We start from the raw sequence: 56,750 nt of genomic DNA on the forward strand, positions 1-56,750 counted from the left end.
TGATTTTTCTATGTTTTATCTGGAGAATGCGCCCTGCGACCAAGTCCGGAATCAAACTTGTTCCCTTTGCTGCTTCATTGACAATGTAGCCCCCGGGTCTTAGCTTCTAATCTGAATTTTTCAGCCTGTATTGTGGTTATCTGTATCGTATTTTCATGTTTCGTTGTGTCCGTCAGGACGCGTGTGTTATATAAAAAGGAGATTTAATATGGCTTTTGAAACCAAAGAGGAAGTGCTCCAGAAAATTCTGGATATGCCAAAGCCCTGCTGTCCTCATTGCAATATTGAGATGGATCTCTGGGAAGTTCCTGAAATAAATTTCAGTGACGGCCTGGGATGGGGAACCCCATATTTGTTTGTGTGTTTTAATGATGAGTGTCCCAGCTATAAAAAAGGGTGGGAAGATTTAAAGGAAACCATGGAGTATCACGCTTCCTACCGCTGCATCAATCAGCCTGGAAATGATCATTTCGATTATATGCCGGTGTTCAGTCCCATGGGTGGGACCGGTCAGAAACTGGACACCGAGGCTCTGGTGGCAAGGAATGCCCAAAAAGAGGCGTTAAAGGTGGGATTTTCCATGTTGACGGATTTTTATATGTCCAAAGATTGGGATGAAATTCTTAAAGTGCTTTTGGACCCCCTTAAACCTGCAAGGGTAAGACATAAAGCTGCTGAAATGGTGGGGGAACTGGCAGACACAGAGGCCATTGAGCACATTGTCAATCATAAATTTCCCTCACCACTGCTCCAGGAGGCCACCGCCGAGGCGGTAAAGGCAATACATGCCCGTCATTATACAAGGGAATGTCCTTTTTGTGCCGAGATCATAAAAAATAGGGCCACTGTCTGCAAGCATTGCGGTAAAGACGTTCCCAGGGGATAATCATTTAAAACAAGGGGCTTGTCACAACCTTGGCCAGCCATGAAAATGGGTGGATCAACGGGACCAGGCTTGATATTATTTATAATAAAATAGTTAAGATCCCAAGCCTGACCCCAACACAAGTCCCGCTGTATCCACCAGGGTTCCAAAGGAGGCTCACTCCCATGGCACGTTTTCTAAAGAAGCGTCATCAGAGCAAAGGCCAAAGTCCCGGTTCGTTAATCTTCATTGGGCAGAAAAAAACGGATTCAGTCCAAATCCGGGTAATTGATTACGATGCCGGGAGCCTGGCGGAGAAGGAACTGTCAGACATCAAAGATGGTTCGCATTTAAAAAAAACGGATACTGTCACATGGCTCAATATAAATGGCCTTCATGACACCGAAATTATCAAGGATGTGGGACAGGTATTTGACCTGCATCCCCTGGTAATGGAGGATATCTTGAACACGGGACAGCGACCCAAAATTGAAGAGTTTGACCTCTATATTTTCATTGTATTGAAGATGATTCGGTATGATGAGGACTCTGAAATGATAATAAACGAGCAATTGAGCGTGGTGCTCGGGGAAAATTTTCTGCTGACTTTCCAGGAACAGCCCGGAGATGTTTTTGATCCTGTCCGGGAGAGGATCAGAAGAAACAAGTCCCGGATCAGGGCTTCCGGGACGGATTATCTTGCCTATGCCCTTCTGGACACGGTGGTGGACAATTACATCTACACCATTGAGCTCATCGGAGAGAAGATTGAAGACATTGAAGAAGAGGTGCTCTTTGGGCAGTGCCCGTCCATTATGGAAAAAATTAATGGGTTCAAGCGGGAAATCAATTATTTGAGCAAGTCTATCCGTCCGGCCAGGGAAGCCATTCTTCATATGTCTCGCATTGACAGTCAGCTGTTTGCAGAACAGACCATTCCCTTTCTAAAAGATCTCCAGGACCTGATTAATCAGGCCACGGAAGCCATTGATACCTACCGGGATCTTTTGACGGACCAGCTTAATATCTATAATTCGGTGATGGCAAACCGCATGAACGACATCATGAAGGTACTGACCATATTTGCCGCCATTTTCATTCCTCTTACCTTCATTGCCGGCATCTATGGAACCAATTTTGAATACCTGCCGGAGCTGCATTATAAATACAGTTATTTTGTTTTCTGGGGTGTGCTTGTTGTGTTGGCCGGTGCTCTGCTTGTTTTTTTCAAACGAAAGGGATGGTTCTGACCCCCTCTACTGGTCGCACTCATTTTCATCTTTTTCAATATTATAGGAGCGGAACAGAATCATTTCCCGCTCCTTTTTCTTTTCAGGAAAGGATTGTTTTTCCATGGTTTGTAAATGTTCAACGGCCCATTGTCTTGTGGGAACGGCATCCATGCCCTCTCCTGCAGGTTTGCCGGTGATAACATCTCTTACCAGGGCATCTATGCCGTTGGTGGAAACCGAAAAGGGGATCTGGTGATCATACACAAGCCTGGCTCCGGCAAGAATTTCCCGCTCATAGGAGCCAAGGGAACCTGCAATGCATCGCACCGCCATGAAGGGCTGATCTTCACAGAATACAACCAGATCAAGGGTGGAATGGTAGGGCTGGCCCTGGAAGGTAACGGTGATGGGTTCGTCCACCCGGATTTCCTGTTTTGAAAACCCCTTGATGTCCACCAGAATTTTTTCAAACAGCTGGCGACTGCCTTCGGCTCCCACGTCGGGAACAGGTTTACCGGTGATGTAATCAATGAGAATGTCTTCCATGGGACCTCCTTGGATTGGATTGGATAGATGGCTTTCCCCCTCCACTACTGCCCGGAAGGGTGAGGGTTCCCCCTGGGTTTGTGATATCAGAACAGGGGGGTGCCGGTCATTTCCCCGGGGACGGGAAGATTTAACACCTTCAGGGCCGTGGGGGCAATATCGCCGAGAATGCCTTCTTTTAAAGCGGTGTTCCGGTAATTTTCCCCTGCCAGGATGAATTTGACCGGGTTCAAGGTATGGGCCGTGTGGGGGGAGCCATCGGCATGAAGCATCTGTTCGGCATTGCCATGGTCGGCTGTGATCATGGCAGTCCCACCGGATTTCCAGATTTCCCGGACCACCATTTTGACACACTGGTCCACGGTTTCGCAGGCCGTGATGGCGGCTGACAGAACCCCGGTGTGTCCCACCATGTCCATATTGGCAAAATTTAATACCATGAAGTCAATGTCGCCGGATGCGATACGTTCACAGGCTTGTTGGGCCACCTTGTTTGCGCTCATTTCCGGTTTTTGATCATAGGTTTCCACCTCCCGGGGGGAAGGCACCAGGATGCGTTCTTCGCCCGGAAAAATCGTTTCATTGCCACCGTTGAAGAAGTAGGTGACATGGGCATACTTTTCTGTTTCTGCAATCCTGAGTTGGGTCAGACTGTGCTCACTGATTTCTTCACCCAGAATATGGGTCAGGTGCCGTGGGGGAAAGGCCACCTTAACGGTAAAGGTTTCATCATACTGGGTCATGGACACAAAGGATGCCATGGTCGGAATTTCCTGTCGATGAAATCCCGTGAAATCATTTTCGGTGAGTGCCCGGGTGATCTCCCTGGCACGATCGGCCCGGAAATTGAAGAAAATCAGGCTGTCTCCATCCCGGAAGGTGCCAGGAGATACTTTAGGTTCGCAGGTGATGTGAATGGGTTGGATAAACTCATCTGTCTGCCCCGCCTGGTAGGCCGATTCCATGGCCTCAACGGGATCTGAAAACAAGGCTCCCTTTGCCTTGGTGTAGAGATCGTAGGCTTTTTGAATCCGTTCCCACCGGGTGTCTCTGTCCATGGCATAAAATCGTCCGCAAAGGGAAGCAATGCGCCCCACGCCTTTTTGCCCAAGGTGGGCTTGAAGCTTTTTTACAAAGGTGATACCGCTTTGGGGGGAGGTGTCCCTGCCATCAAGGATGGCATGGACGGCAACATCGGTTATACCCTTGTCCCAGGCCATGTCAATGAGGGCCAGGAGATGTCTGATATGGCTGTGCACGCCCCCATCGGAGAGCAGTCCTAAAAGATGCAGCGTCTTTTTATTCCTCCCTGCATGGTCCATGGCATGGGACAGGGCTGGGTTGGAAAAGAAGGTCTTGTCGGTGATGGCATGGTTGATGCTAACCAGATCCTGGTAAACCTTTCTTCCGGCACCAATGTTCATGTGTCCTACCTCGGAATTTCCCATGACACCGTCCGGAAGTCCCACGGCATCACCGAAGCAGGAGAGGCGGGTCACCGGGTACCGGGTTTCCAGCTCATTTAAAAAAGGCATCCGGGCCTGGAGAACGGCATTGCCTTTTTTTTCCGTCAGGGCCCCCCATCCATCCAGGATAATCAATGCATTGACGCTTTTATTCTGTTCCATTACGCACCTCTTTCATATTCGGGTCTATATTCAATCCTTTTTATCAAAGGAAGAAATGTCCAGCCTGGGGGCATCGGCCCATAGTCCTTCAAGGTTGTAGAATTCGCCGGATTCCCGGTCAAATACATGGACCAGTACATCACCGAAATCAAGCAGTGCCCAAGAGCCTTCCTTAATGCCTTCGGTGCCAAGGGGCATGTGTCCCTGGGCTTTTATTTTAATGTAAATGTGCTCGGCAATGGCGGTGACCTGGCGGGCGGAGCTGGCCGTAATGATAATGATGGTATCGGTGTAGGCTGTGAGTCCCCTGACATCCAGGGCAACAACCTTTTCGGGTTTTCGTTGAAATGCAGCGGCAAGAAATGGCGTTGCATTTCCGGCAGCAGTGGGGTCTTGGGTCATGAATATAGTCCTTTTTTTATAATGAACTCTTCCACAGGTCCGGGGACCAGTAAATGAATGGATTGATTCCTTTTGATTCGGCTTCGAACAAGGGTGGATGAAATTTTAATTTCCGGGGTTCGGCAGATATGAACTGTTTTTAATTCAGGGTGATGAAAACGCATGGATACATCATCAAATTCATAGGTCCGGCTGACCTGAAAATCCAGAAAGGCGGCAATCTCTTTGGTTGCTTTTTTTTCTCCGGCCCGGGTCATGAGAATAATATTTATTTTTTTAAATATGTCAATGGGCTGCTTCCATGAGCCCATGTCAAAGAAGGCATCTGTGCCAAGGATGAAGTAGGGGTCTGTTTCAGGGGAGGCTTCGTCAAGAAACTGCCGGATGGTATCAATGGTGAAGGAAGGCCCGTTTCGTCTCAGTTCCAGGTCGGATACGCACAGTCCGGGAATGGCTCGCAGGGTGTTTTCTATCATTTCAAAGCGATCCCGGGCCGGTGCCAGGTTCTGAAAGGGCTTATGGGGCGGAATGCCGCAGGGAATCAGATGGATTAAGTCAATAGCAAATGTTTCCCTTACGTGGGAGATTACCTGTATATGGCCATTGTGAAGGGGATTGAATGTGCCTCCGAATAAGCCCTCTTTCATGTATACCTTCTATTGCCTGGTGTGTCCCTTGCCTTTCACCACAAATTTGGTGGCAGTGAGTTCTTCCAGTCCCATGGGACCAAAGGCATGGAGTTTTGAGGTGGAAATGCCGATTTCAGCTCCCAGGCCCAGTTGCCCGCCGTCGTTGAAACGGGTGGAGGCATTGACCCCCACCATGGAGGAATCCACCTGGCGGATGAATTGATCTGCATGGGCATCATTGGTGGTGACAATGACATCGGTGTGGTCGGAACCATAGGTGGCAATGTGATCCATGGCCGATTTCATGTCCGGCACTACTTTTACGGCAAGGGTAAGATTCAGATATTCGGCATGCCAGTCGGCTTCCACGGCCGGCACCGCTTCCGGAAAACCGGCACAGGTGCGTTCACAGCCCCTGATTTCAACCCCTGCCTTGTGATATTGAGCCAACATGGGGGCTAAAAAAGTGCCGGCTGCCTTTTCGTGGATCAGCAAGGTTTCAAGGGCATTGCACACACCGGGACGGTGGACCTTGGAATTAAAGCAGACGTCAAGGGCACTTTGCATGTCAAAGCACTCATCAACATAAACGTGGCAGACCCCTTTGTAGTGTTTCAACACTGGCATTGTGGCGTGGTTCACCACATAGCGAATCAGGGCCTCTCCCCCCCGGGGGATTACCACATCAACATATGCTTCCTGTTTTAAAAGATGGGTGACGGCTTCTCTGTCGGTGACGGGCAGTATCTGGACGATTTCCCCGGGAAGTCCGGTTTCCGCCAGGGCCTCCTGGATAATGGAGGCCAGAATCATGTTGGAAGAAAAAGCTTCTGATCCCCCCCTTAGAATGGTGGCATTTCCTGCCTTAAGACACAGGGCTGCGGCATCAACGGTGACATTGGGACGGGATTCATAAATCATGGCAATGACTCCCAGGGGAATCCGCATCTTGGAAACCTCAATCCCAGTGGGACGGGTCCATGTCTGGGTGATATTGCCCACCGGGTCCGGCAGAGCAGTCACTTCGTTTAACCCCTGGATCATCTGGTCAAGGGTCTGGTGGGTGATGGTCAGGCGATCAAGCATGGCAGAAGACATGCCCTTTTCCCGGGCAGCCTTGAGATCCAGTTCATTTTCATGAAAAATGGCCTTTTGCTGCTCGTGGAGTTTTTGCCCAATTCGTGCCAGCACCTTATTTTTGGTGTCTGTGTCTGCGGTGGCAATGTGACGGGCGGCCTTTTTCGCTTTGATGGAAAGGGTTTCCACCATTGATTGGTAGCTCATGATACCTCTTCCTGTTCGTAGGTAATTGCAAGATTGTCCCGGTGGATCACTTCTGCATAGGGGCGTGATAGCTGGAGCACATTGCAGATTGTGTCACTTCGATGGCCCATGATGCATGCGATGTCCGTTGAAGAATAATTGACCAGCCCTTTGCCGAGAACCTGATTGGTGTCCGATTTTATTTCCACCGAAGCCCCTTTGTTGAAAACGCCGTTCACCGAGGTAATTCCAATGGGCAGAATACTTTTTCCCCGGTTGAGAATGGCTCGGCTGGCCCCGCTGTCCAGATGAATTTCTCCTTGGGGCTTCAAGCTGTAGGCGATCCAGCATTTACGGCTGTTCAATCGTTTTTTACCGGGAACAAAATAGGTGCCGTCCTGGGCACCGTTGAAAATGCGGGAGATGATTCCCCATTGCCTACCGGGGGCAATGATCATGGGGATACCAGCCCGTGCCAGGCGTTTTGCTGCCTGGAGTTTTGTCAGCATCCCCCCGGTACCAAGGGTGCCCGGTGCACCTGCGGCGGCCTGTTCCATCTGGCGGGTAATCCGGTTCACCACGGGAATAAGCCTGGCATCACTGTGTTCCCGGGGATCTTTATCATACAGCCCATCGGTATCAGTGAGATTTATCATGAGGTCGGCATCCATTAAAAGGGTGATCAAGGCCCCGAGGTTGTCGTTACCACCTAATTTCATCTCTTCGGTGACGATGGTGTCATTTTCGTTGAGTATGGGAACTATGCGCCAGTCAAGCAGGGTGTTTATGGTGTTTCTGGCATTGAGATATCTTTGCCTGTCCGCCAGGTCATCCCGGGTGAGCAGCAGCTGGGCCACCTTGCAGCCCATGGTTTCAAAGGCTTGCTCATAGGCAAGGATAAGCCCCGCTTGTCCCACGGCTGACGCCGCCTGTCGACCCTTGACATCATCGGGTTTTTTGGAAAATCCGATTTTTTTGACACCGCAGGCAAGGGCACCTGAAGAGATCAGAATCACCTGAATCCCCTGGGATGTCAATGTGCCTATGTCATGGCTTAAATGCTCAATGGTCTCAAGATTCAGCCCATGGGGTAAAGATAGGACTGCGCTGCCGACTTTAATAACAATTCGCCGGCAGCTTTCCAGGGTCATGTGTCTGACGCTATCCATCTGTTTTTCCGAGTTTGTCCGCAAGAATCTGTTTCAGTTTTTCGGTTCCCTGGCCTGTGGCTGCCGAAAGGGTGATTACATCATGTCGGCCCGATGCCTTGATAAAGGCATTGCATTTTTCCTTTGTCCCTGTGAGGTCTGTTTTATTCAGGACCAGCAGTTGGGGTTTTTGGCCCAGAGCCTTGCTGTACTGGCTTAGCTCGGCGTTGATCAGGTGATAGGCTGTCAGGGGGGAGTCCGGGTCAATGGCGGATGAATCAATGATATGAACCAGAATGCCGGTACGCTCAATGTGTTTTAAAAACTGAATGCCAAGCCCCACGCCCTGGTGGGCGCCTTCAATGAGACCGGGTATATCTGCGATGGCAAAGGGTTCGCCATAGTCAGGCTGCACCATGCCAAGGGAGGGGGCAAGGGTGGTGAAAGGATAATCGGCAATCTTGGGTCGGGCCGAAGACAGGCTGCTGACCAAGGTAGATTTTCCAGCATTGGGAAGGCCCACCAGTCCTACATCCGCAAGAAGTTTCAGTTCCAGGTGCAGGTTGAACTCTTCTCCGGGCATGCCCGGTTGGGCATGTCTGGGGGCCCGGTTGGTGGAACTTGCAAAGCGTTTGTTGCCCCGTCCACCAATGCCGCCCTTTGCCAGAATGAATTCCTGGTCGGGTTCGGTGAGGTCGGCAATGAATTCTCCCGTGTCAGCATTAACGACCAAGGTGCCGGGGGGCACAGGTATAACCTGGTGTTCTGCATTTTTACCATGCCGCATCCTGCCCATTCCAGGGGTGCCGTTTTTGGCACGGATCATCCTCTGGCGTCGCAGATCAAAAAGGGTTCTTTTGCTCTGGTCTGTCCTTAAAATAATGCTGCCACCGTTTCCGCCATCACCACCGTCAGGACCGCCCCGTTCTATGAACCGTTCTCTGCGGAAACTTACGCATCCGGGTCCACCGTTGCCGGACCTGACGTAAATGGTTGCTTCATCTATGAATTTCACGCTTCATAAACGCAGACTCTCTTCTTGTCGCGGCCCTTTCGTTCATAGGCCACAACCCCATCGATCTTTGAAAAGAGAGTGTAATCTTTACCCATGCCCACATTCTGACCGGGATGGATTTTGGTTCCAAGTTGTCTTACCAGAATATTGCCTGCAACAACGGTCTGTCCGCCATAGACTTTGATGCCCCGTCGTTGTGAATTACTGTCGCGACCATTCTTTGAGCTGCCGCCTGCTTTTTTATGTGACATATCTGTCTCCTTATTGTCTACGCCTGGATGGAATCAATTTTCACAGCGGTGAAGGCCTGTCGGTGACCTTTCATTTTCCGGTAGCCTTTCCGTCGTTTGTACTTGAACACAAGCACTTTTTTGCCCTTGCCCTGCTCAACGATGTGGGCTTTCACGGCAATCTTGTCAAGATCATCACCGTTTAGTGTCAGGTTTTCACCGTCGGAGTACATGAGGACATCACCAAATTCAATTTCAGATCCTTCGCCGCCTTCAAGTTTTTCCACCCGAAGCAAATCGCCCTCTTCCACTTTGTACTGTTTTCCACCGGTTTTTATAACTGCATACATATGCATTGTCTCCTTTATGTACTTATCTTATGTAACCATTGCGCCTAAATCCCGAATAATAGGGTAACCCCCTTGTTTTGTCAAGATAAAAAACAGATGACAGGGCTCCGGGGCAAGGTTAAAACGCTATTGAGTTGGGGGAAAATTATGCAGCAGAAGGCTCATTTCCTGGCTTGTGGTGGCAAGGGAAGGCGGAAGCTTTATGTCCCGGGGAAGAGACACTCCTTCGGGACGGGTCAGGGACAGCAACTCAAACACCCTGATATTTTCCACTTTGGGTGCGTCCTCCGGCACCATGATTTCATTGACCGTCACCGAGTTGCACATGGCCTTCATGGTTTTTTCCGAAAGCAGTATGCTGTTGGGTTTGCGCTTGGTGAGTTCCTGGATGCCGAACACGGAATTCACCGCATCACCGATGACGGTGTAGTCCATTTTTTTGTCAAACCCGATATTGCCCACCACCACCTCTCCTGTGTGAATACTGATGCCCATGCTCAGTTCAATATCAATTTTTGCATCAATTTTTTCCTTAAGCTCCGTGTTAATACCCACCAAAGCTTTCTTCATTTCAAAGGCCGCACATACAGCATTGTCTGCATCGGAAACAGTGGCAAGGGGGGCACCGAACAAGGCAAGAAATCCATCACCCAGATATTTATCCACAATCCCCTTGTGAAAAAAAATAATTTCGCCCATGACAGAGAAAAAATGGTTCAATACAAAAACTGTTTTCTGGGGGCCTATGGCATTGGCAAGCCTGGAGAAGTTTCTCAGATCAATGTTTAAAATGGTGACGGTTTTGAGTTCTTCCATGAGGTGCTGTTCATGGCCGGCGCCATGGACGATGCGATTGACAATTTCCTTGGGTACAAATTTTTGGAAAATCTGGCGAATGCCCTGTTCCTGATCTGCTCTGAGCAGAGTTTCCTTGTAAAGCCTTGAATTTTCAATGGCGATGCTCACCGATGAGGCAATCGCCTGGAGCAGTTGCTGATCATCGGCCATGAAATTACCATTGCTCTTGTTTAATACCTCAATGACCCCGATAACTTTTCCCTGGGAAATCATGGGTACACAAAGGGCCGATCGGGTGATAAACCCGGTGGCATTATCAATGGCGGAAAAAAACATTTTGGAGTGCTGCACATCATTTTCAATGACGCAATCCCCCTTGGCAGCTACATACCCGGCAATTCCCTGACCCATTTTTATGGTAAAATCATTTGCTTTTTTCAGGTTTACATTAAAGGCTGTTTTGACCCGAAGCAGATCTTCTTTGTCCATTTTTCCCTTCTCAATGAGAAGAAGGGAGCCCGCTTCAACCTTCATGGCCACCCGGATCATGTCCATGGTAAAGGATAGAACCTGCTCAATGTCAAAGGTGGATGAGGCCAGCATACTGCCGATCTGTTTGATGGTGGCAAGTTCACTTGCCCGTTGCCGGGCGGACTGGGAAAGGGTGGTCTTTTCCAAGGCAAGGGCAAATAGATTGGAAATTTTCCGGGTCAGTTCCCGGTTTTCCAGGGCAACTGCATGGGTTTTAAAAATAAAGGCAAAGCATCCGATGAGCCTGCCTGAATTCATCAGGGGATGAATGATGCCGGCATTTCCCCCGTGGCTTAAAAAAAGGGTTTTTTCAACAGGCGTTTTCAATTCTTCCTGGAGATTTTCCATGAGGGTGGAATCCCCCTGGATGAACAGACGTTCCAGAATGGAATCTTTGCATGGATAAGTCTGTCCCCGTTGAATATCTGTCTTTTCTCTGGAAAAGAAATCCACAATGGAGACGGTGTCACCATGGCTGGAGATTTCGTTGGTCATCAACACTGCCCCCTGCAGGGGAAGGATATTGAGCGTATCTTTTAAAAGGTTCTGGTACAGCTCAATGTCACGCATGCTGGAGTTAACTGTGTTGATCAGTCGGCCGATGACGTTTTCCGTGTGGGTGGAATGTTCTTTCTCCTTAAGAAGTCTTAAGTTCTCATAGGTAAATGCGGCATTGGAAACCAGTGGCACCAGTCCTTCCACCTCTTCTGAGGTGAAAATTCTGTCATCGGATTTCCGGGAGAGGGTCATTACCCCGATGATGTCCCGGATGGTTTTGATGGGCATGCACACAAAGGATTTTGTTCCATACTGGGATTTGTTAAGCCTGCCCAGGCGGGTATCCTTTTCAATATCCTCCACCACAAAAGGTGCCTTGTTGATGACGGCGTATTTGGCAATGCTGCTTTGAAAATCAACGATGTCACCGATGCCAAGATGTTCCCCAAGCCCGATACTTGCTTTGGCCACAAAGTGTTTCTGAGGTGTGTTTTCAAGTATTAAAATAGACCCTATGTCCGCATTGGCAATGCGAAGTCCCCGTTCCAGGGTAACATAGAGTAGTTCTTCGGGATCAAAGGTGACATAACAAAGATCGGAAAGTTCCTTGAGAATGGCGATTTCAGAAACTTTTTTTTCCAGCTGGGAAAAGGTCTGATTGAGCTGTCTTTCAAAGAGGGTAAAGGATTTGGAGATGTTTTCCACCTCATCCACCCCTTTGCGGATGCCGTTGGATTTAAATTCTTTTTCAAGTACCTGGGTGATTTTATTGGACATGGTGGCAATTTTTTCGAACACCATTCTCAGGGTAACGAACCCGGCAAGGGAACATATAAGAAAAAGTGCGAAAAAATGGGGCACATATTGATCGGACAGAAGATTATAAGTGAGCAGGAAGTAGAGCAGGCCAAAGGTGGGGATCAGGAAAAAAAAGCCAAAAATAATATTGAGTTTCTGGTAAAGGGACTGATCCTGGCTACTAGTCAGACGGGGGAAAACGATGTGTTTGATTTTCCACCAGAACCCTTGGCGTTTACTTAGCGGTTCACTCATAGTATTTCTTTTTCCTGGAAAGAACCTGTTTAAACAGCGGGGCGTCCTGCAAAAGGACACCCCGCATGGAATTACTGAAGATTAAAAAATTTGATCAAATTATCCCCGTACCTCCTCTTTCACCGTGGTGGCAAGTTTGTAAAGGACGGTGAGAATCAGAAAACCGGTGGCAAAAACCCCGAGGCTGATGACGATCTCTTTACCCGTGGGAATATACTCCGTCACGGTGTGAAGGGGGTTTGGAACAAACCCGCCGGAGATCATGCCAAGGCTCTTGTCAATCCAGGTACCGATGATGATCATGACACAGGTATAGGGAAGCAGGGTTTTATTGCTTCTGAATGCTGGTACCACCATCAGGGCAATACCGATGAACATCAAGGTGATGGATGTCCACATCCAGGGTACCAGAGCGTTATGGCCATGGAGTCCGAAGAACAGGTACTGGATATGGGACATGTGCCCGGGAATCTTGCTGTAAAAAACCACAAACACTTCACACAGAAAGAAGAATACATTGGCAATCAATGCATAGCATACAATCTTTGACAGGGTCTGAATGGCTTCCCAGCCCGGATCAAATTTACTGATTTTTCGAATCAGGTAGCAAAGCAGAATCAGCACAGAGGGGCCTGCCGCAAAGGCGGATGCCAGAAATCGAGGGGCCAGGATGGCCGTAAGCCAGAATCCCCTGCCGGGCAGACCGCAGTACAGAAATGCGGTGACAGTGTGAATGCCGATGGCAAAGGGAATGGACAGATAAATCAACGGGGTGGTCCATGCCGGTGGTTTTACCTGATTTCTTTCAGCTTCCAATACCTTCCATCCAATGACGATGTTAAGGAACAGGTAGCCGTTGAGCACACACATATCCCAGAACAGCATGGAATGTGGGGTGGGGTACAAAAGCACATTAAGCATGCGGGTGGGCTGCCCCAGATCCACCACAATGAACAGCAGGCACATGATCAAAGAGGCCACGGCCAGGAATTCACCCAGGATGGTGATTCTGTGAAATTTCTCATAGTCATGGAGATAATAGGGAATGACCACCATGACCCCACCTGCGGCAACCCCCACAAGATAGGTGAAATTGGCAATGTAAAATCCCCAGGAGACATCCCGGCTCATGCCGGTGATCATCAGGCCGTTGAGGAACTGATCAATATAGACGACAAAGGCCACAGCCATGACAGCGAGGAGCAGCCCCAGCCATATCCAGTACTTTTTGCTTCCTTTAATAGCTATTTCAAGCATACGTGCCTCTCTTACATGATGTAGTAAACAGAGGGCTCGGTTCCAAGCTCCTGTTTACGTCGGATTGCATAGTTTTCTGCCAGAAGTTCCCTGACGGTGGATGCAGGATCTTCAAGATCGCCCACGGTGATGGCCCCTTCTGAGACTTCTGCACAGGCCGGTTGCAGCCCCTTGGCCAGACGTTCGGCGCACAGGTTGCATTTTTCCACCACACCCTTGGTCCGGGTGGGAAAGTCAGGGTTAACCTCTTCAATGAATGGACGGGGATCCCTGAAGTTGAAGCTTCTGGAGCCAAAGGGACAGGCAGCCATGCAGAACCGACAGCCGATGCAGCGATGGAAGTCCATGATCACAATGCCGTCTTCGCGTTTAAATGTGGCCTGGGTGGGGCATGCCTGGACGCAGGGGGCGTTCTTGCAATGGTTGCAGGTCACAAGAAAGGGAAGGTGTTTAAACTTTTCCGCCAGAAACTCATCTTCCTTGTCCGGAAAAGCATGTTGAAAATGTTCTTCCCAGATCCATTTGATTTCCTGGGTTTTATTGGTCGGTCGGACATTGGGATACTTTTCGGCATCGGGTTCATGGGTGAAGTCGGGCACATTGTGGGCCTTGCGGCAGGCATGAACAATGTTTTCAGCAACTTCATCGGTAATCTTGTTGGTGTCAATGACCATGCCCCAGCGTTTGGCGGTGAGGGCTTCGGGTTTTTTTGTTTTCATCGGTGTGGCGGTTGTGCCGCCGGATGACGCCACGGCTTTTATTGCCGGAGCCGCACCAATGCCCAGTGCAGTAACCCCCGCTGCTTTGAGAAAGCTTCTTCTGCTTTTTTTCATTGGTTAATCTCCTTGGATGTTGTGTGACACTCCCAGCAATAGGGGTCTACAGAGGCATAGGTGTGGCATTTGTCGCAGAATTTTTCCTTGTCTGTGTGGCATCCCAGGCAGGATTCCTCACCGGTGGAAAGACTCATTTGAAAGGATTTTCCATTGGTATTTTCATACAGCCTGTCCGCATCCCTGACCACGGAATCCCGCCATTCATCCAGCAGGGACATGTGGTTTGCCCGCATGTCATATTTATCCAGTACACATTTTTTGGCGGCTTTTGCCTTGGCTGAAAGTTCTGGCTCCGGTGCGGCACTGCTGCCGCCGATGTTGTACCAGAAAGGGAACAGTGCCATGGCAACAAACACCACAAGGCCCGCCATAATTGCATTTTTATTCATCTGCTTCCTCCTTGCCGGGTAGCGGTTCCATTCGCAGATCCATCTCTCTTTCCTGCTCGCCCGGCAGAATCAGGGCGTTTCCAACCAGTTCATGTATACCATAAACTTCAACATCAGGTACCCAGTATTCCATCAAGGTGGACAGGGCTGCCCGGTCGATGGCACAGATGGTGCCAAGGGTGTTGACGCCGAATTTTTCGTGGACATATTTTACAGCATTGGCCCGGGGAAGCCCACCGGCCATTCTAAGTTCAATGTTCTCACCGGCATTGAGACCTGCGCCACTGCCGCAGCAGAAAGTTTGCTCACGGATGGTATTGGGCGGCATTTCAAAGAAATTGTCGCATACATTCTCAATGATATAGCGTGGTTCCTCAAGCAGTCCCATGCCCCTTGCAGGGTTGCATGAATCATGGAAGGTCATGACCCGGTTGGCATTTCGACTCTTGTCAAGTTCCAGTTTGCCGTGTTTGATGAGGTCTGCCGTGAACTCGGTGATGTGAACCATTTTGGTGGATTTGGCATTTTCAAACTTGGTTCCCGTGATGGGGTTCACCGGCTCTTCCAGGAAATCGGCAGGGCCGTTCATGGTGTCCATGTACTGGTTGATCACCCGCCACATGTGGCCGCACTCGCCGCCCAGAATCCATTTGACCCCCAGACGTCTGGCTTCGGCATACATCTTGGCGTTGAGCCGTTTCATGGTCTCGTGGGAGGTAAAAAAACCAAAGTTGCCGCCCTCGGAGGCATAGGTGCTCCAGGTGACATCCAGGTCGTACTTATCCTTGAGGTATTTGAACAGGATCATGTAGCCCTGGCAGGTGTAAGTGCCCGGATCTGCAAACACATCCCCTGAAGGGGTGATGAACAGAATGTCCGCCCCTTTTTTATTGAACTGGGGGGCCACATTTACGCCGGTGATTTCTTCAATATCTTCGGTGAAGAAGTCGAGCATGTCTTTAAAGGCATGGGGTTGAATACCCAGATGGTTACCGGTCTGGTAGCAATTGGATACCGGGGTGGCGATCCAGTCAATGTTTAGACCAAGAAGGTTTAAAAGTTCCCGGCCCATGATGGTGATTTCTGCGGTGTCAATGCCATAGGGACAGAAAACCGAACATCTCCGGCATTCGGTGCACTGGAAAAAGTAGTACCACCATTCTTTAAGTACATCCAACGTCAGGGGCCTGCCACCGCCAAGTTTTTCTCCACCGGGGATTTTACTGAGCAGTTTGCCTGCCTTGGTAAAGTCGTTACGGTAAACCGATCTCAGCAGTTCAGCTCTTAGAACCGGCATGTTTTTCGGATCGCCGGTGCCAAGGAAAAAATGGCATTTATCGGCACAGGCGCCACATCGAACGCAGACGTCCATGAAAATTTTAAATGTTCTGAATTTTTCCAGACGATCCTTGATGCCGTTGTGGATGATCTCCTGCCAGTTTTCCGGCAGTTTCCAGTCATCCTCTATGGGATTCCAGGATCTGGCATTGGGCAGTCCAAGGGTCTCCACACTCTCTGCTTTTGCCGCATAGCAGTACATGCCGGGCCGGATCTGGACCGATTCGCTCATCCAGCTGCCCCGGGAGGGGGTGTGGTCTACCTTGTCCAGTAATTCATCGGGTGTAAGTTCGTCAGACATTGATTACTCCTTCTTATCCACTGGAAGTCCAGCTTCTATCATTTTTTCTCTGAAGTGATCTTCATACTGCTCATAGGTATGAATGTCCACAGCATAGTTCCAGGGGTTAATATGTCTCTTGGCACGGGTGTTGTTGGCCATGTTCCGTGTGGGGCTGAGGAATATGCCGCCCATGTGCATGAGTTTACTCACCGGGAAATACGCAAGCAAGGCACTGACCATGAAGACATGGGCATAAAAAAGTCCACCCACGCCATCGGGGATGGTGGGATGAAAGGTGACAAGACCCATGGTGAAGGTTTTGATGCCGATGATATCTACTTTGGTGAAATATCTCATGGCAATGCCGGAAGCGGCAATGCCGATGATGAGAAAAAGGGGAAAATAATCGGCTGCCAGGGAAATATAACTTACCTTGGCATCAAAGATACGTCGGGCCAGCAGAAAAAGGGCCGCCAGCAGAAGCACCGCACCAGAGATAAAAAGGCCGGGCAGACCCAGCTGAATGATGCCGTCAAAAAATTCCAGGAATTTAAGACAGGCAGGAACAGGATCCATGAAAAACCGCAGGTGCCTGATGATCACCACCAGAAATGCGTAATGAAAGGCAAGGGCACCCAGCCACAGGAAAATTTCCCAGGAATAGGTCAGTTTGTTCTTTTCATTTCTGTTAAAGGCCGCTTTGGTATTGCGAAACAGGGATCTGAAAAGAAAGATTTCAAGAACCATGCGCACGAAAACCCCGGATGCCTTGTCAGGGTTGTCAATGCAGTTGTGTTTGATCCATGGAAGCGATTTCTGCTGTCCACAGGTTGTGGGAATCCGGAAGGGCACTGCGGAAGCAGCCCAGCCCATGACACGGCGCACAAAACCGCCGATAAAGGCGATGACCGCGACATAGGGGACTATTATTCCGAAGAACCACTGCATACCGGCTCCCTCAACCCCTGCATAAGCCAGCAGAAAAAGCAGCAAAACGCCTGCCAGGGGCAACATGTACTTTTGATTCATATTCCAACCACCTCACTGTTTCGGTTGTCTCAGATAAATGATTTTGAAACAACCTGTTTAAGATTTGTCTGAGTCAAGGAGTGTTTCCTCCTTAAGCTCTGTTACTAAACCTGCCCTTTCAAAGGCTCTGTGAATCCGCCTTTTGGATTCCGTTGCCTTTAAAAGGAATATATTTTCTCTGCACTTCATAAACCGGTTGAAGGCGGCCAGGGCAGTCTGGTCTATCTTTGCATCAAAGGCACTGTCCTTTTCACCGTTCAAGACGGTTTTTATAATCTGTTTGAGTTCAAAGACAAATCCCACAGCCTGGGATGCGGTGAAATTTTGAACAGCCCGGATCCGTATGACGGAATCCAGGGCATTTTCAATTTCATCGGCATTTATTTTTTTTTTGAGCAAGAGTGAAAAGGTTTCTTCAAGGCTCTGGGCGGTGGCGCTTCCCACGGGGTTGTCAAATTTGTTTTTTAATTTGCCCAGGACCCTGGCGGTTTCCTGGGGGTAGGTATTTATTGTTGATAGAAACCATTGGTCAATAATTGCCTTACGGTTCTGTTCAAGGCTCTGGTTAAAATCCATTTTTTAGTATTTTGCTCCGTTATCCCCTTGGCCGGCAAGGCGGTCTTTGGGAGATGATGAATGTGTGTTGTGCATGAACACGGACGTTGGTTCTGAAATTGAATTGATGATATTTGATCTGTTGTTTTTTACACCCAAAAACAAGCCCTTATCTGAAAAAAGGTTTTGGAATACACAAAAAAAGCAGGCCTGAGTTCATGCCCATCGATCAACGCCATGGGTTGAATCGTTAATTTAAGCGGTATAACCATACTGGAAATTTATGTCAAGGATAAAAGCGGAGCTGTATCAGTGGTGAACCAGTGTTCCAATACGTTGAAAAGGGCGTGGGGATCAGTGTTTCCCGTTAGCTCCCGAATGGCATGCATGGCCATGGTGGGGGCACCGACATCCACGGCTTTAATCCCCGTGGCAGCGGAGATGGAAGGGCCGATGGTGCTGCCGCAAGGCATGTCACTTTTCATGACAAAGGTTTGCACCGGCACGGAAGCCTCCCGGCACAGGTGTTTGAACAGGGCACAGGAGACGGCATCCGATGCGTAACGCATGGCGGCATTGACCTTTAATACGGGGCCTTGATTTACAAGGCAGGTGTGGGTCCCGTCATACCGTTGGGCGTGGGCCGGGTGGAGGGCATGGGCATTGTCAAGTGAGATTATGAAGGATCCGGCAAAGGCCCGGAGCCGTTGCTCCGTATCTGGTATCATCCGGGTAAGAATGTCCGTGACAAAGGAGCCCCTGGCCCCGGCGGCGGTGTCACTGCCCACCTCTTCATGGTCGGCCAGGATGGCCATGCACGGGGCTTCCCCCCGGGCAAGGGCAATGCCTTTGAGGGCGGCATGGCATGACAGCAGATTGTCAAGGCGGGGGGCACTGATCAGTTCCTTGTTAATGCCGGTGTAAAACGGGGCTTGGGCATCTGAAAAATAGAGATCAAAATCCAGAATTTCGGATATTTCATGGTCGGGTGCAGGGATGTTTTTTCCGGCATTGCAAAGCATTTCATGGAATGCCCCCGGTCTGGAAAAGGGCCCGGTGAAAACAAGGGGCGGCAGATCCACCTGGGCATTGATGATTTTTTTTGTGTTGGCCTCTCGGTTCAGATGAATGGGAAGGGAAGGGATGACGGCCACGGGGGTGTTTAGATTGATCAGACCGCTTTTGAGAACGTTTTCTCCTTTCTGATTACGGCACCGGAGAATGACGCGGCCTGCCAGATTTAATCCTCTGTCAAACCAGGTGTTTAAAAGTGCTCCACCATAGACTTCAACCCCCAGGCGTGTCATGGTATCATTGGTAAGTTCGGGCTGGGGCTTTACTTTAAGGCTGGGGCTGTCGGTGTGGGCTCCGCACAGTTTTATGCCGGTATCCCAGGGACGTTTATCTCCGGTGTAAAAAGCAATGATGGCACTTTGATTACGTACAACAAAGTACTTTGATTCTTTTTCAAGGTGCCAGGCATGGGTTTCATGGAGTTGTGTGAATCCCTTTTCAAGGAGGATCTGGCTGGCATTGGCAACGGCATGGAAAGGGGTGGGGCAGGTGTGAAGAAAATGAAATAAATCATCATTGAAATCGGTAATGTCCATTTGATAACCTTTTTTTAAGGACCCGGCTTTCGGAAAGTCAGCGTTGATAAGTGGGGTCCGCCCACTTCGAAAGCTGAGTGAAGGATTAACCAGAATCTGGTGCCTTGGATCAGGTCAAGGAACCCTTTGAGCTCCGCATGAACCCTGCATGATATCACATGTTTTCCATCAGTGGTAGCACTTAATTACTATGTTTCTTAAATCCTGATGAAGCGGTGAAAAGAACGTCCGGTTTTTTCCTGGTCATTCCTGGCAGGCAAAGGAAACCTGCTATTGCAAAGTGCCCCATTTCTTTTGACGCAGATCACATTCTTTGACAATTTCCAGGGGAAGGCTATTTTCAGGATTTGCTTTCATCAACTCAAGGGTCCTGGTACGCAGGCGGTCGTCCAGGGTTGATTCCACTGACGTGCCCGGGGCCTGTGTCTTTGTGCGCTGGAACAGTTCCGGATAAAATACCTTCTTAAAGTTTCTCATGGTGTAGGGTTCCATTAAAAAGGTTCCACTGGCACCAACTTTGTGGATGAGATCCAGCGTCAGGGTGTCTGTTGAGACATTGATCTCCTCCATGAATTTCTTAACCATTCCAGGTATTTCTTGGCCCATTACCAGGTGGCTCGGTGAAAGGATATTTCCATGATCCAGCCAGCAATGGGTGTCATGCATCAGCCCGCCACCCACGGTGGCCATGACAAGGTCCTGCAGACTAATGTTTTTTTGTTTGTCAGTGAGAGGATTAAATGTTTTTGATCGGACTTTTGTTGGAAAGGTGGGGGTAAATTATTAAAGGGGGGCAAGGGTGGATATTCAGGGCTTTTTGTAGGAAAAAATTTGTAATATCAGAACCTTTTATCCATGGTCTTTTGGCTTGACTTTCCATTATGAGGTGTAATAGATATATAAAAATTTTTTTATATATCTATCCGTTTGCGCGGGCAACCTTAAAGTAATCCGCACAGTGGGAATGCCCCACCTCAGAATTTAATTTGAAATACAGGAGTAATGAATGACCTTGGATATTAAGCTGTTGCGAAAGAAGTTGGGTATTACCAATGACGTCAATATCTTTTCCATTCTGGCCGATTTGCATGAGGGAGTGCTCATTGCCGATATCCGGGGGGAAATCCTTTACTACAATAAGGCCATGGCAAAAATTGATGATCTTGACATATCCTATGCCCTGGGGAAAAAAATAACGGAACTGTACCGGCTCAAGGAAAAAAACTCCACCACCATGATCTGTATGAAAACCGGAAAAGCCGTTCGGAATAAAGTGATTGTCTATCGCACGCGTTTGGGAAAACTGTCCAATGTCATAAGTAATGTCTTTCCGCTTTTCAAGGATGATCAAGTGGTGGGAGCAATCAGCTTTACAAAGGATTATCAGATGCTGGAATCCATCATATCTTCGAAAAAACCCTGTGTCGCGTCTTCGGGGAAGGAAAATTCTCCCCGGTATACTTTTTCAGATATGGTGGGAAAGAGCGGTGGGCTGCTCCATGCCGTTAAGACAGCGGAAATGGCATCTGATTCCCCGTCTCCCATCATGATTTCCGGAGAAACCGGAACCGGCAAGGAGCTGTTTGCCCAGTCAATACATAACCATCGCAGGACGTCAGCCCACAGATTTATACCAATCAACTGTGCTGCTATCCCTGAAAATCTCCTGGAAGGAATTCTTTTTGGCACCTCCCGGGGGGCGTTCACAGGGGCCATTGACAAGCCTGGTCTGTTTGAACAGGCCAATTGCGGTACGATTTTTTTAGATGAGCTGGATTCCATGCCCATTGCCCTCCAGGCAAAGATGCTGCGGGTGGTACAGGAAAAGAAGGTGCGTCGGCTGGGTTCCCTGGAAGAAACCAATCTAAATATTAAAATTATCAGTGCCGTGGGCAGACCGCCCCGGGAAATTATTGATTCCGGTGCCCTTCGACAGGATTTGTTTTATCGTATGGGGGTTGTTTTTATCCATCTCCCGCCCTTGAGGGAAAGAGGAGAAGACATGGCACCATTGGTGGATCATTTTATCCGGAAATTCAACATAACCCTGGGGAAAAATGTAGCAGGTCTGTCCCGGCGAGTGACTGCACTTTTTGCAAATTATAAGTGGCCGGGCAATGTCCGTGAGCTTGAGCATGTGATTGAGGGAGCCATGAACATGGTCAATGATGAAATTAGGATATGTCTGAGACATCTACCCCTTCATGTGCTCAGTGCCCTTGGCCATCAAGAAGATCAGGGCGGGGCATTGGCCAGTCATGGCGGTCAGGAGCAACTGTTAAATCCTGTGCAGGCCGGGAGATTTGAAACGGGAGAAGCAAGACAGCCCACTCTTTGTGACATTCAGAATGCAAATGAACATAATCGCCTTTGTGAGGCCCTTGAAAGCACCCGGGGAAATGCTGCAAAAGCTGCACGTATTCTTGGTATTTCTCCCCAATCACTGCACTATAAATTGAAAAAATTTAAAATTGATCGTAAAAATTTTCTTGTAAATCAAAAAATTAATCATCCAGAACAGGTTCGCAAGCCAAGAGGGTGAATCAGGGTAAAAAACATTTAACGTAGTTTTTTTGTTATAGTGTATTGTAATTTATGTTGTAAATTCAAGGGCTTTGAAAAAAAATATTTATTTTGATCAATAACATGTTGAAATTATAAAGAATGTGTGGTTAAGTGTAACAGTGAAGAAAATGAATGGCCCCCGGGGGTGTTGCCGGTGGCCGGGGGGACGTTTATTAACTGTTGTTTCATATGGCGATCATATGAACAGATGTTCTCCATTATATTCAACGCGAGGTGTTAGATGGCTCTCAATACCATATCTCCTTTACAGACAGATGAATGGCAACAGCTCAACGACCATTTCCAGGACATGAAAGCGGTGCATATGAAAACGCTTTTTGCCAGGGATACAAGGCGATTTGAAGCGTTTTCTCTGGGATTCAATGACATTCTGGTGGATTATTCCAAAAACATTCTCACTGGACAGACCCTGAGCCTTTTAATTGCCCTTGCCCGCAGGATGGGGCTTGAAGATGCCATTGATAAAATGTTTTCAGGCGATGTAATTAACACAACGGAAAACCGGGCTGTTCTTCACATTGCCCTGAGAAATATGGTAAACACACCTGTTATGTATCAGGGCAGTGATGTGATGCCCGGGGTTAATAAGGTACTTGCAAAAATGAAACGGTTTTCCCGGGACATTGATGCCGGAAAATTGATGGGTTACACCGGAAAACCCATCAATACCTTTGTGAATATCGGCATCGGCGGGTCGGATCTGGGGCCGCAGATGGTTACCCAGTGTCTGGAACCATATGCAGGAAAGGGGAGGGCCGTTCATTTTGTTTCCAATATTGATGCCACCCATCTTTTGGAAACCCTGAAAAAAACAGATCCCGAAATCACCCTTTTTCTGGTGGCTTCCAAGACCTTTACCACCCAGGAAACCATGACCAATGCCCATTCCGCCCGGCAATGGCTTCTGGGGCATGCCGGTGGTGATGTTTCTGCCATTAAAAAGCATTTTGTGGCCATATCCACCAATGAAGCTGCTGTGGCGGACTTTGGCATTGCTCCTGACAATCAGTTTGAGTTCTGGGACTGGGTGGGGGGACGATACTCTCTGTGGTCTGCCATTGGCCTGTCCATTGCGTGCTACGTGGGATACGATAACTTTGAAGCCCTGCTTCGGGGTGCGCATAAAATGGATGGGCATTTTAAAAATACGCCTTTTGAACAAAATATTCCTGTGGTGCTGGCATTGATAGGCATCTGGTATAATAATTTTTTTGGTGCCGCCACCGAGGCCATACTGCCCTATGATCAGTACATGAGCAGGTTCCCCGCCTATTTTCAGCAGGCAAACATGGAAAGCAACGGTAAAACAACGGATCGAAAAGGTGATGGGGTATCCTATGACACCGGCCCCATCATATGGGGAGAGCCTGGCACCAACGGGCAACATGCCTTTTATCAGTTGATTCACCAGGGAAGCCGTATGGTACCTGCGGATTTTCTGGCACCGGCCATGAGTCATAATCCCCTGGGGGATCACCACGAGATACTGCTATCCAATTTTTTTGCCCAGACTGAAGCCCTGTTGTTTGGAAAAGACAAGGACGCTGTGCGCAGCGAGATGGAAGCGGCCGGAGAAAATCCTTCAACCCTGGAAATGCTGTTACCCCATCGTGTATTTGAAGGAAATCGTCCTACCAATTCCATCCTTTTCAGACAACTGACCCCGGAAACCCTGGGCAGTCTCATTGCCATGTACGAACATAAAATTTTTACCCAGGGGGTGATCTGGAATATTTTTTCCTTTGACCAGTGGGGGGTGGAGCTTGGCAAGGCCCTGGCACGGAAGATTCTTCCCGAGCTTGTCACTCCGTCCCCTGTCAACACCCATGATTCTTCTACCAACGGACTGATAAATGCCTATAAGGCCATGATCCAAAAGGAAGACTCTTAGATGGGTTTAACAGATATATAAAAAAAGCATATCTTAAGATCTCATCAGTCATAAGTTTTTCGATTTGTCACAACATAATGTGCTCCTTTAAAATTTTAAACAGCACATGCCGTATGAGAATGAGAACCTGCGACTCGTGAGTTAACATTTATTTTTTAACAGAAAAGGTAGAGAATTCATATGAACACTGAAATTCTGACAATTCCCCAGGCGGCAAAGTTCTGTAGTGTAACCCGGATGACCATGTGGAGATGGGTAAAAGCCGGCAAAATTAAAAGTTTCGTAACCCCCGGTGGGCATCATCGCATTGCCAAGAGTGATCTGGAAGACGCCCTAAGAGGCCATGGCATTAAATACATCAGCAGGCAACTGGATGCGTCTCCCAGAATTCTTATTGTGGATGACGAACCCCTCATTGTCCAGGGTCTTCAAAAGCTGTTTACTCGTAAAAAATGTGAAGTCCAGACTGCATTGAACGGCTTTGAGGCTGGGGTTAAATCAAAGGAATTTAACCCCGATCTCATCATCCTTGATCTGGTCATGCCCAAAATGGACGGGTTTGAGGTGTGCCGGTTCCTGAAATCCAATGAGTCCACCTCGCATATTAAAATACTGATTCTTACGGGATACAGTACCAAGGAGAATCGGGCAGAGATCATGGATGCCGGTGCAGATGCCTTTATTGAAAAACCGGCGGATAATAAGGAGATCGTTCAAAAAACCAAAGAACTGCTCAAGGACATGAACTGGGTTCGGCTGAATCTTTAATATGAATCAGTCTTTTGTCGGGCCATGGCAATCTTTGTTGCAATGGTCCGACACAGTTCTCCCAGTGCGTTGCTATGGGCCATGGCAAGGGAATCAAACCCTTCCCTGGACATAGCTTCTGTGATTTTTGTTTTTTCCGATGCAATAAGCCGGGCACCGTCCTTTTGATATAATTGCCATCTGGCGATAAGTTGTACCTCCTTTCCTGAAATTCCATCCATCCGCATCACTTCAATGATGACTTGAAAATCGGGCTCGCGGCTGCGTTTCCATGGATATCGGACTATGCTGTTTGTGGCCAGCAGGGCTGACAGGTTTTCCTGAATGGTCAGATATATCTGATCTGTGGGGTTACTGATCCACTGATCAAATTCGGATATCTCAACCCTGTGGGGTGCTGGGCGGATCACAATCTGGTTGCGATCAAGATATTTGGCAAGCTGCAGGGGGCCAATCCCCACAAGGGGGACTGTTATGTCCCGGGGTATTGTTCCTGATACAGAAGCAAGGGCTTTTGTTTCCACCGGGGCCAGGCTGTAATACCGTGTTGGCTGGGTGGACAGGCAGCCGGGAAGAATGGCAGCAGCCGGGATGAACAAAAAAACAGTCATGAAAAAAGAGATTAAAAACGGTCGGTGAGGTTTTTTTTCAGTTCGCATGTCTTGTGTTCCTTTATTTTAAAAAATAAGCGGGGCAGCATGGTTCAAAATACAGTGATGTCGGGTAAAAATGCCCCGAAATTGTAAATATATTAGGCTTGTTTGTGTACATTTTGGACAGTGCCCCATATTCTGCTGTTTGTAGCTGTGTAGCATACTAATGCTATGTGAGCAGACTAAAATAGGTGAAGATGGGGTGCGGCCAAATATTGACCCGGAATTATTGTTTGCCCTGGATCAGGGCTTCGGGGTGTCGCTCCAGATATTGGGTCAGATTGCGAAAGGCCCGGGCCGCATCGGACAGTTCTTCCAGGGTGCTGGTAAGCTGGTTCATGATAATGGAATCCGGATGGGAGATGTCGTCCATTGCCTTCAAGGTTGTGGTGGCCTGTCCTGCGGTTTTCTGGAGACTCTGTGCCGTTTGCTGCAGGGCCTGGGAAATGGGTGTTATTTCATTGTTGACGGTGGTCAGCACTTCCTTTGCCCTTAAAATCGTGGCATCCATATTGCTGCCCATGTGCTTTACCTGCTGATCCGTGTTTTTGACAAGGGTTTGAATGTCTGAAAGTGAGGTGTGTACATGCCTGCCCATGGAGGTGATCTGGTGGCTGGTACGCTTTATCAGGCCTCTGGTATCTGAAATGGTTGCTTCAATGGAGCGGGTCACGTCGGGAATTGATTCATCCACATTGCCTGCCAGTTGACCGATGCCTTCCAGTGCCCGGGTTAATGTCTCCGTCAGTCTGCCCATTTTGTCGGAATTCAAGGTGGTTTCCAGGGTGCTGATGATGGAATGCAGCTTTGCAAAGATATCCTGGATGGGCACCTGTTTTATCTTCTGGGCAAAGGCTTCAATGTCCGATTGAATGGTGGGAATCTCTGGAAATTCAGATGTTGTCTGGTGGAGAACCGCAGGTTTGTTTGGGTGAAAATCCAGGGAAACCAGTAACTGTCCCGTCACCATGCTCTGAATTTCCAGCTGAGCCCTGAGCCCCTGTTTTATCAGAATATCAAGATTTTTGTCAAGTCCTTCCCAGGCATCTGCTTTTCCCGGAACCATGATGCTTTCTTTTTTGATTTCAATGTAAACCGGGATGGAAAAAAAATTCTGCTGTGAATCGGCATGGATGCGGATCTCTTTAACCGCACCGATCTTGACGCCCCCAAGCACAACCGGGGACCCTATGTTAAGTCCTTTGACGGAATTTTTAAAATAAAGAACATAGGTGTTTTTTTCCGATAGAAATGAACCGGAACCAAATATGACAACGGCCCCCAAGGTCAGGGCAAGGGCGATGACCACAAAGGCTCCGATCAGGGTTTTGTCTGGCTCTTTTTTCATTGAATTAATGGATCTCCATGAATGTTCTGGGCTTGGTTATGATATTGGCCGGTCACCACCCACGAGGTGGACCAATGGAATCAGGTGCGTTTGATGATCAAGTCCAATGTTTTTTCCCGGGGTTGTTTTTATGGCTGTCGCTCCCGGTTTGCTGCAGGCTTTGCTCTTTCCTTTTTCCCTTCCCCTCTGGTGAGAAACTCAATTATGGTGGGGTTGGCTGCGTTTTCAAGGAGTTCTCTGGGAGCCCCCCCTCCAATCATGGTTCGGGATGTCGGATCCAGAAACACGGAGTTGGTGCCTATGGCAAAGATACTGGCAAGCTCATGGGTGACCACAACAATGGTGGTGCCAAGGCTTTCTTTTAGTTCCAGAATCAGATCATCCAGGTTTCGGGCACTGATGGGGTCAAGTCCCGCCGAGGGTTCATCAAAAAAAAGAAGCTCAGGGTCCAAGGCCATGGCCCGGGCAAGACCTGCACGTTTCTTCATGCCCCCGCTGATTTCCGATGGATAGTGACTCTCAAATCCGGAAAGTCCCACCAGGGACAGTTTTAATTCAACCTGTTCCCGGATCTGTCCCGGGGAAAGCCGGGTGTGTATTTCCAGGGGCATGGCCACATTTTGTGCAAGGGTCATGGAACTCCACAAAGCACCGCTTTGGTAAAGAATGCCGAAAGTCTGCATCAGCTGACGTCTTTTTTCCGAAGGACTTTCCCAGAATTGAATCCCGTTATAGGAAATATTTCCCCTGGCGGGCCGCTGCAGTCCCACCAGGTGGCGAAGCAGGGTACTTTTGCCGCAGCCGCTGCCGCCCATGATGATAAAAATATCTCCCCGGTTCACCGTGAAGGTCAAGTGCTGCTGGATAACTTTGTTTCCATAGGCCATGGTGAGATCATAAACTTCAATGTGTGACGTTGCCGGCATTTTATTAAATTCCAATGACATTGCACAAAAGGGTGATGATGGCCGTTGCCACCACAATGGCCACGATGCTTGACACCACGGCTCCGGTGGTTGCCTCTCCCACGGCGGAAGCACTGCGGCTGCATTGCATACCCTTAAGGCAGCTGGCCATGGCCACCAGCGCACCAAATACCATGCTCTGGAAAATACCGATCCAGAAGCTGTTTAGGCCCACGGATTCCCGCGTCATGTTGAAATATTCCATGAAATTAAGATCCAGCATGAAAATGCCCACCAGAAGTCCCCCGATTATTCCCATGAGATCTGCATACACACATAAAAGAGGCATGGCAAGTGTAAGCGCCAGGACCCGGGGGAGAACCAGAAATTCAATGGGATTGATGCCAAGGGTTTTAAAGGCGTCAATTTCCTCATTAACCTCCATGGTTCCGAGCTGGGCAGCAAAGGCCGCACCGGTGCGACCGGCCATGATCACACCGGCCATGACAGCCCCCATGACCCGGATCATGGCAATACCCACAAGGCTTGCCACATAGATCTGGGCACCGAACATCACCAGCTGCACGGCCCCCACAAAGGCCAGGATCAGCCCTACAAGGCAGCTGATCAGGCTTACAATGGGAAGCGCCCCTGCGGTGCACTCTCTTAGTACGGGAAAAAAAACAGATCCTCTTATCTTGCCCCGGCCACGCAAAAGATTGAAAAATGCCAGGGCCACCTCTCCGATGAAATTGAGAACCTCAAAAAATGCTGTAAAGCCATTTGCCACGGCCGTACCGACTCTCTGAAAGAATTGGTCTGGGGTCAGCGCCTCCTTTCGGGGTGTTTTGCCATGCCCGGTGGTGGCAAGCTTTATAAGACGGTTAACTCCCCGGGGAAGTTCTGTGGTTATAAGCCGGATTCGTCTTTCATCACAATGGCGTTGTAACTGGATTACAAGACTGACCAGTGCGCTGTCCCATTGTTTGAGACTGTCCGTATTAAAGGAGATGCTTTTAAGATCGGGGTGGGTGTTAATGCGGGCAATGATTTCGTCTGTGGATCCAAGGGCGGCATTGATGAGAACTGCCGTGTCAAGGCGGATGATCAATTCATTGTCTTTTGTGAGCTGGTAACCCAAATCCATATGACTGGTGTTGTCCTTGCGTGAAAATGTGCTTTGGGATTAATTCTGAACCAAAGGTACAATAGCGCGTTGATAAGGTCAACAAATTAAGAAGAAGCTGAAAAATTCTGATCGTCTCCCTCCCCATGGATCATGAATCCCCCGACAGGGAAAATGGCAATACGCCCAGGCATTATGACCAAGCTTTCTTTAAATTTAAAGACTTGGTTTTACTGCTATGATATGATAACCACATTTTCTTGGAAAAAACGGGTATGGATTGTATCCGCCCCAGCGGGTCACAGTTTCCCACGGTTCTTGAAATGGCCTATGAACGGATTGTCTGAGGAAAGGAGTGTAAATGGAAAATTTAAAGGAATCCCAGCGGGCCCGGGTGGCCATTCGGGAGTTTAAAACCATCACCGATTCCCTTGCCATCAGGGGGTTTTATCGTCCTTCCGGTCGTTTCGGCAAAGCCCTTGAGGGCTGTTTGCGGGATTTGAGCCCGGAAATTTACGGTACCATGAACGATGCCAAAGTGGTGGAACTCAAAGGGCTTGAGTATGTTATTGACCGCCTTCCCCAGGGGGTGGAAAAAAGCACCAAAATTATTCTCACCGATGAAGATGAATTTGAAAATACACCGTTCAAGCGTCTTGAACCCTTAAAACGCAGACGGGTTTCCTATCAGATCAGCCCCCATGAATTTTGCTTCATTGTCTCCCGGGGTATAAGTGAAATTTATGACATCATCACCCACATGACCTTTTTAAACATCGAGGCAAAGAAAATATATCTTAAAATGCACGATGATTATGGAAATATCCGCATTGAATGGGAGCGCCTTGAAAAGGTAGTGGATCATGTGTCTGAGTTATCCATGGAAGCCCTGGATTCTGCTCTGTGGAATTTGAGCATTATTCTTGGCAGACCTTACCATGAGACCCGGGAAACCTATGAATATCTGGAAAAAAATCGTATTGCCTCCCAGACCAACAGCGGGCTTTTTTCATTGATTTATCATCTGGGTAAACGCATTGAAAGGGAGGGGCTGGCCCGGGAGAATGCCCTTGTGATTTATTTTGCTCCCTCATTGATGAACATCATTGGGCACCAGCGATATGGTAAAATCTGGGCAGGCAAGATCAAGACACAGCTTTCCCAGATGGGGCTTAAGGACCGACCGTTGCACATTGTCAGTGCCAATATGCACAGTGTGGTAAATGCCCTTTATGGGTATGCCGCCCTGGCCGAGAAAAAACAAGGTGCTGGAGATGATGATCTCTACGCGTTTTTCACGTCCATCAAAAATGAAACAGACACTATTATTTCCTTTGCCATAGAGCGGGGGTTAACACTGCTGCCCGACGAATCGGGCTCCAACACCCATTGTCAGCTTATTGATACAGCTCTACTGGCCGATGTTCCTTGTCATCCCCTGTTGAAAATAAATGATGGGGAGTGTGATAAAAACATGCCGGTGATCCTTGTTATGGATTATGCCTTTGGTGCCCAGGCATTTGAGCTTATGGAGCAGTTGTTGAAACCCGGAGAGGACAGTACCGGCAGGTGGCCTTTGAATCTTGCGTCCATCTCCATCATGGGAAAGGCCGGAATTCTCACAGGAGAAAAGGGAGATATCATGCTGGCCACGGCCCATGTGCTGGAGGGTACTTCTGATAATTACCTTTTCAATAATGACCTTGACCCCGAAGATTTTGAACCTGGCATCGCCATTCACAAGGGAACCATGGCCACGGTGCTTGGCACTTCTCTTCAAAATAAGGATGTACTTGAGATGTTTCGCTCGGACTGGAACGCAGTGGGCCTGGAGATGGAAGGGGGGCATTATCATAAAGCCATTAACGCATCGGTGATCAAAGGCAATATCTTGCTGGATGTGCCCGTCCGATATGCCTATTATGCCTCTGACAACCCCCTGGTCAGTGGGAACACTCTGGCTGCCGGGGCCATGGGGATGGAGGGGATCCGGCCCACATATATGATCACCATGGTGATTCTAAAAAAAATAATGGCCTGCCGACACAACGAAGCGTAAAAATGGCAGTAACCACCTGCCACAACGAAGATTTAGTAAACATACATAAGGATAGTAAGAAAAGAACATTATGACAGACAATTTATATATCAGTGCCACCGGTCACCGCAGTGGAAAAACAGCGGTGACTCTGGGGGTTATGGAGCTGCTGCTGCGGAAAATTAATAAGGTGGGATTTTTTCGGCCCATTGTCCAGGAAAAAAACGGAGTGAACAAAGATATCCGCCTGATCTCTTCCTGTTTTAACCTTAATATTCCCCTGGATCAGATGTATGGGCTGACAGCGGAGGATGCCACGGAACTTGCCTCCCATGGCAGGCAGGAAGAGGTGTTTGAAATAATTATCAATCGCTATAATGCTTTGAAATCAAACTGCGATTTTGTGGTGTGTGAGGGTACCGATGCCCTGAGCGATACCGCTGACTTTGATTTTGACATCAACGGGGAAATCAGCAAGAATCTTTCTGCTCCGATGCTTCTGGTGGCTGGTGCCCAGGGGAAAACCGTGGATGAAACGGTGCAGGCGGTGGAAATGGCATCGGCATCCCTTGTGAAACGAAAATGCCGTACCATTGGCACCATTGTCACTCGCACCGAGGGCTCGTCGGGCTGGGAGATCATGGAACGGCTTTCAAAAAATTCCCAGTATGAGAATCAGCTGCTTTACACCATTCCCGAGGAGCCGTCTTTGAACCGGCCCACAGTGAATGAGATTGTGGCTGCCCTGGATGCAGAAGTTCTGTGGGGAAAAGAGCAGTTGAATCGTCATGTGTATCACTTCGGCATTGCTGCCATGCAGCTGAGAAATTTTCTGCCTAGAATCGAACATGGTGCCCTGATCATCACCCCGGGGGATCGGGCCGACGTTATTGTGGCCTGTCTGGCGGCTGTGTCGTCCCGGTCCCAGAAGAACATTGCGGGCATTGTGCTCACCGGGGGGCTTAAACCCACAGGTCCGGTGCAGGATCTCATTGAGGGGTTTCCGGGGATATGTCCCATTTTAAGCGTTCAGGAAAATACCTTTCCCACAGCCACCCGCATTAACAATATCAGCGCCGGTATTTTTCCCGGGGACAAACGTAAAATCACCCGGATTCTGGCGGCCTTTGAAAAACATGTAGATGCGGAAAAACTGGCTGAAAAGGTTATCAAAACCCGCACCACCATAAAGACACCCCAGATGTTTGAGTTGGAACTGATCCAGAAGGCAAAGGTCCATAAACAGCACATTGTCCTTCCCGAAGGCGAAGAGGAACGGGTGCTAAGGGCTGCAGAGATTCTGCTGCGGCGGGATGTGGTGGATATTACCCTGCTTGGCAACCGTGAAGAAATTGAGAAAAAAATCAATCGTCTGGGGCTTCGCATGCCCTCTGTGAAGATCATTGATCCCCCCAGCTCTGACTTTCTTGATGAGTATGTTCAAAGCTACTATGCACTGCGTGAACACAAGGGGATTACCCCGGAATTTGCCCATGATACCATGACCAGTGTCAATGAGTATGCCACCATGATGGTGTTTGCCGGCCATGCCGACGGTATGGTTTCAGGCTCGGTACACAGCACCGCATCCACCATTCGTCCGGCCCTGCAGATATTGAGTACCCGGCCGGAATGTTCCATTGTGTCCAGTGTGTTTTTCATGTGTCTGGAGGACCGGGTCCTGGTGTATGGGGATTGTGCCATTAATCCGGACCCCAATGCCGAAGAGCTGGCCGAGATTGCCATTACTTCGGCTCAGACGGCCAGAACTTTTGGTATTGAACCGGTGGTGGCCATGCTATCATATTCCACTGGATTTTCCGGTAAGGGGGCAGATGTGGATAAAGTGAGACGGGCCGCAGAAATTGCCCGGAAAAAAGCCGATACCATCATGCCGGGCCTGAGGCTTGAGGGTCCCATTCAGTACGATGCTGCTGTGGATTCCTTTGTGGCCAAAACCAAATTGCCTAAAAGCGATGTGGCAGGTGCGGCCACAGTTTTTATCTTTCCTGATCTGAACACAGGAAACAATACCTACAAGGCGGTGCAGAGATCTTCCGGAGCCGTGGCCGTGGGGCCGCTTCTTCAGGGTTTAAAGTACCCCGTCAACGATCTCAGCCGGGGATGTACCGTGACGGACATTGTCAATACCATTGCCATTACCGCCATTCAGGCCCAGGGGGCCAAGGGGCTTTTGTAGAAAAAAACAGGATAAGACTCTGATCTTCTTTGGTGCTCGACCACCCGTTGGGGTGGTCGAGTTTTTTATTTTCAGTCTTTGAGCAGCTCCAAGGACCTGTCTCCGCCGCAATAGGTGTCGGTGTAGTCCCTGAAGGCCACATCATATCCCCATTTAAATCCTCTGACATATGCCTCACTGTTTTTATTTCCATCGTTCTTGAGATGGGCTTTTACGTTGTCTCTGATCAGGTGGGGTAATTGTGTGGGATAATTAATGCATCTGTAATCCAGTGCATCCTGTTTTGCCGCAAGTTCACCGGCATTGCTTCCCATATAATAATCGCCACTGGACGGAGTGGGGGTCATGCGCTGGCAGGATATGGTGAACAATAACGCGGAAAAAATAATAAAAATAGTGATCTTTGTAATTTTCATGTCTGCCTCCTTGGGAAAAGAAATTCAGGACCTGGTGTGTTCAACACCGGTCAGCTGGCGTGTTACGGTTCATGAGTTATAATGTAGATCCGAACAAGGGGAAGTCAAACGAAAAAAATAAAGCCCGGGAAAGAAACAGAAAAGGCAAAACAAAAAAAGCCCTTTTACTTTAATTCCGAGACCCCTCATGAGAACATGGAATAAAATAAAAAGGCAAAAAACACAGCCATCTCATGGCAGCAAACACCTGCCACAAAGAAGATCAAAACTCAAATTATTAAAAATATTTGGAACACAATTATTTATGAAAATGGTGGAGCTGAGGGGGATCGAACCCCTGGCCTCATGACTGCCAGTCATGCGCTCTCCCAGCTGAGCTACAGCCCCACAATTTCAACAAAATCAAAGCTTATGATAGTGCTGCTGGTTCTATGGCAGTAAAAAAGATTTTCTTGATGGTGGAGCTGAGGGGGATCGAACCCCTGGCCTCATGACTGCCAGTCATGCGCTCTCCCAGCTGAGCTACAGCCCCCCCGAAGAAAAACAAAACCTTAATAGTTGAAATCCAGACGTCTGTCAACATATATTTTGAATCTTTGTATGGTTGTGAAGGTTTTTTTCGGTCTTTGAGCATATCGGGCAGGTATCTGAGTCGCTGATGTTTCCATAAAAAACCGCGTTGTCACGTATAAAGGTTGACACCTGATATGGGAACGGGTTAAAAATGCAGATTTGTAAACTGATATTTTTTTCTCAATTATGACATAGCGTAAGGAGAGTATATGCTCAGGCTGATGCGTGAAAACACCGGATCATGGATTATTAAGATCATTCTTGGTCTGATTGTCCTTGTTTTTGTATTTCTGGGAATGGGATCCATGGGATCAAAAAAGGGCAGTCAGGTGGCATTGGTGAATGACACGCCGATTACAATGGACGCATTCAGACGATCCCATCAGAATGTCATTGAGCAGATGCGCCAGCGATTCGGTGATAATCTCAATGACGACCTGCTCAAACTGCTCCAGGTGAAGAAAATGGCCATGGATCGCCTCATTGAAGAACAATTGATCTCCCAGGAAGCAGATCGCCTTGAAATAACGGTGTCCGATGAAGAACTTCAAGCGTCCCTTGTGTCCATCCCGGCATTTCAAAAAGAGGGCCACTTTGACCTTGACACCTACAGGCGGGTGCTGTCCATGAATCGACTCAGCCCGGAGATCTTTGAGCCCACCCACAGAGAAACCCTGCGCCGGACCCGGGTAAGGGAGCTGATACTCAATAATATCAAGGTCAGCGATATGGAAGCCCGGGCCTGGTACACCGAGAATGCCACCCAGGTCAGTATTCATTATCTGTTTGCCGATCCGGATCAGTATCAGGAGGTTACCCCCACCCAGGATCAGACTCAGGCCTATTATGAAAAAAACAAAGACAGTTATAAGTCTCGTCCAACGGTAAAGGCCCGGTACTTAAGCTTCAGTGCTGCTGATTTTAAAGGAAAGGTCACCATCTCTCCGGATCAGGTGGAAGCCTATTACCTTGCCAATGTCAGTGAATTTTCAACTCCTGAAAAGGTGGATGCAAGCCACATTCTTTTCCGGATGGCCGAAGATGCCGATGAAGAAACGGTAAAGGCTGTGGAAAAACAGGCAAGGCAGGTGTATGAAAAAGCCATGGCCGGTGAAGATTTTGCCGAACTTGCAAAGACATATTCCCAGGACGGCAATAAGGAAAATGGCGGATATCTGGGGGCTTTTGCAAAACAGGACATGGTGGAACCTTTTGGAGACAAAGCCTTTTCCATGGCGGTCAATGAAATATCAGAACCGGTCAGAACCATGTTTGGATGGCATATTATAAAGGTGAATGCCAAGTTTGAAGCCACCACCCGCTCACTGGAAGATGCCCGAAAAGATATTGAAAAAAAACTTGAAGCCCTTGAATTGAAAAATGCTGCTTACACCGCTGCTTCCAAGGCCTTTGATGCCATCATTGATGGGGATGATCTGGAACAGGCAGGCCTCATTGCCGGAGCAAAGGTTCTTGAAAAAGGTCCCTTTGATGCCACCGGGCCCAAGGACATGGGTGCTGATGCCGGTGCCTTTGCTCAAATTGCTCTGTCCCTGCCCCCGGGGGAAATCAGTGATGTAAAGGAAGTGGGGGATACCTTTTACATTCTCCGGGCCATGGACAGGACAGAACCCCAAGTGCTTCCCCTGAAAGAGGTAACTGCCAAGGTAACCGCAGCGGTGAAAAAGCAGCTGCAGGACGAAAAAGCCGAAGCCACAGCAAAGGCCTGGCTTGATCAAGTAACCCCGGATAAGGGCCTTGAAGCCGTTGCGGCAGTAAACAGCATTGCCTTGAAGTCAACGGCTCTTTTTGGACGAAGGGGCACCATTCCTGAACTGGGGCAAAGTCCGGAAATCATCAAGGCCGCCTTTGAACTGAAAGAAAATGCATTTTATCCCGGGGTGCTCAAGGGGAATGATGGGTATTATCTCATCTCCTTGAAAGAGAAAAAGGTACCCGGAGAAGAAGAGATAAAGAAAAATCTGGCGGATGTGAAGCAGCAGATCAAGTCCATGAAACAGAATTCAGCCTATGGTGAGTGGATCACTGTATTGAAGGAGAACAGTACCATAGAGATTCAGCCGGATATTCTGGACTGAAATCGTTAAAACTTTTTCTATCTGTTTCTACTTGTTTTTGCCTGGACTGTGTGGCTGAACTTTTGGCCTTGTGGGATTTTTAAGCATAAGTGAACTGGCCGGAGCGCATTGCTCCGGCCATCTTTTTTGAGGCGTACCTCCTGGGCCCGGACGTCATCCTGCCCCCATTTTGATCTGGTTACATCGCATTCGTATGCGGTTTGATTCCAAACAGGGGAAGATGGGGCCTGGTCATATGCATAGGGGAGGCGGGCCAGATATGTACAGAACCTGTATACAAAATGGACCATCTGTCATTTGCCAATTCCTCATTTGATGATTAGCATGTCAATTGACCGTGGGTCTGAAATCGGATAATCGGACGCAAGCCTGATATCTTCTCCCAAGTGGCAGTGGTATGGGACAAGCGTTTTAACTATTAATCACATCAGCCCGTGCAGGATGCTTACATATCCACTGGAGGCTTTGGCATGATGAATAAAAAATGGTTCTTACTTTTGATGACTTTAACTTTGCCCTTGATAGTGGGGGCGTGCAGTGGTTTGGATGATAATCGGAAAGTGTCACAGGATAAGGTTCCCGGAAAGCTGTACCCGATGGACGAAGGTCTTACCGGGAATTTCGCGGGGGATATGGCTCCGGATCCCGCATTGATACAGGGAACCCTTGACAATGGATTGCGGTATATACTGCTTCAAAATCCTACACCTGAAAATCGCATCAGCATGCACCTTGATGTTCAGGTAGGCTCCATGTATGAAGCCCATGGGCAGGAGGGATCGGCCCATTATCTGGAGCACATGCTGTTTAATGGCCTGACCCATTATAAACCCGGAGAACTGGTGGAGTATTTTCAATCCATAGGCATGATGTTCGGCCCCGATGCCAATGCTCACACCGGATTTTATGAGACGGTGTATGATATCTTTCTGCCCGCCAATGATGCTGACAGCATGAATAAAGCCCTGGGGGTGTTAAACGATTACGCCCAGGGTGCCCTGCTGCTGCCGTCTGAGGTGGAACGGGAAAGAGGGGTTATACTGGCTGAAAAAAGAGAGAGGGATTCTGTGTCCTATCGCACCTTTAAAGCCTCTCTTGCCTTTGAAATGCCAGGTTCCCTGGTTTCCCGTCGTCTTCCCATTGGCACGGATGAGGTACTGGAAAAAATGGACACGCCATTGCTGAAATCCTTTTATGATACCTGGTACCGTCCGGAAAACATGGTGGTGGTCATGGTGGGTGATTTTGATCCGGACCTGGCAAAACAGCAGATTGTAAAAAATTTCAAAGACATGGCTCCCCGGGCGCCGGCAAAGCCATTGCCTGTGGACAACTGGACCCCCCATTCCGGTATTAAAGCCTTTTACCACCACGAGCCGGAGGCAGGTAACACAGAGGTGTCCATTGAGACGGTGAAAAAAGCTTCCTTTAATACAGATACTCTTCGGGCCTATCACCAGCGCACCGTTGAGGAAATGGGGAACATGATTTTGCAGAATCGTCTTTCCCGGGCGGTGAGCCAGAAAAAGGCGCCCTTTTCCGATGCCGGAGCTTATTCGGGTACCTACTTTCGTAATGCTCATTTTTCGGTGGTTGCCTCGGAATCAGATCCGGATAAATGGAAGGACTCCCTGACCTTTCTGGAACAGGCCCTGCGCCAGGTGCTTGTTTCCGGATTTACGCCGGCGGAACTTTCCCGGGTGAAGGCCGAATTTATTCAATCCCTGGAAAGTGCTGTCACGCGATCGGAATCCCGGGAGAGCGGTCGTATTTCAAGAAAGATTATCGGCCAGATTAATCGAAAGAGGGTGTTCCAGTCCCCTGAAAATGAACTGAAAATTTTAAAACCTTTTATTGATGATCTTACCACCGAGGATGTGACCCGTGCATTCCAGGCATTGTGGAAAGAAGATCATCGCCTGATAAAGGTCACCGGTAATGCAAAGATATCCGGGGCATCTGTTTCTCCGGAACAGGTAATAACAGATCATTATAAAAAAGCTCAGGCCCTTCCGGTGACCCCTTGGGTTAATGAGAATCTTCTGCCCTTTCCTTATCTGCCAAGGCCTGGGACCATGGGTAAAATCAAGACAAAAAATTTTGTCAGACAAGAGGGCATTGTACAGATTGATTTTGAGAATCAGGTGCGATTGAACATTCGCCGCAGTGATTACAAGAAAGGTGAATTTGTTTTTAAGGTGGACTTTGGCCCGGGGAAACAGTCCCAGCCTATACAGCTGCCAGGCCTTGCCATGATTGCTGAAAATGTGGTCAATGAAAGTGGCCTTGGTACCCTGGATCAGGACGAGCTGGAAGCGGCCCTGGCCGGAAGGGATGTAAGTCTGGAGTTCGGCATGGAGCAGGGAAATTTCTTTTTTTCCGGCAAGGCAGATGCAAAGGAAGCCGTGCTGGTGTTTCAGCTGCTCCAGGCAAGTTTTGTGGACCCGGGATTTCGGGAGACTTCCTTTGACCTTGCCCGGGAACGATACCGTCAGATGCACCGGGAGCTCTCAGGATCACCCCAGGGCATGATGGCCCTTGAGGGAGAGACGTTTCTGGCCGGTGGTGACAATCGTTTCGGCATGCCTGGTCTTGAAGCCGTGAACAGGATGACGCTTAAAGATGTAAAGGAGTGGCTTGTCCCCGCCTTTGCCCGGGCTCCCCTGGAAGTTTCCGTTGTGGGGGACATCAGTGAAGAACAGATTGAAACCCTGGCTGCCACCTATCTTGGAACCTTGCCCGTGCGGGATTTTGTCCCATATGACACCACCTCGAGGATGCCGGGATTTCCCACGGGAAAGACCAAGAGCATTGAAGTGGATTCCAGAATAAACAAGGGCCTGGTTCATCTGGCCTTTAAGACAGATGACTTCTGGGATATTCACCAGACCCGGAGGCTGAACCTGCTGGCCCAGGTTTTTTCCGAGCGCATGAGAAAGCAGATTCGCGAAAACCTTGGGGTTACCTATTCACCCCAGGCCATGAATGAACCTTCCCAGACCTACCCCGGGTATGGGGTTATGCATGCCACGGTGGCAACTTCCCCGGACATGGCCGATGAGGTTATACATGAAATGGAAAAGATTGCCGATGAGCTGGCAACGAATGGCGTGACAGCAAAGGAGCTGTCCCTGGTGTTACCTCCGGTGCTCACCCACATAAGGGACATGCAGAAAAAGAATCGCTACTGGCTTAAATCCGTGCTGTCCGGTTCCCGTAGTCATCCCGAGCAGATTCAGTGGACCCGGGAGATTTATTCCGACTACAGTGCCATTTCCCCGGAAGATCTGTCACAGCTTGCCTCCCGGTTTTTAGGCCGGGAAAACCGGGCACGACTGCTTATTCTGGCCCGATGAAACCGTCGGCCTGGTCAGGGCCACTTTGGGGTGGGGGCAGGCTTACGGCTTTGCCTGTTTACCCACCTCTTTTTTTACCTGAAACTGTTTTGCTTCTCGGTTTTTTGAGACCTTGTCCAGATCAAAAATCCTGCCGCTTATGGCAATGTAAACCCCGGGGTGCAGGTATTGGCATTGCACCGCTGCAATGGCAGGTCCGAGGGTAAAGGTGGCATCGCTTGATTTAAATCCGGCAGGTTCCATGGCACCGGTGAGCACAATGATTGTTTCCCTGGATGGGTTTCAGGGCAAAGGCAGTATCCATCATGGTGTCGGTGCCGTGGGTGGTCACAACAAGCTTTGCCGGATCAGTAGATATGGTCTCAAATATGGTTTGTCGATTTTCAGGGGTTGTCTCCAGTGAATCTTTTTTTAAAAGAGATATGATTTTTTACTGAAAGTTAACCCGGGCGTCCTTGGGGATGTTTTTGATGGCCGGGGGGCCCACATGGTATTCGCTGAGGGCATTAAAATAAACCTTGTCTATGGTACCACCAATGGCAAAAAAATTTATTTTTATGGGAAAAAATCTTGTTTTTTATGGGTGTTTGGGCTTTTCCATTTCTGAAACAACGCTGTTCCAGGTGTTCAGGGAAATTTCATAGCCGAACCCCCGGTACCGCAGATAATTAAATACCTTTTTCCTTAGGGATTCCATATCCAGGTGTTGCCAACTCCTGAGCCTTGATCTTACCGCATTCCAGGCAGAAGTTTGCTCATCCATTCCTTCAAGTATTTGATCAATGATGTTTTCTTCAATTCCCTTCTGCCTCAATTCACAGCCCAGGGCGAATCTGGATCTGGGTTTGTGACGTTCCCTGCTTTCCACAAACATCCGGGCAAACTCTTCGTCATTCAAGAGGTTTTCATTCATCAGTTTTTCTAGGGTGAGATCCATCAGCCCGGGGGGGATCTCTTTTTTTGTTAAATGTCGTTGCATTTCCGCCACGCTGCGGGGGCGGGGAGCCAGAAATCTCAGGCAGATATCGTATGTCCGGGCAGGGGTTATTTCAGCTGTTTTGTGTTTTTTCATTCCATGTGACCTTCAAGGTTGCCAGCGTTTCTTTATTTGTTTTTTTTGCAATGGCATGCACTGTAACCGGCAGGTTTTCAGTTAGAGAAATCTGGGTGTGTGACACAATGGCATCACCATAAAAAGCCTGTTTCTGGAAGATGACATCAATGGTCCCGGGTCGATACTTTTCCAGAAATTCCCTGGGAAGGGTTTCAACGGCCCATTCCACGTAAATGGCGTTGTTCACATGTCGATTCATATCAAGATCATGCATTCTGACTTTGAAAAATAACTCAAAATCCACCCTTTCCAGGGGGCCGGGGGGAGGTGTGAAGGGATTCTCGGTCAAACAATGTGCCAGCATGTCTGGGGGAAGAAGTCGATCCAGCCGTACCGGTCGCTGGGTGTTTTTATTCACCATTACCCAGGCCACCCGGGAGGTGATAAAACTGGTTTTTCCATCCGGGCGAGCCATGTCTATCTGGCGAATTTCATAGAGATTTTTAAAGGAATGCCGGTGGGTGTGGATGGATATTGTGTCCAGCCACTGGGGATGAGCATGGATTTCTATTTGGTAACGATGGATCACCCAGGTAAAGTCATGCCGGGCCAGATCAAAGCCCGACACCCCCAGGTATCCGGCATGTTCCGATGCCGTGTCCTGGAGAAAATTCATGATGCTGACAATTTTCATCAGCCCCTGGTCGTCCATGGTTGAATAGCCCATGGTGAACTGTCTTTCAAAGGTGGCTGTGAAGTCCCGGGTGTGATGATTACATATCTTCAAGGGTCACCGCATGAATGGCATGGTAGGCAGGGGTTTCGTAAGGGTGGACCCGGACAAGTTCCTGGAGCACCTCTTTGAGGATGTCATCGGCGCAAACCATGTCCACCCGGGCCTCTTTTGAGTGTTCAATGATGTTTTTTTCCCCCCTGAATGGATCACTCCCCGGTAATGGTCGAAATTGCCCTTGACCCATGGTGTGCCAGGCACAAGAGTCATAATTGCCCATTTTACCTGCTCCTTTCTGGAACAGGGCGGTTTTCATCGGCTCAAGATGCTCCGGGGGGACGTAAAATGATATCAGGTACATGGTTTTTCCTTAACTTTTTTGAATTGTTTTTTTATATAACCCACATGTCTTGATGGACACAGCGAATATTAAAAATGCTACCATGCCGCCGCTTCGACGGTCAATGGGCTCGCCCGGAATCGTAGACGGCCCAATTGGCAGCTTCCTATTGCCCGTCGGGGGGCGGTTCTACTGAGGTAAACTTGAAGGCTACTTTTTCATATAAACATACATGGGGATGCGCCCGTAAGCACTTGCCACAACGAATAATGAAAAAATAGTTACGGTTAACACCCAGCACCCAACATTTTCTTTTTCATAGAAAAAATGTCGACAGCAGAGCCCCCAATCATGCAAAAAAAACAGGCTGAAAATAAACAAATCACCAGAATCTATGACAAACTGTGTTTTTTTTCAAGGAAGTTTTTCCAGCAGGGTCAGGGGTGTGGTCAGAATATCCTTTAAGGTATTTATGATACCCTTGGTGATTTCCACGGGGGAAAGCGCCATGACCACAGGATCATGGAAGGAACCCTTTGCCGTGATGGGTATGGATAGCAGATCTCCCTTAAACATGGTGTTGATGATGGGTAGCTTCTGAATCAGGCTGTCAACGGATTTCAAGGGGGAGATAAAAATGAGAAGATCCATGGTTTTTGCCAATGGATCAATCCATCCGGTGATGATCAGAGTCATGTCCACGCCATTAACCAATCCTTTTTTAATGTTAATCCGGCCATTTTCCATCTTGCCCTTGAGGATCAGGGTGTCATAGGCAAATCCTTGCTGTACAAGATCCGGCAGTTTGCCCTTTAAAAGGCTTGAGACATTGATCACGGATAAAATCCGTGAAAGAAGGCTCATTTGGAAAATTCTGCCCTCCCGGGCATAGAGTTCAAAGGGACCCTGGCACTGGGAAACAAGTTCTGCAATGGGGTTGTTTTGTTTCATGGGGGGGCTGGCCCCGGGGGTTCCCGATAAAGGGGGTGCTTTTCCGTCAGATTGCCGGGGAACAGTAGATGTGTCCAGCCCGGTGCCCGGAAATTCAATAATGGAAGACAGACTTGCCTTGAAATCGTATCTGCCTTCAATGAGATTATCCGCTTCCATGAAACACCCAATAGATGTGTATAGATCTGCATTTTCGGCATGTGTTTCAAGGGCCACCTTCAAGGTGTTTTCCTCCTGGCGGAAGATGCCGGTAATGGGCAGACCACAAAGACTTGATTCTTTTATGCTTACCTTCATACCCTTTTGCAAAGGCGTCAGCTGTAAGACAAGGGGTGAAATTTTAAAATCATTGTATTTAAGGGTGCTGGTATGGATCATTAGCGGGCGGGGCATCAGGTGTGAGTGGAAAATGGATGGCAATCCCGGTACAGTATTATAAGTTGCCTTGTTTTTACTTTCCTGATGATTTTTTGTGGAGCTTTTTTGCTGAAGGCCCAGGTTGTCATATTCGTTGTCACTACCCGGAGTGAACGCTTTCTTATCCCCTGTTTTCAGGGCATTCAGCAGTTCGTCAACATCCAGACCGTCTATAAACAGGGTGACGCCCTTTTCCGGCCCAGAGCCAATAAAAACAGATCCTTCATTTCCAGGCAGGCTTGTTTTCCGGTCGGTGGCGGTTTCCGGTGCAAAGAATTTTTTTATGGTGGCAAGGGTAAGCTTTCCCTCAACATCAAGGGCAGATCCCGGGTGGTATGTCAGCGTGGTATTGGAAAGGGGGGGATCTTTTATTTCAACAGAGTTCAGGGTGATACTGTCTTTGGGGGTATTGGCCATCACCTTTATGGATACGCCCCGGGGAAAAGTGGCCTTTGCCTGGAGTGAAATTTGCCTGTTAACGCGATGAAGACTCGTATCTGTGATGACAATGGGGGTGTGAAGGTCTTTAAGCATGGACTGCTGGGCCGGGGATAAAAACGTAAAGGGACCCTTTCCCGCAATCAATGTCATATCATGAAGGGTTGCCGTGAAATTGTTTACAGCGAGGTTTTTCGGAGAAATATCAAAATTAAAGGCAATATCAGAAATACCCCTTTTTTCGGAAGTATCGTAGATTGAACCTTCCATGAAATATCCCTTTGCGTCATATAGCCACGGCCCAGGTCTGGAAAGCGATTTCTCCAGGGTCAGCGCATCCAGACGTACCGTGCCCCGGGAAGATAAAAGGGGGGGCACAAAAGAGGAAAGGTTCTTAAATTGAGACAGCCAGACAAGCATATCCCGGGCGTCAAAACGTCCCTGGGCGGATCGCAGGTCAAGATCATGGGGAGAAACAAGGCAGATGTCGCCGGATACCCGGGATACCCGGCTTGTGCCGATGGTCCCTTCAAATTCATGTAAGGTGACGTTTTCCTTATCAAAGGCAAACTTTTTCCCTTTTAATTGAAAATTTTTACCGGGAAAGCGCTCATAGGTTCCGGACAGTTGAATGTCATTGCATTGGATCGCTACATCAAGGTGGCCTGGGGTGCGATTAAGGATAAGTGTGCCCTTGGCACTTCCGGCGGTTTTTTGTAAAAGCGTCAGTTCACGGGCAAGGTGGGTGCCCGGCAGCAGAGACTGGAGAACCCCGGGCAGTTTTCCAAGATCGGCTGTGAGAAAAAATTCCCCGTTAAAAGGATGTTTCTTATCCAGCAGATTTACCTGAAGGTGTCCTTTGTTCAGGCGGGAGCCTTTAACCATTGCCTTGGATATCTGGGGCACCAGTAGACCATTTTGCACGGTTACATCAGCTGAGACATCGGTTGCCACAAGTGCGGTGGCCGGGATGGCAATGGTTCCACCCTGTATTTTCCCCTTGATAATCATTTTTTTTGGATCAAAAAGAAAATTTCCTGCATCGTTTTGAAAATCAACGGTGATGTGGGGTACCTTTCCATCTTGGATAATATGGCAAAGTGTTGTGGCAATGCCGCTATTTTTTAACAAGGTGGATGTCATGGCCCTCAGGGGGGAAATCAAAACCGTATCACCGGAAATGGAAAGGCTTGAGCTGTGGGGGTCTTTATGAAACCCAAGGGCAAGAAGCATGGCCGGTGAATCAAATGCCATGGGATCAAGATCCATGGTAAGCATTTCCGGTGTTTTTTTAATTTTGCCTTGAAAGGATCTGGCAGAAATTATCTGTTCCGGGGTGGTCTTCAGTGAAATGTCAAGAGACCCTCCTCTGATCTTAAGGGAAAAGCGCTGTAAAGATGTGTAGGAAAAGTGCAAAGCAAGGGTTTTCAGGGTGGCCGTCTCAAGCAATTCAGGGAAGGGCTGCAGTGGAGGCGCATCACCAACCGGGGAGGGCAGCAGCACCATCTGTTTTAATACAATTTCACCGGTGAGAGGCCGCCGTGTTCTGGAGAAAAAGACTTTAAGATCAGGAAATAAAAGGGCTGTTTGAATCCCGAGTGATACACTGGAGCCGGTGTGAAGGCGAACTCCGCCAAGGCGAAACCCGGGGCGTGGAAAAAGGGTTATGGCAATGTTGTCTGCCATGATGCTTTTCCCCAGTTCCTGGCCGATGAGTTCAAAGGCCTTGGTTCTTACGTAATTGGTGTTGATGATCCGGGGCAGTGCAAGGGGTAGGCTTATCAGGATAATCAACACAAAGACAACGGAGCCTATTATCAGACGTCTTGTGCGACCTGGGTTTGATTTTTCTGCCATGTTTTCATGGGGGGTGCACATGGAGGGAGGTCTCCTGGTGGATCTGAAAACCGGGGTATGGTGACAGGGGGCTTATTACAACGCCAATCCCTGGTGTGTTTTGAATTGGCCGATGTTTTTTAATCAGGACCGACCATCCCCGATAGTTTTCGGGCCCTCAAGGATGATCGGGTGCTTATTGGTTTACAAATTATCTTATTCCGTGCGGCTGGTTATTTCCACCACATGGTATCCAAAGTCTGTTTTCACAGGACCATGGGGTTTACCCACGGCTTCATTAAAAACCACCCGGTCAAATTCCGGTACCATCTGGCCCGGGCCGAACTCACCCAGTTCTCCGCCTCTGTTGCCGGAGGGACATTTTGAATGCTTTTTTGCAAGTTCGCCAAAATCGGCACCATTGTTTATTTCATCAATCAGGTTCTGACATGCTTCTTCTGTTGCCACCAGAATATGGCGGGCACTGGCCTTTGCCATGGAATACTCCTTAATGTTTATGGGTTGTACTACTATTTTTCCGGCTTCTTTGTACATGGTAACTGCTTTTATCTGTCATTACAGGCAGTGTTCAATTAAAATTTAACAACACATGCCGTATGAAAAATGAGAGGTTGCGAGTCGCCAGGTTAACGGGTTAAAGCCAAAAAAATAAATAAAATACCATGTTTACGGTAAAATTACCACTCATATCCCTTGGAAGAAGATATTTCAATGAAGTCCGCCATGAGGTGAGCTGTTTCCTCCAGCAGCAGATCTTCTTTATCATCATCTTTTTTATGGGGGGCTTCCAGTTCGGTAACTTGTTTCAGATCCGCCATCGATGCAATGGGGGCAAGGCCCTTGGCCGTGCGATAACGGTTTTCCAGTGCCATTTCCTGTTTGTTAAACAAATCTGTCTGGTTTCTGCGCTCTTTCTCATTGAGGGAAAGGTGTTTAATATTAAACATTTCCGTGGCACGGTTGAATTTTTGATTTAGATACGCAAAATCAGGGTTGTGCCCGATGCGCTGGTAATGCTTTTTCTGCAGCAGGGGTAAAAGCGGTGCCATGTCCTGGAAGGGCTGGAAGTCTGCTCTTGGGGAGGTATCCCAGGGCAGGGCATTGTCAAGGGCACTCTCTCCGATTTCTTTGCTGTTATAAAGCGGGGGGTATTCAATGTCGGGAAGCACCCCTCTGTTTTGGGTGCTTTCACCGGAGACCCGGTAAAATTTTGCATTTGTGAGCTTTAACTGCCCAGAGCCAAGCGACTGCATGGCCTGTACCGTGCCCTTGCCGAAGGTCTGGGTACCCACAATAATGCCCCGGTTATAATCCTTAATGGCCCCGGCAAAGATTTCCGATGCCGATGCACTCATGCGGTTGATCATGACCATCAGGGGCCCCTGGTAAACAATATCAGGGTCGGGGTCATCCAGTTGGGACATGTCACCGTTGCGGGACCGGATCTGCACCGTAGGGCCGGATTTTATAAAAAGGCCCGTCAGTTCGTTCACCTCCTGGAGGGAGCCGCCGCCATTGTCTCTTAAATCCATGACCAGGCCGTCAATGTTTTCCTTTTTAAGCTCCTCAATTAATTTAAGTACGTCCCGGGTGGTGCTTCTGTAATCTTTTTTGCCGTCCTGGTAGGCCTTGAAATCAAGATAAAAGGTGGGTAGTTCAATGATACCGATTTTATAGGATACATTTGCCTGTTTAATGGTTCTTATTTTTTTCCGGGCCGCCTGTTCCTCCAGCTTTACCTCATCTCTTTTGATGACAATGGTTCTGGCATGCTGGGCGCCTTTTTTGTCTGCCGGAATGATTTCCAGGCGGACAAAGGTGTCCCTTGGCCCCCGGATGAGTTTCACCACTTCGTCAATGCGCCATCCCACGGTGTCTTTTATTTCTCCCTCGGTTCCCTGTCCCACCCCCATGATGCGGTCTCCGGGTTTAAGCTTGCCGGATTTGTCCGCCGGGCCTGCTGTGATGAGGCGCACTACTTTGGTATATTCATCCTCGGTCTGAAGCACAGCCCCGATGCCTTCAAGAGAGAGGCTCATCTGGATGTCAAAATCCTCTGAAAGCCGGGGGGGAAAATATTGGGTGTGGGGATCAAAACTCATGGTTACTGCGTTCATGTAGCTGTTAAAGACATCTTTTTCGTCAACCTGTGAAAGCCGTATGATCCGGTTGTGGTAGCGTTTCTCAAGAAGCTGCGTGATTTCATCCGGGGCAATGTCGTCAAGTTTTCGGGTGAGGATTTCATTTTTCAGCTCCTGATACCACAGGGTTTTTAATTCCGTTATGTTTTCCGGCCAGGGCTCATTTTTACGATCCAGTGAAATGTTTTCCATCTTTGTGAAATCAAAGTGTTTTTCCCATCCAGTGATAAGGCTTCTAATGTATTTCAGGCGTTGCATTGATCGCTGTAAATACACATTGAACATCACATAACCCGGGTTCAGGTTCCCCCGCTCCAGAGAGTTGTCCAGCCAGTATTTGACCTGCTCAAATTCATGGATTTCGTTTTTGGTAAAAAGATTTCTGGCCGGGTCCAGTGTGGACAGATATTTTTCTAGGATTTTAGCGGACAGGGCATCATCGAGTCTTTTACCGGAATAATGAAATCGTTCAAGGGATTTCACAATGGTCATGCCGGTGTAGGCATCATCCCGGCTGTATGTCAGCTTGGGAAGGTCTGAGGGTTCCCTGGTTGTGGCTTCTCTGGTCGGGGCAGGGGAATTTGCTCCATAACCGGAAGAAAGGGGAAGCAGGGTGAAAAAAGTCCAGGCAATAACCCAGATAAGGCGTGTTTTGAAGCGATTGTGCAATGGTGTCATGGTATACTCTTTTTTATATGAAAAAGCAGGTACTGGGTTTGGTGTATCTTGTATTTTCAATTTATTTTGTGGCACAGCTCTAACTGCCATGTAGATAATAAACATCGGTCAGTAAGGCGGGGCTGGAAGTCAAGACAGGCCCGGATCATGTATCATCCTGGGGATGATCTTTTGGGAATTCAAGACTTATTCTGCCGAGCTTACCGCTTCTGAGTTCCCGAATGAGAATTTCAGATGCCTTCTGCCAGTTCAGTATGCCGCCTTTTTGTAGACATCCCCTCAAGGTTCCGATGAGTTCAATCAGTTCATTGGCTGTGCCGGGCAGGGGGCTTTCAAGCTGATATCGTTCCTGGACAAGGGCCGGGTAACGCTTGAGCAGGTAACTTGCTGTAAAATGTGCCACCTCTCCATAGTCCATGGCCGTGTCGGATATGGCACCACTGGCCGCAAGCCGACAGGCACCTGCCTGATTTTCCAGAATGGGCCAGAGAATTCCCGGGGTATCATAAATATCAATTTTGTTTTTTAACCCTGCCCGCTGCTGCTGACGGGTGATGGCCGGGGCATTGCCGGTTTTTGCAATTTTTTTACCGGCCAGGGAATTGATGATGGTGGATTTTCCGGTATTGGGGATTCCCACCACCATGACCCTTGCCTTGCGGGCCTTGTTTCGGGTGATGGTTTTTACGGCATCATCCACGGTTTTCCAGGTTTGTGTCTTGTCCGTGCCAGTGATGGCAACGCTTTTGCCTCCGAATTGTTCATTGAAATAGGATAGCCACAGGGCCGTTACTTCAGGGTCTGCCAGGTCTTGTTTGTTGAGCACCTTTACCCGGGGCACAGATTTACAAAGTTTGTTCAGCAGGGGGTTGGCACTGGAGATGGGAAGTCTTGCATCCAGTATTTCCAGGACCACATCCACGCTTGGGATTACCTGTCTTAAAAATTCTTTTGTTTCCAGCATGTGGCCGGGATACCATTGTATAGCCATGGGTCAGTTGCCTTTTTTTTTGTTTTTCAATGCGTTTATTTTTTTTTCCAGATTCCTTATTTGAGCGGCTTTGATTCCTGCTGCAGTGTTCGCAGCAGGAAAAAGGTCAATTTCAGGGCCGGGTTTCAAATGGGGGTCTGGAGACTGCGAGGGCTGTCCCTGGGGCAGATTTTGCGGGGGGCGGGGCAGGAGGGGATGTGGGTGCGACGCTTCAAGCATTTCTCCGGCAGGGGCGGGATCATCCTCTTTGGGGGTCTGGTGGCGCAGGTACACATACATAAATGCAACTCCCCCCAAGGCACTTCCAAGGAATCCTCCCACGGCAACGGAGAAGATCATGTTCAGAGCAGTGTGGCCCGTGAAATAGGCATGAATGCTCCCCAGCACTACGCCACAGCAAAATAAAATGATGGGTAAGGTATACATGCAGGGCAATCTATCATAATAAGAAACAGTAATAAATAGAAAAACAGGCCTTGCCTTCAGGAGACCTCACCTGGGCAATGGAGAATCCATTGACTTTGATGGGACGGGTTTCTATAATCACCCGTGCAATATCAACTAAAAAAAAGGGAGAGATAATAAAGAGCTATGAAATCCGTCGGTGTATATATAAAATTGATCGCTGTGCTGCTGCTGCTCCCGGCCGGGGGGATTTTTTCTGTGGCACATGGCAAGGATCTGCCTGATCTTGTTGTAAACTCCCGGTTGACCGCACCGGTTGTGCTGGCTGGCGAGACCCTTCCTTTAGATAGCCCCGGCATCAGAGAAGGCGTTGAGAAAGAGCTTTTGCTTGCCTTGTGGAATCGGTCCCAGGTGCTGTTGTGGATGAAACGCGCCTCCCGGATTTTCCCGCCCGTTGAAGCGATGCTCAAGCAGGAGGGATTGCCCGATGATTTAAAATATGTGGTGGTGGTGGAAAGTTCGTTAAGACCCCATGCCGGTTCCAGCAAGGGAGCCATGGGCTACTGGCAGTTCATCGAATCCACGGCCCTGAAGTATGGATTGCAGGTGAATGACTGCGTGGACGACCGGCGCAATCTGTTACGATCCACCCGGGCCGCCTGTGCGTATTTTAAGGAACTCCATGAGCAGTTCGGCACCTGGTCACTGGCCCTTGCCGGGTATAACATGGGTGAAAACGGCCTGTCCGCTGCCATGGACTTACAGGAGGTTGACTCTTATTACGATCTGTATCTATCGTTGGAGACCCAGCAATATGTGCTGAAAATCGCCGCAGTGAAGATGATTCTGGAGCATCCTGAGAAATATGGCTTTATTATGGAAAAAGAAGATTATTACTCGCCTGAAGCCTATGATCGTGTCCAGTTTACCTCCCCCGGCCGGTTGAATCTTAACATTATTGCCCGGGCCACGGACACCGTGTTTAAGGAAATTAAAATGCTTAACCCGGAAATCAGAGGGTATTTTCTGTGTGAAGGCAGTTATGACCTTGCCGTTCCGAGGGGAAAAGGCAATGGCTTTAACAAACGATTCCAGAAGCTGTTAATCACATGGAACAATGACGCCCACCAGATTTACCATGTGGTAAAGGCGGGGGAAAATCTCACCATGATCGCTGGCAGGTATAATGTTTCTCTGGTGGCATTGCTCCAATGGAACCAATTGTCCTTTAAAAGCTATATTCACCCCGGGGATGTTCTGGTGGTGGGGTTCCGTGGTAAAAAGAAATAAAAGACTGCTCATAGTCACAACACCGGTTCCTGCCTGAAAGGGCTTGCTCGCAACATCGGATCTTTGCCCCTGAAGCACATCTTCATTTTGGCACCCTTGCCGTCTTTCCTTTCCATCACACATTCAGATACTGGTGGGCAAACTGGTGAAAAATCTAACTCCATAAACCTTGGCGCAGGTTTGTTGTAAGGGGATGGGGTTTTTTCGATTTTATTTTCCACACGTTTTTTTAAATCCGTATAGCCCAGGGAAAGTGTGGTAACGATTTTGCTGATGCTGAATTCAGGGCAAAGTGCTTCCTGACTGACAACCTCTGGGGCAGGCTGACTTTTTACCAGTCCTTTACCAAAAATTATATAGGCGACCGCCTCATCGGCACCGGTACTTTTTCCGGGGGAAAACCCGGTATGAGTATCAGTTGAACAATATTAGTGAGGTGGATATTTATGGGGTTGAAACAGAACTGGAGTGGTATACGCTATCAGCCCATTTGCCCTGCCGGGCGTTAAGAAGCGCAGGCTGTTTGAGGACAAACCTGCCCGCAGTTCCTGCGCTTTAGACCGGCAGGGCAATTGGGTCGCCGACGGTCCGGGCCCGGACCGGGTGATCGTTGGGGGTGGCATAATGCCATTTTCATCATTCGTTATACAGAAGGTATCAGTACTTAAAGCAAACAGACCCTACGCAGGAACGAAGTTCATCTGCCGTGACAGCCTGGGTACCGATTTTTCCCACCACCACGCCGGCAGCCCGATTGGCAAGGCCAGCAGCATCCTCAAAGGAAAGACCAAGGGTAAGTCCCGCAGTAAAGATGGCAATGGCGGTGTCCCCGGCCCCGGATACGTCATAGACTTCCCGGGCCTGGGTGGGGATTAGAAATGGCGGTGCACTGGTGCCGGCAAGACACATGCCCCGGGCACCCCGGGTTACAAGAAGGCGTTCCAGCTGGAATTCATGGCACACCGAGGCTGCCGTTTGTGCAAGGTCGGCATCGCTGTCCACCGGGCGATTCCCGGCCACCAGTTTTAGTTCTCCGATGTTGGGGGTAATGCAAGTGGCCCCCTGGTAACGTTGCCAGTCAATTCCCTTGGGGTCAATCACCACCGTGATATCTGCTGCCCGACACAATTTTATGATGGATTCCGTTACCCCGGGAGTCTGGAGGAGTCCTTTTCCATAATCAGATAGAATGACCCCCTTCACCTGCTGGAGCATGGTAGTCATTTTATCCATGAATCCTCCCACAGATGAGGTGTTAAGGGGGGTGATTTCTTCCTCATCAATGCGAAGCAGCTGCTGTTCCATGGCCATGACCCGGGTCTTGGTAATGGTCTGGAAACCCTCCTCCACAAGGAGGTGATGAGTGATCCGGTGTCGGTCCAGCAGGGTTCTGAGCTGCTGACCTGCCTTATCGGTGCCGCACCGCCCCATGACACTGGCATGACACCCCACGGCGTTGAGGTTTCGGGCAACATTGGCTGCCCCCCCCACCATGTATGTTTTGTTCTGCACATGGACAATGGGCACCGGGGCTTCAGGGGAAATACGCTCCACCTTGCCCCAGATGTATTGATCAAGCATGATGTCGCCGATGACCAGGATATGGACATCTGTGAAGTCTTGTATGTTGAATATCATTTGGGGGATGCTTTTTTTTATTGGGTGAGGTCTGATTCGGAGATTTTACCGGATTCAGGCACCATTATGATCAGAGGTTCAGGTTTCGTTTTGGCCGGAACTGTTTTTTTTTTTGTAACGGTTCCCCCTGTCTTCTGGGATTGGGATGCCACAGATTGCCTGTTCGGATTGTCCATGGCGGACAATGCCTTGGAAAGCCTGCTCTCAATCAGTTGTAATCGGGTGTCAACGGTTTTTCTGAGTTGGTCAAGCCCGTCTGTGAGCGTCTCCTGACTTATTTTTTTCTTTAACTGGATATTAAGGCTTTCAAGGTCTTTCTGGCTGATGGTCTGCTTTAACTGCTGATTAAATGCAGATTTTGTCTCCGCCAGATCTTCCCCAAAGGTTTTCATGGTCATTTCATAGGAGGCCAGACTCAAGTTTAAGCTCTCCATGCGGGAAAGATCCTTTTTAATGCTGGCTTCAAGGGCCGTTATTGCCCCGTTAAATCGGGTTTCAACGGCCCTTAATGCCTCGTTTAACTGGGTTTCAACGGTGGTCAGTCGCTGGGTGGTGCTCTGTTCAAAGGCTTCGGCATTTTTTTTAAGCCGATCTCCGGTGGTGTTGATAATACCCAGGTTTTCCTTGCTGGTGCGATCTATGATGTGTATGGCTGCTTTATACTGATCTGTGGTGTGGGCTACTTCTTTTTCCAGGGTGGCCAAAGCGGCAAGGGTGTCTTCCCGGTTGGCCTTCAGCACGGATAATTCTTCAATCTGGGCTGTGATGGCAGGCAATTGCTGTTCCTGGGTAAATTTTAACCGGGCCATTTCCACGTTCATTGCATTGATTTTGTCTTCCATTTCCTGGGTGATCAGTTGAATTTCAGTTTGACCGGAATCCTTGGCATCCACCACCCGATGGTTGATATCCATGTAGGCATAAAAGACAATGGCACCGATAAGGCAGGGCAAAATAAATGAGATAATGGTGATGCGGTTTCCCAGTTTCTCTATTTTAAGCTCATTTAGTTCCTGCTTGTAAATGGATGCGGAAAGGGAATGGATATCATCCTCTTTAGATATCTTTAATGTCTCCATGTATGGCGTGACTCCTTAAAGAAGGGTTCCAGTCAGATGATTTATTCCCACTCAATGGTTCCAGGGGGTTTTGAGGTGATGTCAAACACCACCCGGTTGACACCGTCGACTTCATTTATGATGCGATTGGACATTTTTGCAAGGAGATCATGGGGAAGCCTTGCCCAGTCGGCGGTCATGGCATCAATGCTGTTGACTGCCCGGATGGCAATACAGCTGTCATAGGTTCTTTTATCTCCCATGACGCCCACGCTTTTGATGGGCAGCAGAACGGCAAAGGATTGCCACAGTTTTCTGTAAAGGCCGGCGGCCCGAATTTCTTCCAGGAGCAGGGAATCGGCTTCCTTTAAGATGTTCAGCCGTTTTTCCGTTACTTCCCCCATGATGCGAATGGCAAGTCCGGGTCCGGGAAAGGGCTGTCGCCACACCAGATCTTCATTGAGTCCCAGTTCCAGGCCCAGTTGCCGCACCTCATCCTTGAAGAGAAACTGCAGGGGTTCAATGAGTTTGAGTTTCATTTTTTCAGGTAATCCCCCCACATTGTGGTGGGATTTGATAATGGAGGTGGGGCCGCCAAAGGCGGATTTGGATTCAATGATGTCCGGGTACAGGGTTCCCTGACCCAGAAAATCGGCACCTTCTACTTTTTTAGCCTCGGCGTCAAACACCTCAATGAAAAGACGACCGATTTCTTTTCTTTTAATTTCAGGGTTGGTGACACCTTTTAGGGCACCAAGAAAGAGCTTTCTGGCATCCACAAACTTGATGTTTAAGTCCAGATGGCTGGTGAGGCTTTTTTCAAGATTTTCCTGTTCATTTTTTCGTAAAAGCCCGTTGTTCACAAAAATGCAGTGGAGATTTTTTCCAATGGCCTTGTGGATCAAAAGGGCTGCAACAGAGGAATCCACCCCGCCGGAAAGACCCATGATGACTTTTTTATCCTGAACGGCTTCTTTTATCTCCGCAATGGCCGTTGCGGCAAAGGATTCCATGTTCCAGTTTTTGGTGCAGTGGCAGACATCAAAGAGAAAATTCTTGATCATCTCTTTTCCCTGGTGGGTATGTTCCACCTCGGGGTGAAACTGCAGGCCGTAGAAATGATCTTGGGTGTCTGCAATGGCGGCAATTTCGGTGTTGTCCGTGGATGCGGTGACCACAAATCTGTCGGGCAGAGATTCTGTGGAATCACCATGGCTCATCCAGCACTGCAGTTCTGTGTCCATGCCGGAAAACATGGGTTTTTGAGTTTTAACCTTCAACGTGGCAAATCCGTATTCCCGTTTTGAGGATCGGCCGATTTTGCCGCCCAATGAATGAACCATGAATTGCATGCCATAACAGATGCCCAGGATGGGCACCCCCAGTTGAAAAATTTCCGTGTCAATGGTGGGGCTGTTTTCTTCATATATGCTGGAGGGTCCACCGGACAATATGATGCCCCGGGGATTCATGGCCTTGATCTTGTCAATGCTCAGTCCGGCGGGTTCAACCTGGCAATATACCTCATTTTCCCGCACTCTTCTGGCAATGAGTTGATTGAACTGTGAGCCGAAGTCAATAATAAGTATCATAATTAATTTATATTCCTGAAATTTGTATGTCATTTTTGAAGTTGATGCACGCCCTATTTCTTATATAAAAACAACAAAAAATCAAGTTGTTTTTATCATGGGATTGCCTATTGCCGGGAAATGTGGTTTATTAGAACATTTTAGCGCCCATGGCTGGACTTGCCTGGGGAAGCATATGTTTTCAATTGTGGAAAATGGTGTCAGGCTTGGCTTATGGGTGTTATTAAACAAAATCTCTGTAAACCACAAACATCCGGTAATAATGCCTGTGACCCCAACCCGGCCCCCTCCACAGTATGTCAACATAAACAGACATTATTATCAAATAATATTAATAATTCGGGCAAAGAATGCTTGCCACAATTACAGACAGGAGAGAATAATGCATGACGCAAGTGATCTGAGAAAAGGACTTAAATTCCAGATTGATGGAGATCCATATATCATTGTGGATTTTCAGTTTAAAAAACCGGGCAAGGGACAGGCCCTTTACAAGTGCAAACTTAAAAACATGATCACCGGAGCCCAGTTTGAAAAAACATTTCGATCTGGCGATAAATTTGAAGAGGCCACCCTGGAAGAAAAGGAGATGGAATATCTTTATGCTGAGCCCGGCAGCTATTGTTTCATGGACACCACCACCTATGAGCAGGAGTTTCTTGGAGCGGATCAGGTGGAAGATGTAATTGATATCTTAAAAGAGAACACCGTGTGTACGGTGTTGTTCTTTAACAATAAAGCCATTGGGCTGACCCTGCCCAATTTTATCAATCTGAGGGTGGTTCAGTCTGATCCCTGGGCCAAGGGCGACACCGCAACCGGGGACACCAAACCTGCCACCCTGGAAACCGGATTTCAGATCCAGGTGCCTCCCTTTGTGGAGGAAGGCCAGTTAATTAAGATCGACACCCGGACCAAGGAATATGTGGAGCGGGTAAACGAGTAGCTTTTTAACCGGGCCGGGAATACCCCCGATGATCTGTGATCAATGAAATGGCATATTCCCGGCCAATGGTAGCACAAAATATATTTACATTTGCCCTGGTGCCCCTGTGTAAAATAACATCACCGTGGATTTCCACCTGGTGAAGGCTTTCATTAAATCCCCTTTTAATATATTTTAAATACGCCTCTTTTAACGTCCAGTTTCTGAAAATTTTTTCGGGATCTTCTCCTGTGTCTTCCCTTTCCCGGGGGGTGAACGCAAGTTTCATGAATCCCGTGTCCGGTGGCGGGCCGATTTTTTCCAGATCCAGCCCCAGGGTTCTGTCTTTATCGCAGCACAGGGCCACCGCAGCATACCTGCCCGAGTGGGTGATGGAGATCTGTATTTCCGGATAAAGGGGCAGAAAAGGTGCGCCTTCATCCCGGTAATCAATGGTGATCTCAGACGGGTCTACCTTTTCTGCCGTGGCGTATCCCACCATTTCTTTGACCAGACGTCGTCCAGCCATCCACTCAATCTGTTTTTTCAGGCTTTTAAACCGGTTCACTGTCTCAAGTTCCCCAGGGCATAAAAAGGGGTGGATAAAGTCATCAGGGGTAAACCTCATGTACCGCCGGGTGGTAAAGTCATGGAAGCGTTCGGGGGCATGCATGGTTTTAAGGAATGCGCAGAAGGTTCTGACCTGGACGCTGATGCCCGGTTCCGGTTGCCAGTGGATGGTCTCATGGGGTGTTAATTGCAGCATGTTGAACTTGGTGTTCACGTATTTTTGCCTGT

48 protein-coding genes, 2 tRNA genes and 1 pseudogene (1 of these 51 only partly in view) are annotated in these 56,750 nt (G+C 48.6%); 12 read left to right on the top strand and 39 right to left on the bottom strand.

What is annotated here, in order from left to right; translation table 11 throughout:
• From ACYQ2M_RS11915 to corA, 3 genes are all read left to right on the top strand, one after another.
• Positions 1-3: the end of a penicillin-binding protein 1A gene (locus ACYQ2M_RS11915; protein WP_459916571.1), read on the top strand. It extends 2,421 nt beyond the left edge of the window; the window shows 3 of its 2,424 coding nt (coding positions 2,422-2,424); the start codon falls outside the window, past its left edge; the stop codon is at positions 1-3.
• A gap of 205 nt (positions 4-208) precedes the next feature.
• Positions 209-886, top strand: coding sequence for a zinc ribbon domain-containing protein (locus ACYQ2M_RS11920; protein ID WP_459916572.1), 678 nt, complete (start codon positions 209-211; stop codon positions 884-886).
• 164 nt (positions 887-1,050) lie between these two features.
• Entirely contained in the window at positions 1,051-2,115 is a 1,065-nt protein-coding gene (gene corA, locus ACYQ2M_RS11925) for a magnesium/cobalt transporter CorA (RefSeq protein ID WP_459916573.1), read from the top strand.
• A 6-nt stretch (positions 2,116-2,121) separates the two neighbouring features.
• Here corA and ACYQ2M_RS11930 read toward each other — a convergent pair whose 3' ends face one another.
• From ACYQ2M_RS11930 to ACYQ2M_RS12015, 18 genes and pseudogenes are all read right to left on the bottom strand, one after another.
• Positions 2,122-2,643: a type I restriction enzyme HsdR N-terminal domain-containing protein gene (locus ACYQ2M_RS11930; protein ID WP_459916574.1), complete on the bottom strand. Its 522-nt coding sequence runs from the start codon at positions 2,641-2,643 to the stop codon at positions 2,122-2,124.
• Between the two features lie 86 nt (positions 2,644-2,729).
• Positions 2,730-4,271, bottom strand: coding sequence for a 2,3-bisphosphoglycerate-independent phosphoglycerate mutase (gene gpmI, locus ACYQ2M_RS11935; protein ID WP_459916575.1), 1,542 nt, complete (start codon positions 4,269-4,271; stop codon positions 2,730-2,732).
• Positions 4,272-4,301: 30 nt separating this feature from the next.
• On the bottom strand, positions 4,302-4,673 hold the full coding sequence (gene rsfS, locus ACYQ2M_RS11940; protein WP_459916576.1) for a ribosome silencing factor: 372 nt from the start codon (positions 4,671-4,673) through the stop codon (positions 4,302-4,304).
• Positions 4,670-5,320 (bottom strand): nicotinate-nucleotide adenylyltransferase, encoded by a 651-nt coding sequence (nadD, locus tag ACYQ2M_RS11945; RefSeq protein WP_459916577.1) that lies wholly within the window; start codon positions 5,318-5,320, stop codon positions 4,670-4,672. The genes rsfS and nadD overlap by 4 nt, the downstream gene beginning before the upstream one ends.
• Positions 5,321-5,329: 9 nt before the next feature.
• Positions 5,330-6,586: a glutamate-5-semialdehyde dehydrogenase gene (locus ACYQ2M_RS11950; RefSeq protein WP_459916578.1), complete on the bottom strand. Its 1,257-nt coding sequence runs from the start codon at positions 6,584-6,586 to the stop codon at positions 5,330-5,332.
• Positions 6,583-7,734, bottom strand: a complete 1,152-nt coding sequence (gene proB / locus ACYQ2M_RS11955; RefSeq protein ID WP_459916579.1) for a glutamate 5-kinase — start codon at positions 7,732-7,734, stop codon at positions 6,583-6,585. The genes ACYQ2M_RS11950 and proB overlap by 4 nt, the downstream gene beginning before the upstream one ends.
• Positions 7,727-8,728 carry a GTPase ObgE gene (obgE, locus tag ACYQ2M_RS11960; RefSeq protein WP_459916580.1) on the bottom strand — a complete coding sequence of 334 codons (1,002 nt, stop codon included), beginning with the start codon at positions 8,726-8,728 and terminating at the stop codon, positions 7,727-7,729. The genes proB and obgE overlap by 8 nt, the downstream gene beginning before the upstream one ends.
• Positions 8,725-8,979 (bottom strand): 50S ribosomal protein L27, encoded by a 255-nt coding sequence (gene rpmA / locus ACYQ2M_RS11965; protein WP_459916581.1) that lies wholly within the window; start codon positions 8,977-8,979, stop codon positions 8,725-8,727. The genes obgE and rpmA overlap by 4 nt, the downstream gene beginning before the upstream one ends.
• 17 nt (positions 8,980-8,996) lie before the next feature.
• Entirely contained in the window at positions 8,997-9,308 is a 312-nt protein-coding gene (gene rplU / locus ACYQ2M_RS11970) for a 50S ribosomal protein L21 (protein ID WP_459916582.1), read from the bottom strand.
• 126 nt (positions 9,309-9,434) lie between these two features.
• Positions 9,435-12,188: a GAF domain-containing protein gene (locus ACYQ2M_RS11975; RefSeq protein ID WP_459916583.1), complete on the bottom strand. Its 2,754-nt coding sequence runs from the start codon at positions 12,186-12,188 to the stop codon at positions 9,435-9,437.
• Positions 12,189-12,287: 99 nt separating this feature from the next.
• Complete coding sequence (gene dsrP, locus ACYQ2M_RS11980; protein ID WP_459916584.1) at positions 12,288-13,445, bottom strand: sulfate reduction electron transfer complex DsrMKJOP subunit DsrP; 1,158 nt, start codon at positions 13,443-13,445, stop codon at positions 12,288-12,290.
• Between the two features lie 11 nt (positions 13,446-13,456).
• A complete protein-coding gene (gene dsrO, locus ACYQ2M_RS11985; protein ID WP_459916585.1) occupies positions 13,457-14,278 on the bottom strand; it encodes a sulfate reduction electron transfer complex DsrMKJOP subunit DsrO in 822 nt (273 codons plus the stop codon).
• Positions 14,275-14,670, bottom strand: a complete 396-nt coding sequence (gene dsrJ / locus ACYQ2M_RS11990; protein WP_459916586.1) for a sulfate reduction electron transfer complex DsrMKJOP subunit DsrJ — start codon at positions 14,668-14,670, stop codon at positions 14,275-14,277. The genes dsrO and dsrJ overlap by 4 nt, the downstream gene beginning before the upstream one ends.
• Positions 14,663-16,309 (bottom strand): sulfate reduction electron transfer complex DsrMKJOP subunit DsrK, encoded by a 1,647-nt coding sequence (gene dsrK, locus ACYQ2M_RS11995; protein ID WP_459916587.1) that lies wholly within the window; start codon positions 16,307-16,309, stop codon positions 14,663-14,665. The genes dsrJ and dsrK overlap by 8 nt, the downstream gene beginning before the upstream one ends.
• 3 nt (positions 16,310-16,312) lie before the next feature.
• The gene (gene dsrM / locus ACYQ2M_RS12000; protein WP_459916588.1) at positions 16,313-17,320 is read right to left on the bottom strand and encodes a sulfate reduction electron transfer complex DsrMKJOP subunit DsrM; all 1,008 of its coding nucleotides are present in this window, start codon (positions 17,318-17,320) and stop codon (positions 16,313-16,315) included.
• Positions 17,321-17,377: 57 nt separating this feature from the next.
• Positions 17,378-17,896, bottom strand: coding sequence for an RsbRD N-terminal domain-containing protein (locus ACYQ2M_RS12005; RefSeq protein ID WP_459916589.1), 519 nt, complete (start codon positions 17,894-17,896; stop codon positions 17,378-17,380).
• Between the two features lie 260 nt (positions 17,897-18,156).
• Positions 18,157-19,485 (bottom strand): M18 family aminopeptidase, encoded by a 1,329-nt coding sequence (locus ACYQ2M_RS12010; protein ID WP_459916590.1) that lies wholly within the window; start codon positions 19,483-19,485, stop codon positions 18,157-18,159.
• Positions 19,486-19,755: 270 nt separating this feature from the next.
• Positions 19,756-20,202: pseudogene (locus ACYQ2M_RS12015) on the bottom strand (trimethylamine methyltransferase family protein); the annotation flags it as partial.
• A gap of 289 nt (positions 20,203-20,491) precedes the next feature.
• Here ACYQ2M_RS12015 and ACYQ2M_RS12020 point away from each other — a divergent pair.
• The 3 genes from ACYQ2M_RS12020 to ACYQ2M_RS12030 all read left to right on the top strand — a co-directional run bounded on the left by ACYQ2M_RS12020 (position 20,492) and on the right by ACYQ2M_RS12030 (position 24,730).
• On the top strand, positions 20,492-22,027 hold the full coding sequence (locus ACYQ2M_RS12020; protein WP_459916591.1) for a sigma-54 interaction domain-containing protein: 1,536 nt from the start codon (positions 20,492-20,494) through the stop codon (positions 22,025-22,027).
• A 264-nt stretch (positions 22,028-22,291) separates the two neighbouring features.
• Complete coding sequence (pgi, locus tag ACYQ2M_RS12025; protein ID WP_459916592.1) at positions 22,292-23,962, top strand: glucose-6-phosphate isomerase; 1,671 nt, start codon at positions 22,292-22,294, stop codon at positions 23,960-23,962.
• Positions 23,963-24,142: 180 nt separating this feature from the next.
• Positions 24,143-24,730: a response regulator gene (locus ACYQ2M_RS12030; protein ID WP_459916593.1), complete on the top strand. Its 588-nt coding sequence runs from the start codon at positions 24,143-24,145 to the stop codon at positions 24,728-24,730.
• Here the strand turns inward: ACYQ2M_RS12030 and ACYQ2M_RS12035 are convergent.
• The 4 genes from ACYQ2M_RS12035 to ACYQ2M_RS12050 all read right to left on the bottom strand — a co-directional run bounded on the left by ACYQ2M_RS12035 (position 24,727) and on the right by ACYQ2M_RS12050 (position 28,783).
• Positions 24,727-25,389, bottom strand: a complete 663-nt coding sequence (locus ACYQ2M_RS12035) for a PqiC family protein (protein ID WP_459916594.1) — start codon at positions 25,387-25,389, stop codon at positions 24,727-24,729. The two genes, ACYQ2M_RS12030 and ACYQ2M_RS12035, sit on opposite strands and share 4 nt — an antisense overlap.
• 220 nt (positions 25,390-25,609) lie before the next feature.
• Complete coding sequence (locus tag ACYQ2M_RS12040; protein WP_459916595.1) at positions 25,610-26,731, bottom strand: MlaD family protein; 1,122 nt, start codon at positions 26,729-26,731, stop codon at positions 25,610-25,612.
• Between the two features lie 128 nt (positions 26,732-26,859).
• Positions 26,860-27,657, bottom strand: a complete 798-nt coding sequence (locus ACYQ2M_RS12045) for an ABC transporter ATP-binding protein (protein ID WP_459916596.1) — start codon at positions 27,655-27,657, stop codon at positions 26,860-26,862.
• Positions 27,658-27,661: 4 nt separating this feature from the next.
• Positions 27,662-28,783: an MlaE family ABC transporter permease gene (locus ACYQ2M_RS12050; RefSeq protein ID WP_459916597.1), complete on the bottom strand. Its 1,122-nt coding sequence runs from the start codon at positions 28,781-28,783 to the stop codon at positions 27,662-27,664.
• Positions 28,784-29,123: 340 nt separating this feature from the next.
• Here ACYQ2M_RS12050 and ACYQ2M_RS12055 point away from each other — a divergent pair, with 340 nt between their 5' ends.
• On the top strand, positions 29,124-30,821 hold the full coding sequence (locus ACYQ2M_RS12055) for a DUF6909 family protein (RefSeq protein ID WP_459916598.1): 1,698 nt from the start codon (positions 29,124-29,126) through the stop codon (positions 30,819-30,821).
• A 70-nt stretch (positions 30,822-30,891) separates the two neighbouring features.
• Positions 30,892-33,000, top strand: coding sequence for a phosphate acetyltransferase (pta, locus tag ACYQ2M_RS12060; RefSeq protein WP_459916599.1), 2,109 nt, complete (start codon positions 30,892-30,894; stop codon positions 32,998-33,000).
• A 71-nt stretch (positions 33,001-33,071) separates the two neighbouring features.
• Here the strand turns inward: pta and ACYQ2M_RS12065 are convergent, their stop codons facing one another.
• The 3 genes from ACYQ2M_RS12065 to ACYQ2M_RS12075 all read right to left on the bottom strand — a co-directional run bounded on the left by ACYQ2M_RS12065 (position 33,072) and on the right by ACYQ2M_RS12075 (position 33,948).
• Positions 33,072-33,416, bottom strand: a complete 345-nt coding sequence (locus tag ACYQ2M_RS12065; RefSeq protein WP_459916600.1) for a hypothetical protein — start codon at positions 33,414-33,416, stop codon at positions 33,072-33,074.
• A 311-nt stretch (positions 33,417-33,727) separates the two neighbouring features.
• Positions 33,728-33,803, bottom strand: a tRNA-Ala gene (locus ACYQ2M_RS12070).
• Between the two features lie 69 nt (positions 33,804-33,872).
• Positions 33,873-33,948 (bottom strand) — tRNA-Ala (locus ACYQ2M_RS12075).
• Positions 33,949-34,198: 250 nt separating this feature from the next.
• On the opposite strand from ACYQ2M_RS12075, the gene ACYQ2M_RS12080 reads away from it, so the two are divergent.
• Both ACYQ2M_RS12080 and ACYQ2M_RS12085 read left to right on the top strand, forming a co-directional pair.
• Entirely contained in the window at positions 34,199-36,088 is a 1,890-nt protein-coding gene (locus ACYQ2M_RS12080; RefSeq protein ID WP_459916601.1) for a peptidylprolyl isomerase, read from the top strand.
• 470 nt (positions 36,089-36,558) lie between these two features.
• Positions 36,559-39,444 (top strand): M16 family metallopeptidase, encoded by a 2,886-nt coding sequence (locus tag ACYQ2M_RS12085; protein ID WP_459916602.1) that lies wholly within the window; start codon positions 36,559-36,561, stop codon positions 39,442-39,444.
• Between the two features lie 42 nt (positions 39,445-39,486).
• Here ACYQ2M_RS12085 and ACYQ2M_RS12090 read toward each other — a convergent pair whose 3' ends face one another.
• From ACYQ2M_RS12090 to ACYQ2M_RS12135, 10 genes are all read right to left on the bottom strand, one after another.
• Positions 39,487-39,702: an asparaginase domain-containing protein gene (locus ACYQ2M_RS12090; RefSeq protein ID WP_459916603.1), complete on the bottom strand. Its 216-nt coding sequence runs from the start codon at positions 39,700-39,702 to the stop codon at positions 39,487-39,489.
• On the bottom strand, positions 39,668-39,871 hold the full coding sequence (locus ACYQ2M_RS12095) for an asparaginase domain-containing protein (protein ID WP_459916618.1): 204 nt from the start codon (positions 39,869-39,871) through the stop codon (positions 39,668-39,670). The genes ACYQ2M_RS12090 and ACYQ2M_RS12095 overlap by 35 nt, the downstream gene beginning before the upstream one ends.
• Before the next feature lie 150 nt (positions 39,872-40,021).
• Complete coding sequence (locus ACYQ2M_RS12100; protein WP_459916604.1) at positions 40,022-40,516, bottom strand: regulatory protein RecX; 495 nt, start codon at positions 40,514-40,516, stop codon at positions 40,022-40,024.
• A complete protein-coding gene (locus tag ACYQ2M_RS12105; RefSeq protein ID WP_459916605.1) occupies positions 40,494-41,285 on the bottom strand; it encodes an acyl-[acyl-carrier-protein] thioesterase in 792 nt (263 codons plus the stop codon). The genes ACYQ2M_RS12100 and ACYQ2M_RS12105 overlap by 23 nt, the downstream gene beginning before the upstream one ends.
• Positions 41,272-41,592, bottom strand: coding sequence for a YqfO family protein (locus ACYQ2M_RS12110; RefSeq protein WP_459916606.1), 321 nt, complete (start codon positions 41,590-41,592; stop codon positions 41,272-41,274). The genes ACYQ2M_RS12105 and ACYQ2M_RS12110 overlap by 14 nt, the downstream gene beginning before the upstream one ends.
• A gap of 393 nt (positions 41,593-41,985) precedes the next feature.
• A complete protein-coding gene (locus ACYQ2M_RS12115) occupies positions 41,986-45,255 on the bottom strand; it encodes a hypothetical protein (protein ID WP_459916607.1) in 3,270 nt (1,089 codons plus the stop codon).
• A gap of 174 nt (positions 45,256-45,429) precedes the next feature.
• Positions 45,430-45,768: a peptidylprolyl isomerase gene (locus ACYQ2M_RS12120; RefSeq protein WP_459916608.1), complete on the bottom strand. Its 339-nt coding sequence runs from the start codon at positions 45,766-45,768 to the stop codon at positions 45,430-45,432.
• A 143-nt stretch (positions 45,769-45,911) separates the two neighbouring features.
• Positions 45,912-48,053, bottom strand: coding sequence for a carboxy terminal-processing peptidase (locus tag ACYQ2M_RS12125; protein ID WP_459916609.1), 2,142 nt, complete (start codon positions 48,051-48,053; stop codon positions 45,912-45,914).
• A 145-nt stretch (positions 48,054-48,198) separates the two neighbouring features.
• Positions 48,199-49,044, bottom strand: coding sequence for a ribosome biogenesis GTPase YlqF (gene ylqF / locus ACYQ2M_RS12130; protein ID WP_459916610.1), 846 nt, complete (start codon positions 49,042-49,044; stop codon positions 48,199-48,201).
• Positions 49,045-49,047: 3 nt separating this feature from the next.
• The gene (locus ACYQ2M_RS12135; protein WP_459916611.1) at positions 49,048-49,470 is read right to left on the bottom strand and encodes a hypothetical protein; all 423 of its coding nucleotides are present in this window, start codon (positions 49,468-49,470) and stop codon (positions 49,048-49,050) included.
• A 165-nt stretch (positions 49,471-49,635) separates the two neighbouring features.
• Here ACYQ2M_RS12135 and ACYQ2M_RS12140 point away from each other — a divergent pair, with 165 nt between their 5' ends.
• Positions 49,636-50,739, top strand: a complete 1,104-nt coding sequence (locus tag ACYQ2M_RS12140; protein ID WP_459916612.1) for a lytic transglycosylase domain-containing protein — start codon at positions 49,636-49,638, stop codon at positions 50,737-50,739.
• Positions 50,740-51,396: 657 nt separating this feature from the next.
• On the opposite strand, the gene rfaE1 is transcribed toward ACYQ2M_RS12140, so the two are convergent.
• Genes rfaE1 through guaA form a run of 3 tightly spaced genes read right to left on the bottom strand, consistent with a single transcriptional unit; the run spans position 51,397 to position 55,027 of the window.
• Entirely contained in the window at positions 51,397-52,377 is a 981-nt protein-coding gene (gene rfaE1, locus ACYQ2M_RS12145; protein WP_459916613.1) for a D-glycero-beta-D-manno-heptose-7-phosphate kinase, read from the bottom strand.
• Positions 52,378-52,394: 17 nt separating this feature from the next.
• Positions 52,395-53,456, bottom strand: a complete 1,062-nt coding sequence (locus ACYQ2M_RS12150) for a hypothetical protein (protein WP_459916614.1) — start codon at positions 53,454-53,456, stop codon at positions 52,395-52,397.
• 41 nt (positions 53,457-53,497) lie between these two features.
• On the bottom strand, positions 53,498-55,027 hold the full coding sequence (gene guaA, locus ACYQ2M_RS12155; RefSeq protein WP_459916615.1) for a glutamine-hydrolyzing GMP synthase: 1,530 nt from the start codon (positions 55,025-55,027) through the stop codon (positions 53,498-53,500).
• A gap of 382 nt (positions 55,028-55,409) precedes the next feature.
• On the opposite strand from guaA, the gene efp reads away from it, so the two are divergent.
• Positions 55,410-55,973, top strand: coding sequence for an elongation factor P (gene efp, locus ACYQ2M_RS12160; protein ID WP_459916616.1), 564 nt, complete (start codon positions 55,410-55,412; stop codon positions 55,971-55,973).
• Positions 55,974-55,977: 4 nt separating this feature from the next.
• On the opposite strand, the gene ACYQ2M_RS12165 is transcribed toward efp, so the two are convergent.
• On the bottom strand, positions 55,978-56,750 hold a 773-nt coding region (locus ACYQ2M_RS12165), incomplete at its 5' end, for a 4'-phosphopantetheinyl transferase family protein (RefSeq protein WP_459916617.1).

This window comes from Desulfocicer niacini (assembly GCF_054657595.1).

Coding starts and splice junctions, on each gene's coding strand:
- ACYQ2M_RS12055 (WP_459916598.1), top strand. CDS start 29,124: ATGGAAAATTTAAAGGAATCCCAGCGGGCCCGGGTGGCCATTCGGGAG.
- ACYQ2M_RS12100 (WP_459916604.1), bottom strand. CDS start 40,516: ATGAAAAAACACAAAACAGCTGAAATAACCCCTGCCCGGACATACGAT.
- ACYQ2M_RS11975 (WP_459916583.1), bottom strand. CDS start 12,188: ATGAGTGAACCGCTAAGTAAACGCCAAGGGTTCTGGTGGAAAATCAAA.
- ACYQ2M_RS12050 (WP_459916597.1), bottom strand. CDS start 28,783: ATGGATTTGGGTTACCAGCTCACAAAAGACAATGAATTGATCATCCGC.
- ylqF (WP_459916610.1), bottom strand. CDS start 49,044: ATGGCTATACAATGGTATCCCGGCCACATGCTGGAAACAAAAGAATTT.
- dsrJ (WP_459916586.1), bottom strand. CDS start 14,670: ATGAATAAAAATGCAATTATGGCGGGCCTTGTGGTGTTTGTTGCCATG.
- ACYQ2M_RS12010 (WP_459916590.1), bottom strand. CDS start 19,485: ATGGACATTACCGATTTCAATGATGATTTATTTCATTTTCTTCACACC.
- dsrK (WP_459916587.1), bottom strand. CDS start 16,309: ATGTCTGACGAACTTACACCCGATGAATTACTGGACAAGGTAGACCAC.
- guaA (WP_459916615.1), bottom strand. CDS start 55,027: ATGATACTTATTATTGACTTCGGCTCACAGTTCAATCAACTCATTGCC.
- rpmA (WP_459916581.1), bottom strand. CDS start 8,979: ATGTCACATAAAAAAGCAGGCGGCAGCTCAAAGAATGGTCGCGACAGT.
- dsrO (WP_459916585.1), bottom strand. CDS start 14,278: ATGAAAAAAAGCAGAAGAAGCTTTCTCAAAGCAGCGGGGGTTACTGCA.
- ACYQ2M_RS12030 (WP_459916593.1), top strand. CDS start 24,143: ATGAACACTGAAATTCTGACAATTCCCCAGGCGGCAAAGTTCTGTAGT.
- ACYQ2M_RS12045 (WP_459916596.1), bottom strand. CDS start 27,657: ATGCCGGCAACGTCACACATTGAAGTTTATGATCTCACCATGGCCTAT.
- dsrM (WP_459916588.1), bottom strand. CDS start 17,320: ATGAATCAAAAGTACATGTTGCCCCTGGCAGGCGTTTTGCTGCTTTTT.
- ACYQ2M_RS11950 (WP_459916578.1), bottom strand. CDS start 6,586: ATGAGCTACCAATCAATGGTGGAAACCCTTTCCATCAAAGCGAAAAAG.
- rplU (WP_459916582.1), bottom strand. CDS start 9,308: ATGTATGCAGTTATAAAAACCGGTGGAAAACAGTACAAAGTGGAAGAG.
- ACYQ2M_RS11930 (WP_459916574.1), bottom strand. CDS start 2,643: ATGGAAGACATTCTCATTGATTACATCACCGGTAAACCTGTTCCCGAC.
- ACYQ2M_RS12005 (WP_459916589.1), bottom strand. CDS start 17,896: ATGGATTTTAACCAGAGCCTTGAACAGAACCGTAAGGCAATTATTGAC.
- ACYQ2M_RS12120 (WP_459916608.1), bottom strand. CDS start 45,768: ATGTACAAAGAAGCCGGAAAAATAGTAGTACAACCCATAAACATTAAG.
- ACYQ2M_RS12125 (WP_459916609.1), bottom strand. CDS start 48,053: ATGACACCATTGCACAATCGCTTCAAAACACGCCTTATCTGGGTTATT.
- rsfS (WP_459916576.1), bottom strand. CDS start 4,673: ATGACCCAAGACCCCACTGCTGCCGGAAATGCAACGCCATTTCTTGCC.
- ACYQ2M_RS12020 (WP_459916591.1), top strand. CDS start 20,492: ATGACCTTGGATATTAAGCTGTTGCGAAAGAAGTTGGGTATTACCAAT.
- gpmI (WP_459916575.1), bottom strand. CDS start 4,271: ATGGAACAGAATAAAAGCGTCAATGCATTGATTATCCTGGATGGATGG.
- dsrP (WP_459916584.1), bottom strand. CDS start 13,445: ATGCTTGAAATAGCTATTAAAGGAAGCAAAAAGTACTGGATATGGCTG.
- ACYQ2M_RS12135 (WP_459916611.1), bottom strand. CDS start 49,470: ATGTATACCTTACCCATCATTTTATTTTGCTGTGGCGTAGTGCTGGGG.
- pgi (WP_459916592.1), top strand. CDS start 22,292: ATGGCTCTCAATACCATATCTCCTTTACAGACAGATGAATGGCAACAG.
- proB (WP_459916579.1), bottom strand. CDS start 7,734: ATGGATAGCGTCAGACACATGACCCTGGAAAGCTGCCGGCGAATTGTT.
- ACYQ2M_RS12080 (WP_459916601.1), top strand. CDS start 34,199: ATGCTCAGGCTGATGCGTGAAAACACCGGATCATGGATTATTAAGATC.
- ACYQ2M_RS12110 (WP_459916606.1), bottom strand. CDS start 41,592: ATGTACCTGATATCATTTTACGTCCCCCCGGAGCATCTTGAGCCGATG.
- ACYQ2M_RS12035 (WP_459916594.1), bottom strand. CDS start 25,389: ATGCGAACTGAAAAAAAACCTCACCGACCGTTTTTAATCTCTTTTTTC.
- pta (WP_459916599.1), top strand. CDS start 30,892: ATGACAGACAATTTATATATCAGTGCCACCGGTCACCGCAGTGGAAAA.
- ACYQ2M_RS12115 (WP_459916607.1), bottom strand. CDS start 45,255: ATGTGCACCCCCCATGAAAACATGGCAGAAAAATCAAACCCAGGTCGC.
- corA (WP_459916573.1), top strand. CDS start 1,051: ATGGCACGTTTTCTAAAGAAGCGTCATCAGAGCAAAGGCCAAAGTCCC.
- efp (WP_459916616.1), top strand. CDS start 55,410: ATGCATGACGCAAGTGATCTGAGAAAAGGACTTAAATTCCAGATTGAT.
- ACYQ2M_RS12085 (WP_459916602.1), top strand. CDS start 36,559: ATGATGAATAAAAAATGGTTCTTACTTTTGATGACTTTAACTTTGCCC.
- rfaE1 (WP_459916613.1), bottom strand. CDS start 52,377: ATGATATTCAACATACAAGACTTCACAGATGTCCATATCCTGGTCATC.
- ACYQ2M_RS12140 (WP_459916612.1), top strand. CDS start 49,636: ATGAAATCCGTCGGTGTATATATAAAATTGATCGCTGTGCTGCTGCTG.
- ACYQ2M_RS12040 (WP_459916595.1), bottom strand. CDS start 26,731: ATGAAAAAAGAGCCAGACAAAACCCTGATCGGAGCCTTTGTGGTCATC.
- ACYQ2M_RS12065 (WP_459916600.1), bottom strand. CDS start 33,416: ATGAAAATTACAAAGATCACTATTTTTATTATTTTTTCCGCGTTATTG.
- nadD (WP_459916577.1), bottom strand. CDS start 5,320: ATGAAAGAGGGCTTATTCGGAGGCACATTCAATCCCCTTCACAATGGC.
- ACYQ2M_RS11920 (WP_459916572.1), top strand. CDS start 209: ATGGCTTTTGAAACCAAAGAGGAAGTGCTCCAGAAAATTCTGGATATG.
- ACYQ2M_RS12150 (WP_459916614.1), bottom strand. CDS start 53,456: ATGGAGACATTAAAGATATCTAAAGAGGATGATATCCATTCCCTTTCC.